Below are 57,671 nucleotides of genomic sequence, written 5' to 3'. Positions count from 1 at the left end.
GCCAATGGCAAGCCAACTAACATGCAGCCCGAGTATCGCGCCCTGTTACCACTCCGGCAGACCTACCCAAAGCAAGCGGCGGTGCTTAACATTTACGGCGACAAGGATGATGGTTCGCACTCGGATGGTTCCGTCAGCAATGCGTCGTCCCAATCCTTACGATATCTGGTTGCTGGTCGAGCGAAGTCTTATCAGGAGCGTAAAATTATTGGTGCCCAAGCACAGCACAGCAAACTACATGACAATGTGCAGGTGGATCGGCTGTTAATCAAATTTTTGCTGGGAAATAAATAGGTGATCTTATCTTGGTTACTCCTGATTCTGTTGAGAACCAACGGCCAATATTATTTGTGTTAGTGAAGGAAAGACGTACCTATGGAAATGACAAAAGAAACCCTCATTGCATTCAGCAGTGAGGACAAAAAAGTTAGTGTTGATGAGCCGTTTAACGCTCCGGGACACCGCAATCGGATTGTCTTTGACGCGTTACGACACGCGGCCAGCAAGAAAATATTTGGGTTGGCCTACGAGAAAAATGACACCCTGTACCTTGATTTGAAATGTGCGCCTGCAAGGATTGATGAGTTGGTCAACACGATGCCTTACATCCTCCCGGGGCAGCATTTTACGAAGCAAAACTGGATTACCCTGGATATCAGTCAGGTGCCGTCCAAAGAGGTTTTGCGGAAACTTGTTGATGCAAGTTATCAGCTGACTGATTAATAATGGTATGATGAATACGAATCAGTTCAGTTTTTGCAAAATGAAGGGAAGATCACACCATGCATGCGGTAGTCGTTAATCGGCCAGGTGGGCCAGAAGTTTTGGAATACACGGAGGTCCCAACCCCCGCGGTTCGACCGGGCTGGACACGGGTTAAGGTTCGGGGATTTGGCATCAATCATTCAGAGGTTTTTACGCGAGAGGGCAAGTCACCTTCTGTGCAGTTTCCCCGCATATTAGGGATTGAAGTTGTTGGTACGGTGGATGAAACCAGTGCACCAGATCAATTTCAAATTGGTCAAACCGTTGTTTCCTTAATGGGCGAAATGGGTCGGGCCTTTGATGGTAGCTATGCTGAATATGTTCTGTTGCCTAACGACCAGGTCTATCCGATTAAGACTAAGTTGGACTGGGCTCAACTGGCAGCGGTGCCCGAGACCTTCTATACGGCGTTTGGCATCTATCAGAGCTTACGCTTGCAGGCGGGTGACCGCGTGTTGATTCGTGCCGCCACTAGTGGCGTGGGCGTCGCGGTGCTGAAATTAATGAAAGCATCCGGCTTGAATCTGACAGTTACGGGAACCTCGCGCTCGACGCGTAAGGATAGCGCTCTGAAGCAGCTGGGGATTGATACGGTCCTGCACACGCCTGACGCCAACGTCTTACCGGCAGAAGCCGGGGAATTCGACAAGATTGTGGATTTGATGGGTCCCTCAGCCGTACGGGATTCCCTACAGCACACGGCCGAATGGGGCATCGTCAGTGCGACCGGGGAGCTCGGTGGCGTCTGGACGCTGGATGGCTTCGATCCCATCATGGACATCCCCAACAATCGTTATCTGACGGGATTCTATTCGGGTCACGTGGATGCTGAACGTATCCAAGCCTTATTCGACTTCATCGCGGAGCACCAGGTTGATGTGACCCCAGATCACGTCTTTAGGTTAGCTGAAACGCGAGCCGCTCATGAGTATCTGGCGACTAGTGAGGGGCTTGGCAAGGTTGTCGTGTTGCCATAGATTCGATCGTTTTTAAACCTAAAAAGTGGTCAACCCCAATGTGGATTGACCATTTTTTAGGTTTAAGGTGTATACTACAGAAATAGTTTTTATAACTTAAATAAACAGCTTAGGGGAGTTTGAGATGCAAAATCTAGATTTAACCAATTTGGTGTTGGGTGCGTGGTTACTTTTCGTCGTGATTAAACGGCAGCTTGCCCCCAAAGTAGTTCGATTCAAAATGGCATTTTTCGTACTGGTCACGCTGTTGGGCGCCGCATCAATCGGAGATGCCTTCAATAAACAGCATTTACAGATAAGTCCTTCACAGGCAGTTGTCTTTGGCGGATTGAGCTTGGCTAGTGCGATTATTTTTGCCTTATTACGGGCCTGGTCCTATCGTTTCTGGGTGGATAATAATGGGCTGGTAATACGTCAGGGAAATTGGGTAACGTTGGTCTGGTGGGTCGTCGGGATTGCCGGCCACTTGGGTGTTGATCGGTTATGGACTGGTAGCTCGGTCACGTTATTGCTCTATTTGGGTGTCACCCTGTTGGTGCAACGCGGATGTGTCTGGTGGTTAGCTAGCCGGAAATATCCAACGGAAATGCGCGCCAACGCCGAACTTCAAGCTGAGCGGCATCATGACCGTGACAGAAGAAGACGTCGCCGAGACTAAGCTAACGATTTTGCTAAAATTGTACAAGATCACTAAAATATCTGCTGTTTATAGACATTAAGACTTGTCTATTACAGCAGATATTTTAATAGTTGTTATCTTAAAACGTCGATTAAGGATTACGAAATAGTCTACGAATTTTGTTTATGATGCCCTAATCGGTTGGTCAACAACATCGCTGGAATTGCTAGTAATGCCGTGAAGATGACGGCCCATAAAAATCCTTGTTGGTAACTTGAGGCAATCATGCTCAGTCCCAGAAGATGACTATGATTAGTCTGATAATTCACAACGATGGTGGCTAATAAAGCAGACCCAAAGGCACCGCCAACATTTTGCATGATCCGAGTTGTGATTGAAACTTGACCAGATAGTTTCGGGTCAATGCCGATGAAAGAATCGGTCATAAGCGGGCTAATGATCGCCCCAGCCCCAATTCCTCGAATGAAAAGGACCACCATCAACAGCCAATAAGCAGATTGTTGGTTAAAGTAGGTGAACGGGATTGAGCCAATCAGTGTAATCACTAGTCCACCAAGCATGACAAAGCGTGCACCGATACTATCAATCAAACGGCCAATAATTGGTCGCGCAAGCAACATACCAATGCCTTGTGGTAACAGTGATAGTCCAGCCATTGCAACTGATTGACCACGCAAATTTTGGAAAAACAGTGGCAACAATAGCATTGGACCATTAGTTGCGACGCCGGCTAAAAACAGGCCAATCACCGAACCGTTAAAGTTCCCATGTTTGAATAGGGAGAGTGGCACGATGGCCTGTTCTTTTTTCAATGCGGCATAGATGACATACAGAACACCTGCAATTGCACCGATGATCAGGTAAGTAATCGTGGTGCTATTGGTAAAATTAGCTTTGGAACTCGCTTGGACAACACCATAGACAATGCTGGCCGACATCCCTGCAAGTAAAGTGACCCCGAGCCAATCGAATTTGGCATGGATGTTCTTAGGTGCCGTATGTGGCAGCTTTAACCAAATAAAGAGCGCAGCAATAATAGTTACTGGAATATTCACGAAGAAAATCCATCGCCAATTTAGGTATTGCACAATGACACCACCAAAGACGGGTCCTAAAATTGGTCCCAGTAAGACTGGCAGACCAACGACAGCCATCAAACGACCCATCATACTGGTACCAGCAATATCAACCAGTAACGTCGTTAGCAGTGGCGTGATCAGTCCAGCACTGAAACCCTGAACAAAACGAAAACCAATCAAGACGTTGATATTTCCTGAAAGACCGGCAGCAAGTGACATCATACCAAATAACAGCTCAGCCCCTAAGAAAACATTTTTGCCACCAAATTTATCGGTGAGCCAACCGGTGAATGGGACAGCGACTACCATAGCTAACAGATAACCAGTGACAACCCACTGAACGGTACTCAATGAGGTATTGAAGCTCTTAACTAAATGATTGAGGGCAATATTGACCATCGTTGAATCAAGAAGCGGTGCGATGGCACCTAAAACGATGATCCAGGCTTGATTTAAGATGTTTCGTGGTAATTTTTGTTCTTTCATTTTGATGCCTCCACTTTTAAGATACCGTAGTACCTAGTTTAAGGTACTACGGTATCTTAAGCCTAAAGGTGATTTTCGTCAAGTTTTTTGCGTTTGATGATTGCTCATAGCAATAATTCCGTGTTAAATATTAAACAATTTAGTGGTACAGTTAATAAGAGATTAGGATAGGAGTTTATGATATGGTGCAGAAGCGGCGACGGGGGCAACAACTCGAAAACGATATTTTGGCAGCTACGTTAGAGTTAATTGCGACAACCAAATATGAAGATTTAACCATGGATATGATTGCGAAGAATGCCAGTACGAATAAAAATGTCCTGTATCGTCGGTGGAATTCTAAAGCAGACATTGTCTTGGCAGCATTGCGAACGCAGATAGGAAAATTCAATTTAGAAATTCCCGATACGGGTAGTGTAAAAAAGGACTTAATCAAGTTGTTTGATGAAATAGTAAACGCAATGTCTCAAATGAATTATCAAAATATGATTGGGCTTGCTAAAGAACGGCTGGGGGGGATTACCCTTGGCGAATACTTTGACAAGCTTAACCGGGATAATTATCTGACGCAGATTGTTAAAAAAATATTTGATCAGGCACGAGTTCGCGGTGATTTGAAGGCTGAAATGCCCCAACAGTTTTATAACATTCCCATTTTACTAACACTCGACGCTTTATTTGATGATGAGCCAATAACTAAGCAACGTTTTCATAACTTGGTCAATATGGCTTTGATGCCCGTGTATGACCGTTTTCTAAAGTGAACACGACTGATGAGATTAGAAATGATATAAATAACTTGGCATGAAAAATGCCATAACTATCCAAATTGACGTCAGACTAAAAGCCAGATTTCCTTATGAAAGGAGATCTGGCTCTTTCTAAAATTAGGTCGCTGATTTTAAATTAAATCCAAAAATAAGGTATTAAAGTGAATTTTTTTGAACTTTATTTTAAAAAGCTGTACCTAAATCATAGTGAGTGTTTTAGCCTTAAAGTACATATTTTTAAAAATAGACTTTATCCAATATTGTATTATATTTTTAGCCATAATAAAGTCCAAAATACAATAAATCTGACCACATAATTAATTACCATTTGTCCTAAATAAAGTACATCTTGGGTCTTGTTACATAATCTCAATTATATTAAAAACAATTTAAAAGTTTTAGAGGAAAAATGTGTACTTGTACTCAGTTTAGTGCAGGTGTGTCGGAAATTTTTCTAGACGGTACAATTGTTCATCATCCAGGGTATCGTGATCAGCTTTGAACGTGTAACCCATGTGTTGATAAAAGCCTAACGCGGTAATGGAAGCTGGAATCTCTACCCGGGTAGCTTGCTTAAAGTAGTCGTCGGCTTCAAGGGTTTCGATGATTTTGCGGCCCAGTCCGCGTCCTTGAAAGGATGGCAACGCAAAGATGTCGAATAGACTGAATTCAGTTGCTTTACCCCAATAGGACCCAATGGCACCAGTGCCAACGATTTGTCCATCGCTTTCAAAAACGTAAAAGTGCGTTTGTTGCGCTTTGGCTATGAAAAAAGCGGGTGGCATTTCAGCGATTAAAGCCTCTAGGTAGTCGCTGGAATAGTCCTGACAATTAGATGTTCGTAAAGTGGTCGCAATCATGGTTGCGACCTTTTTAGCGTCGGTCGGTTTAAAGAAGCGTGTTGTGATCAAATGATTCACCTCATTTTAATTAGCGGTAGTGACTGATGACAGTCTCAAGCGCCGTGTTCAATTTAGATTTCATGGCAGTCAGATCCTCAGGGGTGGGTGCGGTATCGTCAGCGTACATGATTTCAGGCTTGACCCACCAAATGGGACCCGGAGTCGGCGTGTCGCCATTGTGCCGGGGAATGATGTGCCAGTGTGCGTGGGAATCGCCGTTGCCTAGCATTTCAACGTTCATTTTGTCCGCGTGAAACACCTTTGCGCAGGCTTCGGCGACCCAGCTCATTTCTAACATGAACTGGGTCTTGGTGGCTGGCGACATGAGATGGAGCTCGGTAACGTGTTCCTTGGCTAAAAATAACGTATAGCCACGAAAATATTGACTGTCGGCTAACACCACGTAACCAGTTGAGAGTTCTTTAACAAAGTACGGATTCAGATTGGCTTTAATCATTGCGATGCGTTGACAAATGAGACAATTATCTTCCATGGAAAGCACCCCTAATTTTGTTTTCATCAGTATACGCTTGTTTGGTCACTTTGTTTAGACAGAATAAGGATGGCCGGTGGTGATAGCTTTCGTAATCAACACTAGATATAATGATATTAGATATTTTTTACCAGCAACTAAACCGTATTGCAATACCGGTATGCTGGTGAAGGGAAAATTAATGCGAATTCTAAATGTGATTGACCATATCTTGGATAAGGACTCCGGCAACGTTGTATTGTCGCAAAAAGAGATTGCTAAGGATAACCTTGAAATTTCTAAGTACGTTGAAAAAGTGATTGATAAATTTGAAAAAAGTGAATATGTGGAGCTAGCGCTATCACGGATTCCGATGCTCGAACAGTTTTGGAATGGGCGTGAAGATTTTCAAAAACTGACGGAAAAATTTGCGTTGGATTATTTTGACAGTATCAAGGTCAACGAAAAAATTCCCGGTGGCGACTTGTTATTCTTTAACGTCGAACTAGAGGACTTGAGCCAAATGATTGGGATTGCCCAAAATGTAATAATGAATATCAATATTCAATTAGGCGGCGAGAATATGATGCAGTTGTCCATTCTGTAATAATAGAACGCCACTGGTTGGTTTAAATACAGTTCAGGACGTAATACCAGAATTGGTAATGGAATGGAGTCCACAAAACGACCAATTACCGACTGATTTTGTTTCCACATCAACAAGAATGGTTTACTGGATCTTTTCAACATGTAATAGTGAATTTTCAGCAAAGATTAAAGATCGGCATGTTGGTGATGACTGTTGCCCATTCTGTACTAACAGAAGACCAATGATAGGCTGGAATACTGTTGAGGACATAAAGTCTGAGTTGATAAAAGAGTGGAGCGTTAAGAACGATAGGCGACCAAGTGAGTATACTTATTGTTCCGCCTGGCGTGTTCTTTGGAACTGTTCAACCTGTGGAGGAGAATACGCTGAGACTATCCGAAATAGGAAGGGCAATATGGATGAATGCCCATATTGTGATAATAGACGGCCACTTCAAGGATTTAACAAAAAACTGAATTAATCAAAGAATGGAGCCCAAATAATGAATTAACTCCTCATGATTATGTGTATACATCAACATATGCTGTGAAATGGATTTGTTCAACTTGTTCTGGTGAATATTTAGATGTAATTAATAACCATACATTTGGCAGTACAAATTGTCCATACTGTAATAATAGGCGAGCTTTGCCGGGTTTGAACTCCTTTCAAGATAAACACCCTGACTTGATTGAATATTGGGACTTTGTTGCGAATATTTATTTGGTCCAACCAAATGAAATATTAGATAATTCAACAACACCAGTTTGGTGGTATTGCTCAGACAACCGCGACCATAAATTCCGAATGCCTGTAAAAAGAATCCTTTATTATAAAAAACGTCATATGAAAGTTTGTCCATATTGTAAAGGAAAAAATAGAAAAAGAAGGCACTTTATTTAACATAAACAGATAAATGTCCCAAAAAGTTTCGGGCAAAAAAGCAGCGAGCAATATGAAAATTTAGCTCGCTGTTTTTTTTAAAGTTCATTTTCTGTAGAAAAGCTGCATTTAATAAAATTTACTTATAACGGATATAAAGTTCATTTTTGGCCAAAAAGCTCGAAAAAATTTTTTACTTATGGGAAATTTAGGACCAATTATTTTACATTTTCTCCAGCCCATGTCGCTGTTCCTCATCAATGATATGGGTGTACAGTCCGGTCGCACTAGTTGAGTTTTGGCCCAACTGGGTGGCCACGAGCTGTTCATTCTTGGTGGCGAGGTAGAGTTTTGAGGCTAACGTGTGACGGAGCTTATGCGGTGTGATACGGACCTTAAACGCGCTGGAGTACTTGGCCACCATCTTTTCCATGGAGTTGGCCTGCATGCGCGAGGCCTGACCGCGATAACTACTGAGGAACAGGGCCCGGTCGCTACTGGTAGCGTGATAGATTGCCGTTCGGTGGTCAACGTAGTCTTGGATGTAGGGCAACGTCCAAGGCGCGATTGGCACGGTATCCCGTTGACCACCCTTACGGACTACGCCAATCGTGCCCGTCTTCAGGTTTAGGTGGCGCAGGTCAGCGTTGGCGGCCTCCGAGACCCGTAAGCCGCTGCCCAACAGGAGGGCGTTGATGGCCAGATCACGCTGCTTATCCCGGTGAAAATACCGTTTCTTAGCCGGTGACAACAGGCCTTCATATTTTTCGTCGATAAAGGCTAGGTAATCATGATCCGTGTTGCCCAGCATGAGCTTGGTTTTCAAGTTGGCTGCCCGGGTCGCGTAGGTCTCGCTAGTTCGCACCAGGGCAATCTTGTGCATCACGTTACGGTCGAAGTAGGCTTCGCCATGCTCGTCTTCGGTGTCTTCCGTCAGGTACTTGAAGAGCGACGAGAGGGCGTTTAACGAGCGATTGATGGTTGGATGGGTTCGGCTACCAGGGGCGCCTGTAAGCTTGGTTTGGTTCAGCAGGGCGGACTTGTATAGCTCGACGGTTTCCTTCTTTAAGGTAGCCAGCACCTGAATATCAATATCGGCGGGGTGGTTGGCCGGCGTCAAGCCTTCACTGATCAGCCAGTTGAAGAAGCGCCGGTACTCGGTCAGATATTGATAGAGGGTGGCTGGGGACAGGGGCACGGTCGCCTTGGCCTGGTAGTATTCCTGGACGTACCAGGGCGCGGTGGCCAGTTCTTCGTTAATTAATTTTAAATAATGTTGCTTCTCCATAGAAGTGGCCTCCAAACATATGTTCTCATATTTTATATGATACCGGTGAATGACTAAATTAGCAAGTCCCCCGCCTTATTTTTAGCTACTACTATCTTTAAAATATTTGTTTTAATGAAAGTAGTCGTTGGCATGGCACTGGCATGACCTGAGGAACTAGTTTAGCTTTTTTTAGTTGTAGAATGCCTGTGATGCCTGTTGTATAGGCTTTTTGACGGAATTTGGGCTATATTTTATGTTGTAGAGAAATTATTATTTATGGTACTTTTAAAGTTGACAGATGGTCGATAAATGCTGATATATCAGCATTCGCTGGGAGCTCAAGTTGCTAATCATGTGCTAGCAATATCGCATGAAATTGACAATCAGCATAAGCCGTAATCGCTGTAGCAACGGCGCTTTAGGCCTATAACACGTCACGCATGCATCAGCATGCCTAGGAAGAAAACGTCATCTGAACACCAACTGGGAACTGTATTTATTCGGGAACAAAGCCCAACTAACCAGTCGCTGATTCCCACGCCAGCGATGAAAATCATCAGCAATGTCTACGTGTATCCGTTAGACAGACCATGTAGATCATCTCAACTGCCATCACCGAGCCAGACAGCAAGTACTTTCTAATCACTGACTAGTAATCCATGTTCATCTGGCACTTTAGCTTAAGAATCGGCAGCAATCTTACAGGACCAAGTGCTATTGGAATCGACTGTCAAAACGGAATTTTGGACGTTGATTCTAAGCACACGTTCAGACTTTAGACGGAGACCTGACCATGAAATTAACGGAGAATCCGCCTGTAATTTGACGATTTTGGCTGGTCTTAGCTGGTGAATAGGTTTGCGGACAGCATGCAGTCGTGGCGGCAGTACTTAAGTGAAATTAAACCGATTTAGCTGCGAACAGCTGGATTACGGTCAGTAAGTTTGCAAGTTAGTTTAAGTTAGCGGTGACGCAAGCAATCTGCCGAGCATCATGATCGGTAGCCACACAGATGTCGTCAGCGACTTGCTGTTCAACTTGGCTAACATGTTTTTTTAAATCAGTAACAGCAAGTCCATAAGTAGCATTGCAAAAAAATATTGACGCACATCAAAGAAAGGGCATGGCCAGTCTTCATGTCCAAATCGAAAAACTATTCTACTTTACATAATATATATTATCGAAAGTAGTGATTCAATCGAAAAATCCCGCCCTAGAGTCAAATTAAAAAAATCAGCTGGCAAATTGTCTAATGACTTTTCACCACCTGATTTTTAGTTAACGTTTCTCTACTGCTAATTCTTTTAAAATTTGTTGCGTGATTGGCGTTAAGTTCGCCGGCAATGCTTCCCAATCAAAAAACTTAGCGGCACTGGTTTCATCATCGTCGCCGCTGGGTTCACCAGTTGCTGTCAGCTTATACACGACCGTGACCGAATCTATCTGGTCACCATTGGGATATTGATATTGCATGCCAGCGCCGCTCACGACCGTCAACAAATTTGCTGATTGTGCCACCAGGCCCGTTTCTTCATGCAATTCACGTTTGGCCGTGGTCAGCGTGCTTTCATTTAATTCCTTGGATCCGGCTGGCAAGCCCCAAGCGCGATTGTCCGTTCGTTTGACTAACAAAAGTGATTGCTGCCGTTGGACGACCGCCGCGGCACCAACCACGATCAACGGTTCGGCGCCGACTTGTTGACGTAAATTTAATACATAACCCACCCGTCTTCACCAACCTCTATTTGTATTTAACAAAAAGCGTTTTAACGCCATTTATTCTGAATAAAGTTCTGACGGCCGCCCATTTCCTCAATCTGGTAACGGAACGGATTCTTTCGGTAGAAGTCTTGGTGTTCCTCTTCGGCCGGATAGAATGGCTGGACGTCTTCAATCTGTGTCACGATGGGCTCGTCAAACCGCCCGCTGCTGGCTAAGGCCGCTTTAGAGGCTTCAGCCGCTTGGCGTTGCGCCGGGCCATCGACGAAAATTACGGGACGATAACTATCGCCCCGGTCCTGGAACTGGCCGCTGGCGTCGGTCGGGTCCGTTTGGCGCCAATAGATTTCGACCAAGTCCGCGTAGCTGATGATGGCTGGGTCAAAGGTAATCTTCACGGCTTCAGTGTGACCAGTGGTATGACTGGCGACCTCGGCATACGTGGGATTGACCGTGTGGCCGCCGGTAAAGCCAGAAACGACCGACTGGATTCCTGGTTGGGTGTCAAATGGCTGAACCATACACCAGAAGCAGCCGCCCGCAAAAATTGCAGTTTCTGTTTGTGCCATGTGGGAACCTCCCGTGTAGTTATTTGTCAAAGAGTTGGGCAAAGTTGTGATAGCCCTTAGCTTCTAATTGGTCAGCTGGAATGAACTTCAGGGCAGCTGAATTGATGCAGTAACGCAAACCACCCTGGTCCTCTGGTCCGTCGGTAAAGACGTGGCCCAGGTGCGAACCCGCGTCCGTGCTCCGAACTTCCTGGCGCGACATGCCAAACGAATGGTCCGTGTTTTCGGTCACGTGACTGGCGTCGATGGGCTTGGTGAAGGATGGCCACCCACAGCCCGCGTCGTACTTATCCGTTGAGCTGAATAGCGGTTGACCACTCACCACGTCCACGTAGATGCCTGGTTCATAAAAGGCATCATACTTACCAGTGAACGCTGCCTCAGTGGCTGCGTGTTGGGTCACCGCATACTCCTCAGCGGTTAAGCGTTGCTTTAAATCGGCTTGACTCTCTTTTTCTTCTGCCATACTGAATTCCTCCAATCAATTGTGTGCAACTTATTTGGTCTACTATCAGTCTAAAACTTTTACCGTTAAACGCAAGTAATTTGTCTAATCGTTTTCTAATAGTGAACCTAAAAAGTGGTCAGCCGCCATTTCTGACGGGACTGACCACTTCACTGTGAACCGGTTTATTGTCTAAATTGTTCCTATTCCGCGGATTGTCCGGCCGGGGTCTTGTAACGTAACTCAACGCCCTCAATGTCGACCTTCTGAATGCCAACAGCCCGGTTCCGGTAGTACATCACGCTCTTCTTGGACGGGTTGTGCGCGAGTCCCATGGTGTGGCCGAGTTCGTGCTCCGCCACATGCAGGTCATCTGAACGTGAGTAGCCGTAGGCCGTTAGCAGTGTTGGGTTCAACGTTGCCGAAACCTTACGCAGATAGTCGCGGTTGGCCGTGTATTCGGTCAGTCCAACGTCCTCGCCCAAGGTCTTGGCTTGGGCAACTGAGGCGGTCGTCAGGTCAATTTGGGCATTTCCCTTAGTGCCCGCCTTGAAATGAAAGGCGCCCGTGTGATTCCAAGCAGAAATCGCTGATTCCCAAATCTTGCGGTAGTAGTTAGACTTCGTGGTGATCACGTAAGTCGCTTGGTTTTCCGCAAATCGTTCCGGACCAAATGGGGTCACGCCAGCCGCTAAGGCAATGCTGCCCCCAATTTGCGTAATAAACAACAAAACCGTCGTTACGATGGTTAGAACTCCTCGGTACCAACTTCTCAACATACCAAGTCCCTCTCTCTTAAAGGAGGATGCCTGGCGGCTACCATCGACCCGTATTATAGCCTGGCTCGGTCAAAAAAGACGACTAAAAACGCCCAATCACGCTGAAAAAATCGTGGTTGGGCGTCTCTTAAATGTAAATTTAGCTAATTAAGCGTCGAAAGCAGCGGTCAATGGTGGCACCACTTGCTTCTTCCGGGAAACAACGCCTGGCAAACTTGCCCGGTTGTTGTCCAGCTTGGTGTTGAAGGCCTTTTCGACAACGCTCTTAGGTTCACCGGCAACGATGAGTTCGGAGTCGCTGTTCAAGACATTGGTGGCTAAGGTAATGAACAAGTCGTAGCCGTCAGCGGCCATTTCAGCTTGCATTTCCTTTTCCAAACCGGCTTGACGGTCCAAGACTTCGTTCAAGTCGACCGTGTTGATTTGGCCGATCCGAACGCTCTTGCCAGCCATGTCGAAGGACTTAGCGTCGCCATCGATCAGTTCCTTGTCGCTCTTGGCAGCCAGGTTAGTCCCAGCCTTTAACATCTCGATACCGTAGCTTTGCACGTCGACATCGGCGATTTCAGCCAAGGCCCGAACGGCTTCGCGGTCCTTGTCAGTCGTGGTTGGGGATTGTAATAACAAGGTGTCTGAGATGATAGCGGAAAGCATCAAACCAGCTAACTTAGCAGGAATTTCAATCTTTTCTTCGTCAAACATTTCGGTCAAAATCGTGCTCGTGCAACCAACGGGTTCTGCGCGGTAGTACAGTGGCAGGCTCGTTTCAAAGTTGGCAATCCGGTGGTGATCGATGACGTGGCTAACCGTCACCTTGTCCAGGTCAGCAACACTTTGTTGGGCTTCGTTGTGGTCGACTAACATAACTTGGTCGACTTCGTTAGCCACCGTCTTAACCACGCGAGGAGCGGGTTCGTCGAAGTGGTTCAACACGAAGTTGGTTTCCATGTTGGGTTCGCCTAAGGCAACGGCTTCAACATCCAAGCCCTTTTGACTTTGGAAGTAGGCAAAGGCCTTGGCTGCAACGATGGCATCCGTATCTGGATTTTGGTGACCGAAAATTAATGCTTTACTCATGAGATAAAACTCCTTTAGCAAATTAGTTTTAAATTTATTGGTTCCGAAGTTGTTTAAGCCGCGAAATGTAGTCGTCCGTATGCAAGTACCGGTCGAACTGCGCCAAGAAATGGCTGATTCGCGGAATTTCTGCCTTACCCTTGCGGAAGACAAAGGCTAAGTCGAAGCGAATGTTGGGGTCGAAGTGTGCCGTCCAAGTGTTGGGCAACTCTTCTTGGCCAATCATAAAGGAATTTGGCAAGGCCGTTGACGCCTGCGTCTGCATGGAGAAATGCAAGAGCTGGGTTGGCGTCGTGAAGTTCGCAACGCTCTTGGGAAAATCAGCCAGCTGGTTCTTGTAGGCTTCATGCAGCGCTTGGTTCAGGTAGTACCCGTCCGGATACATCGCCCAAACGTCAGCGGTCGTGTCTTTAAACTTGATCCGCCGCTTCTTAGCCAGCTGTTCATCATGGTGAATGAACAGTAAGTCATCCGAGATAATCTTCTTGGATTCGTAAGGCTTCCAGTTCTTGATTGAATCATCTGGCAGGTACATGATGGCCAGGTCAATCTTGTTGTTTTCAAGGCGTTCCCAAATTTCCTTCCGGGTTAACATGTGGAAGGAAATTTTGAGGTCGGGATTGTTCTGGTACGATAAAATCGCGAAGTCTTCAAAGACAGCGTCTTCCATGGAAGCCAACAAACCAATGTTGATTTCCCCCTGAGTCGCACTCGTGGACTGTTGAATCTCGTCCGTAGCCGTGTTTAAGATTCCATAAATCTTGTGGGTGGCGTCTAACATGGTATAACCCGCATCAGACAACCGCAATTTTTTGCCGACCGAATAGAATAAGGGTGCGCCCACCGTGCGTTCCAGCTTCTTGATCTGCTGGGTCAAGGCGGGTTGCGTGATGCCCAAAATCTGGGCGGCCTGCGTGTAATTCATGGTTTCTGCCAGCTGTAAGAAATACGTTAAGGTTTTAGAAGAAAAGATACTTTCCTGTTTCGTCTTCATCCGTTTTTTCTCCTTATGATCGGCCTCGCACCACAATCGTACCAGGTCAACCTAATGGTTACTATTAATCTATATAATAGGCCGTTTCCAGAAAAAGCGCAACGATTTCTCCTCGCAAATCCCCGACTATCCTTGAATTCTAATCAAGAACTAACTCGGTTGGTTTAACCCGTAACCGAACCGGTTGGCCCTCAACGTCCGTGTCGACCACGAATGACCCGTTGGAGTAACGGCCACTCAGCGGATGATCCGTGGGCATGACGTCGTGGGTCCGCTCACGACTCGTAATGATTTCCAGGGCGGGATTACCGCTAGGAATCGTCATGAAGTCGACGATTTGGTGCGGATCACGTTTCAGTTCTCGTAAGACGATGACACCTCGACGAGCCCGGCTAGTCACGGAGATTTCCTTCATGGCTAAGCGTTTGAAAGCCCCGCGAGTCGTGACCATGGCAATGGTATCACTGTCGGTGACCAGGGCCAGGTTAACGACCTCGTCGTCATCACGCAGGTCCATGGACCTGACCCCGGTCGTGCGGGCCCCGTTGACAGAAACCTCATCAATGGCGTAGCGCAAGGCGTAACCGTTCTTAGAAACCAGCATGATGCCTTGTTCGATGGGTTCCGTGAGGTACTTGACCGCCACGACCCGTGAATCAGGCGTCTTGAGCTTCTCATAGGTGGCGGCCCGACTCTTGTAGGTCCGACCAGGTGTCAGGTCGGTGAAGGCCGTTTGCTTGATGTAGCCATCGCTGGTGGCAATCAGGAAGCGCCCGGGTTCCTTCAGCGTCTTAAAGGCAAAGGTGGCCACGATTTCTTCGTCGGGAGCGAGCCCAATCGTTTGCGAAATGTGTTCCCCGGTCTCCTTCCACTTCACATCACTGATTTCGTGGACGGGCCGGTAGATGAGGTTCCCCTTGCTGGTAAACATCATCAGGTGATTCAACGTGCTGAGTTTTTCTAAGAAAATTGGGTAATCTTCGTCCTTCAGCCCATTATCGGCAGGATCGGAGGCCGTGTATGACCGGACGCCAGACCGCTTTAAGTAGCCGTCATGACTGACCAGCACCACAACCTCTTCATCGGCAACCGTGACCGTGGTCTTGATCTTCAAGTCCTCAATTTGGTCTTGAATCTCAGTCCGCCGAGGGTTCCGATATTCCTTGGCAATGGCCTTGAGCTCTTTGCGGAGCACGGCGTTTAATGTCTTAGGTTCTGCCAAAATCTGGTGATACTCTTCGATGGCGGCACTCAGTTTGGCTGATTCGGCTTCTAACTGAGTCACGTCGGTATTGGTTAACCGGTACAACTGTAAGGCCACGATAGCGTCGGCTTGTTTTTCAGAGAAATCATAGGCCGAAACTAAGTTGTCACGCGCGTCACGCCGGTCTTTGCTGGCCCGAATCGTCTTGATGACTTGGTCCAAGATCGACAAGGCCTTGATCAGCCCAATCACGATGTGTTGCCGGTCCTGGGCCTTAGTCAGATTGTACTGGGTCCGTCGCGTAATGACGTCGCGTTGGTGCTCCAGGTACGCTGTCAAAATGGTCTTAAGGCCCACGTGCTCTGGGCGCATGTGGTTGATGGCCACCATGTTAAAGTTGTAGGTGATTTGTAACTCGGTGTTCTTGAACAGGTAGTTCAGGACCCCTTGCGCATCGGCGTCACGCTTAAGCTCGATGGCGATCCGCAGGCCGTCTCGGTCGGTTTCGTCCCGGACTTCGGCCAGGCCTTCAACCTTCTTGTTCAAGCGGATTTCATCAATCTTCTTGACCAATTGGGCCTTGTTGACTTCGTAAGGAATCTCGGTGACCGTGATCTGGTTCTTGTTCCCACGCAGAGGCTCAATGGCCGTTTTAGACCGAACCACAACGCGACCGCGTCCCGTTTCATACGCCTTAACGATACCATCTTTCCCTTGAATGATCCCCCCAGTTGGAAAATCGGGGCCTTGAACAAAGGTCATCAGTTCTTCCAGTTTGGCCTTGGGATGGCTGAGAAGGTAGATCAGGGCATCCACGACCTCGCCCAAGTTGTGCGGTGGAATCTCCGTGGCATAACCGGCAGAGATCCCGGTGGAGCCGTTGACTAACAAATTAGGAATTCGGGCGGGCAACACGGTTGGTTCGTACTCGGTATCATCAAAGTTCAACACCATGTCGACCGTGTCTTTATCGATATCCCGCAACATTTCACCGGCTAATTTGCTTAACCGGGCTTCGGTATACCGCATGGCAGCGGCCGGGTCCCCGTCCATGGACCCGTTGTTCCCGTGCATTTCAACCAGGGGTTCGCGGACCTTCCAGTCCTGACTCATCCGGGTCAGCGCTTCGTAAATGGAGCTGTCACCATGGGGGTGAAAATTACCCATGACATTTCCGACAGATTTCGCGGACTTCCGAAAGCCCTTTTCGTAGGTGTTGCCGTCCTTATTCATCGAGAATAAAATGCGGCGTTGAACCGGCTTTAACCCGTCACGAATGTCGGGTAACGCCCGTTCCTGAATGATTGACTTGGAGTAACGACCAAAGCGGTCGCCCATAACTTCTTCCAAGGTTAGTTCTTGAATTTTTTGTCCTTCACTCACAGATGTTTACTCCTTTCGCCGGTTCGCTAGTCGTCAGACTTGGAAGCTTTATCGTTTTCCAATAGGCTAGTGTCGTCTTCTTCCAATGTAAATTGGACATTGCTTTCAATCCACTTCCGGCGGGGTTCGACTTTGTCCCCCATTAGCGTGGTGACACGGCGTTCAGCCAACGCGGCATCGTCGATTTGAACGCGAATCAGCGTCCGGTTGTCAGGATCCATGGTCGTGGCCCACAGTTGTTCCGCGTCCATTTCCCCTAACCCTTTGAACCGCTGGAGGTGGTAGCCGTGGTTGGCAATTTTCTTGGTCTTACCATTCAGTTCATCGTTGGTCCAGGCGTAATCGATGGTCGGCTTCTTACCGGTCGTCTTGATTTGGTACAACGGTGGCAGGGCAATGTAGACCCGGCCGGCATCAATCATGGGCCGCATGTACTTGTAAAAGAACGTCAACAGTAGAATCTGGATATGGGCGCCATCATCATCGGCATCGGTCATGATAATGATCTTGTCGTAGTTGGCGTCTTCGATGTTAAATTCAGTGCCGACCCCAGCACCAATGGTGTAGATCATGGTACTGATTTCTTCGTTCTTCATGATGTCTGGTAGCTTGGCCTTTTCCGTGTTCAAGACCTTCCCCCGTAAAGGCAGAATGGCTTGGAACTTGCGGTTACGGCCCTGCTTAGCAGATCCACCGGCGGAATCCCCTTCGACCAGGAACAGTTCGTTCTTGGCGGCGTTCTTGGATTGCGCGGGGGTGAGCTTCCCAGATAACAGGCGCTCGTGTTTCTTGTGACGCTTGCCATTACGACTCTCGTCACGGGCCTTCCGGGCGGCTTCTCTGGCGGAACGGGCCTGGGTCGACTTCTTGATCAACATCTTTCCAAAGTCCCCGTTTTCCATCAGGTAGTAGCCCAGCTGCTCACTGATGACGCTGTCCACGATGGTCCGGGCTTCGGGGGTCCCCAGTTTTTCCTTCGTTTGGCCTTCAAATTGTAGCAGGTTTTCGGGCACGCGTAAGGAAATTACGGCGGACAGCCCTTCACGGACGTCGGTTCCTTCCAGGTTCTTGTCGCGGTCCTTTAAGAGGCCGGTCTTCCGGGCGTATTCGTTAAAGGCCTTGGTCCAGCCACTGCGCATACCAGCTTCGTGGGTTCCCCCATCCTTGGTCCGGACGTTGTTGACGAATGACAACAGGTTTTCCGTGTAGCCGTCGTTGTATTGCGCGGCGACCTCGACTTCAATGCCATCCTTCTTGCCGTCAAAGTACATGACGTCGCCCAGGGTGTCCTTGTCTTCGTTAAGGTAACCCACAAACTCCTTGATACCGTCTTCAAAATGGTATTCTTCGGCGCGTTCTTGGCCTTCGCGTTCGTCGGTCAGAGTAATCTTGACGCCCTTGAGCAGGAACGCGGATTCTCGGAGCCGCTCGGACAGGGTCCCGAAGTTATAAACGGTCGTGGTGAAAATCTCTTTGTCTGGTTTGAAATCAATCGTGGTCCCGTTGTGGGCACGTGTGTTGCCGAGTTTCTTCAGGGTGCCTTGTGGATGGCCCCCCTTAGCAAATTTTTCTTGGTAACGCACGCCATCACGGACAATGGTGACCGTGAGCGCACTGGAGAGGGCGTTCACAACGGATGCCCCGACCCCATGCAGCCCACCGGACGTCTTGTAACCGCCTTGGCCGAATTTACCCCCGGCATGTAGGACGGTCAGAATAACTTCTGGCGTTGGAATCCCGGACGCGTGCATACCCACGGGCATACCCCGGCCGTGATCGACGACGGTAATGCTGTTATCCTGGTGAATCGTCACGTTAATTTCCTTACCGTAACCAGCCAACGCTTCATCGACGGCGTTATCTACGATTTCGTAGACCAAGTGGTGTAAGCCACGGCCGTCGGTTGACCCGATATACATACCAGGACGTTTACGAACAGCTTCCAACCCCTCCAACACTTGGATGGAGGAATCGTCATATTTTGCTTTTGCTTTCGCCATGCGTAAATCCCCTTTACTTTTACTTTTGTCTAAAAAATGGCATACCTACATTTTACTCTAATACGAACGTATGTTCAAATAAACTGGTCAAACGCCCACGGGTAGGTATCCAGTAACTTCATAATCATACCACAGGAAGCCAAAATCTGGCTAGACTTCTCGAGATAATTGGCGTTCTCGTGAAAACATGCTAAAATATAGTCCAGCTTATCTGCGGCGAGTCCCAGCTATGGCGGCTCCCGTTGCAAGAAAGAGCGGAGGAATAACTTGTGAAATTAATTGGTTTACTCATCGTGGCCTACCTGCTGGGGGCCATTCCCAACGGCGTCTGGGTCGGCAAGGCCTTTTTCCAGACGGATATTCGGCAGTCGGGGTCCGGGAACATTGGGACGACCAACACGTATCGGGTCCTCGGACCGTACGCCGGCACCGCGGTCATGGTGTTAGACATTGCGAAGGGCTCAGTGGCCACGCTACTCCCTACCCTGTTCCACGTCACGACCATCCTGGGAACAGCCACGCCCTTATTATTTGGGCTATTTGCCGTACTGGGTCACACGGTTTCTGTCTTTGACCACTTCAAAGGTGGCAAGGCCGTGGCCACCTCAGCGGGGATGCTGCTGGCCTATAACCCTATTATGTTCGTGATTGCGGCGGGCTTGTGGGTCAGCTTGATCTACTGGACCAGCATGGTCAGTCTGGCCAGCATGATTGCCTTTAGCCTGATCACGCTGATCTCGCTAGGCATTCAGGATTGGTATCTGACAGGTATCGCCCTGGTCTTAACGATTTTCGTGTTCTACCGGCACCGGACGAATATCAAGCGCATCAAGGCCGGGACGGAATCCCTGGTTCCCTTTGGTCACGGCTATCATAAGCGGCAAGCCGAAAAGTAATTTAGCACTTATTTAGAAATAGTTAACGGGCTCTCACCGACAATCGTCGTTGGGAGCCCGTTTTTTCGTTTAAAAATAAGTAATCTGATAAGCGGCTTGGAAACTTTCGTGAGCAGCTAGATGGTGAATGGCGACCTTGGTCTCTAAATCACCAGTGGCTTGCACGTCGTCGGCTAAGCCCCACCAGGGCTCGAAGCAGACGAATGGCGCTTGCTTGGGGTACGGCGACCAGATGCCCACGTAAGGCGCGGCTAAGGTCAAGGCAACCCCGTGGTCGTTGACGTGACTGCTTAGCATCAGCGTCGTCTCGTGGTTGTTGAGCGTTAAGACCTTGGCGTCGTGGTCGAAGAGGTCGTGATCCAACGCCATAGGTTTCGTCAGATCCATGGGAACACTGTGCTGGGTATCGCTGTAGGGCCCCACCAATGGCACGCGTTGGTACACCTGCTTGGGTGAGACCGTGACCTGGTAGTCCGTGAAATCAGCCGTGGGGTCGCCCAACGGCACGTTAAAGCCGGGATGCGCCCCCAGGGAGAACGTTAACGGCGTATCGGCGGGATTGTCCACGGTCGCCGCAAAGCTCAACTGATGTGCCACCAGCGTGTACTGCACGGTCAGGCTAAAGTCTGAAGGAAACAGTTCCTTGGTCCGGTCGTCGGCCGTTAGCCGCAAAACCACGTGGTCCTCAGCCTGTTCAACCACGGTGAAGTTGCGGTCGCGGGCAAAGCCGTGCTGCGTCATGTGATAGGTCTTACCGTCAAGCCGGTACTGATTGTCCTGCAGGCGCCCAACGATGGGGAATAGGATTGGCGCGTGGCGACCCCAGTAGGTCTTATCCGCCTGCCACATGTATTCCAGGTGGCTCTCGTTGTCCTGCACGCTAGTCAGCTCGGCCCCGAGCGGGTTGATCTTAACCGTTAAGAAATCATTTTTGAGTGTAAGCATTGTCGTACAACCTCCAACTAACTTGTCTTTCCTTAATCATGGACCAAATCGGCCTAGTTGTCTAGTCCAATTTTACTTTTTGGGAAACGCTTTCGCCACAGGACCCTGCCAGTTCCGGTGGACACAAAAAGACCCAGACAGTCGTCTGAGTCCTTGCATGTTTAGAGAATGTAACGGGACAGGTCCTTGTTTTGCACGATGTCCCCAATCTTATCGTTGACGTAGTTTTCGGTGATGGTCACATCGCCCGAACCCATGTCTGGTCCTTCGTAGAGCAGGTCTTCCAGGAGTTTTTCCAGAACGGTTTGTAATCGCCGAGCCCCGATGTTTTGGTTCTCATGGTTCAACTCGAAGGCCAGCTCAGCAATGCGTTCGATGGCTTCCATGGTAAACGTGACTTTGACGTTATCGGTCCCAATCAAGGCGATGTATTGCTTGATCAGCGCGTTGTTCGGTTCGGTCAGAATCCGGACAAAGTCGGCCTTGCTCAGGTCGTTTAATTCGACCCGGATTGGGAAACGACCTTGCAGTTCAGCAATCAAATCGCTTGGCTTGGATTCCGCGAAGGCCCCGGCCGCGATGAAGAGAATGTGGTCGGTGTCGATCGTGCCGTACTTGGTCTTGACCTGCGTCCCCTCGACGATTGGTAAGATATCGCGTTGGACCCCTTCACGGGAAACGTCGCCGCTGTTTTGGCTACTGCCCTTGGCAATCTTATCAATTTCATCGAGGAAGATGATCCCGGTGTTCTCGGCCCGCTTGATGGCATCGTGGTTGATGTCGGCGTTGTTGACCAATTTTTCGGATTCTTCGGCGACCAAGATTTCGCGTGCTTCGGCGACAGTGACTGTCCGCTTGATGCGCTTCTTAGGCATGATTGACCCTAAGGTGTCGCTCAGGTCGATACCCATTTGGCCCATCATGTTGTTGTCGGTCGCGTTAGCTTGTTGCGGGTCGTCCATTTCGATTTCAACCATGTGGTCTTCTAACAGGCCCTTGTTCAGTTGATCGGCAATGGAGAGCCGTTCGTTGCGCACGTCATCGGTGACTTCTTCCGTGTCGCTAGGGGCCGTTGGTGTTTGGCCGTTTTGCATTTGGCTAAACATGTTCATCATGTTCGCAAAGTCGTTGTTGTTCTTATTTTCTTTTTGCTTGGCGGGTGCTAACAGCTTGACCAGGCGCTTGTTGGCGGCCTGGATGGCATCGCTACGCACATTCTTAAATTGGTCTTGCTTTTCCATCGTCACGGACACTTCAACCAGGTCGCGGACCATGGATTCCACGTCACGCCCAACGTAGCCGACTTCCGTAAACTTGCTGGCTTCGACCTTGGTAAACGGTGCGTGAACGATTTTAGCTAACCGGCGGGCAATTTCAGTTTTCCCGACCCCGGTCGGTCCAATCATCAACATGTTCTTAGGTGAAATTTCTTCTTGCATGGCAGCGTCTAACTGCATGCGCCGGTAACGGTTACGCAAGGCAATCGCGATGGCTTTTTTGGCGTCGTCCTGACCGATAACGTATTGATCTAATAGGCCGACAACTTCTTTAGGCGTTTTATTAATGGCGTCCACTTTGGTTCCTCCGTTCAATTAAAGTTCTTCTGAAATAACGTGATCGTTGGTAAAGATATCGATGCCCCCAGCAATGTGGATGGCACTTTCGGCAATTTCTTTGGCGCTCATTTCCTGGTTGTGGTGGTGTAAGGCCGTGGCTGCGGCTAAGGCAAAGTTCCCACCAGAACCGATGGCTAGGATGTCGTCATCAGGGGCGATGACTTCACCGGAACCGGAAACTAATAACATTTCGTCCTTGTCCATGACAATCAGTAAGGCTTCCAACTTTTGTAACGCTTGGTCGGAACGCCACTGCTTGGCGAGTTCAACGGCGGCCCGTTGGAGGTTCCCGCTGTATTCGGTCAGTTGGGCTTCGAACTTTTCTTCCAAATTGAAGGCGTCCGCCACACTACCGGCGAACCCAACGACGACTTGGTTGTTGTAGATCCGGCGAATCTTGTGGGCGGTCCCCTTCATGATAACTTTTTCGCCCATGGTGACTTGCCCGTCACCGGCCATGGCGTTGTGGCCATTATGCCGAACGGCACAGATGGTCGTGGCTTCAAATTTTACTGGCATAGTTTAATCGATCTCCTTATCATGGCTTGGTTTCTTTAGATTTATCTTCGGTGGCTCGCGGGAAGAACTGGCGATAATCGCGTTGTAAATGCTCGCGGGTCACATGGGTGTAAATTTGCGTGGTCGAGAGACTACTGTGGCCCAATAACTCTTGAACCGACCGCAAGTCGGCCCCTCGATTTAACAGGTGTGTGGCAAACGTGTGCCGCAACATGTGGGGATGGATCTCCGTGGTCAGCGTACTGCGTTTGATAATCTGATTCAGCAGGTACGTCACACCGGCAGTAGTCAACTGTTGGCCCCGGTGATTGATGAAGACAAACGCGTGCGTCTCCTGATGCTGCGTCATGATGGGCGTCCGAGCGGCGGTAAAATACTGCTGCAGGGCGTCACTGGCGTAGTGGCCAAACGGGACGTAGCGTTCCTTGTTGCCCTTCCCATGAATCAACATAATCCGGTTGTCAAAATCAATGTCGGGGACTGTTAGGTTCACACATTCGCTGACCCGGATGCCGGTGCCATACAGGACTTCTAGCAACGCCGAATCACGAGTGGCCAACTGCTCATTCGGGTTGGCCCCCGCGGCCGCAAACAACGCGGTCATTTCCCGTTCGTAGAAGAACCGGGGTAAATGATTCTGGTGATGCTTGAGCTGGACGTAGGCAAAGGGATCATCCTTGGCCTGCCCGTTACTCATCAAGAAGTTGTACAGTGACCGCAGCGTGGAGAGCTTCCGGGCGATCGTCGTCCGGGCATAATGCCGGTCGTACAGATCACTCAGATAAACCTCGACGTCTAGCTGGTCAATCGCCGTCCACGCCTTGGTTCCCCCGTTGTCCGCGAGGAACTGCGTAAACTCCTCAAGGTCTTCGCGGTAAGCTTTGACCGTTTCCGGTGAATATTGCCGCTCACCCTGTAAATACGTTAAGAACGCTGTGATGGCCTGGTCCACGTGAACACCTCCCTGCTACCTGTTCTCAATGCTAGCAAACGCACCGAAAAAACACAACTAACTCATCAGGCTTTTCGTTGCTGACTAGTTTGGTTGTGTTTTGACCGCCGCCGGATTTCAGGGGTTCCACCTGCTGTGGGGACGAACCAGGTCACTCGCCTCCGGGAGGGTGAAAACTGAGCCGGAACGCTGTGGGCGCCGCCTGGAGTCAAAAAGCGGTCTCCAGGCTTACTTTGAGCCGAAGACCACGTCTCAAAGATAGCAGTTGCCTAAGCGGGAAACCCGCTAAGGTAACTCCCACGGCTAAGCTCATTTTCACCCTCCCTGCGGCTAACACTGGTTCAGCCCGTAGACGGTGGTTTGCGTTTTTTGTTGTCATTGTGTCCCATACGAGGCTGCACCAGATTCAAATGATAATCGTGTTAACGCAAACAGGCTTGTAAGACATCTCCACAACTTGGTGGAAAACATCTAACAAACCTGTAGTAATGAAAATTTCAGTTAGGCATGAAGTAGATTCGCAAAATAAACAGTTTGACGTTAGCCGGAAGAGGATAAACCGTCTCCCTGTGTCGGTGGACTTAGGTCGGGTACTTGCCGGCCTTAGTCCACGGGTCGTGCTTGAAGATTTACGGGTTGGGTAAAGCTTCAAGCTGCTCCTGAAGACCGCTTTTTGGCTTCAGGAGGTTGCCCCACAGGCAGACGGTTTAATCCTCTGGAGGCGGTCGGACTGTTTATTTTTGTGGGGCTTCTTCGTAGTCGCCGTTGGGACAGACGATTTGCACGCCGCCACGAATCTTCTTGGCAACCAAGTAGTGACCATCCTTCGGGCAATCGCGGCCGACTGGCTTGTCCCATGAGACAAAGTCACAGTCGGGGTAGCGTGAACAACCGTAGAAAATCCGGTTCTTCTTGGACTTGCGTTCGATGACCTCACCCTTATGACAAACGGGACAGGTCACACCGATTTCCTTCACGATTGGCTTGGTGTTGCGGCAATCTGGGAAGCGCGAGCAGGCGTAGAACTTGCCGTAGCGGCCCATCTTGATGACCATTGGGGCGCCACAGATATCACAGTCAAAGCCCGCGGGTTCGTCACGGATCTGAATTTTTTCGATGGCGTCTTCCGCGTGAGCCACCTCGGTCGAGAATGGCTTGTAGAAGGTGTCAATGACCTTGACCCAGTCCTGTTGGCCCTCTTCGATCCCATCCAATTCGTGTTCCAAGTTGGCGGTGAAGTCGACGTTGACCACGTCTGGGAAGTATTCATTGATGATGCCATCAACGATTTCACCCAGTTCAGTGGGTTCAAACCGCCGACCGACCAATTTGACGTAGTACCGGCGTTGAATCGTGTCCAACGTTGGCGCATAGGTCGATGGCCGACCCACACCGTTTTCTTCCAGCGCCTTGATCAGGTTGGCTTCAGAATAACGTGCAGGTGGCTGGGTAAAGTGTTGGGCCGGATCCGTCTTGGCCAGGTTGACTTGGTCACCGATGCTGAGTTCGGGCAGGAGGTTATCCTTTTCCTTGTTGTCCTTGTAAATCTTTAAGAACCCTTCGAACTTCATCTTGGACCCGTTGGAACGGAACGTCACGCCGTTTTGTTCAAGCGTCACGGCCATGGTATCCATGAGGGCATTGGTCATTTGACTGGCCACGAAGCGGTTCCAGATCAATTGGTACAGCCGAAATTGGTCCTTGTTGAGGCGTTCCTTCAGGCTAGCTGGCGTCCGGAACACAGAGGTTGGCCGGATGGCTTCATGGGCGTCTTGAGCCCCTTCAGGCAGCTTACCCTTGATGGGTTTCGTTGCGGCGTATTCGGCCCCGTATTTTTCATGAATAAAGGTGGAGGCCTCGTGCTTGGCGATGCTGGAAATCCGCGTGGAGTCGGTCCGCATATAGGTAATGAGTCCCTGCGTCCCTTCCTTACCCAGGTTGATTCCTTCGTAAAGCTGTTGGGCGGCCATCATGGTCTTCCGGGTTCTGAAGTTCAGCTTCCGGTTGGCATCCTGTTGCATGGAACTGGTGGTAAATGGTGGTTGCGGTGAGCGTTTCCGTTCCTTCCGAACCACGTTGGTGATGTTAAAGTCACCGGTCTTGTCGAGCTTGCCCAAGACTTCTTGAACGGCGGTGTTGTCCTTCAAGCTAGCCTTCTTGCCGTTCAGGCCATAGAAGCTGGCGCCAAACGTGTGGCGGGCCTTCTTGAAGTCGGCGTCGATGGTCCAGTACTCTTCGGGGATGAAGGCTTTGATCTCCTTTTCCCGTTCGATAATCAGGGACAATGCAATGGATTGCACCCGGCCGGCACTCAGGCCCTTCTTGACCTTTTTCCAGAGCAGTGGTGAGATGGAATACCCCACCAACCGGTCCAAAATCCGGCGGGCTTGTTGGGCGTCCACCAGGTTCATGTCGATGGTCCGCGGTGTCTTGAACGCCTCTTTAACGGCATCTTTGGTGATTTCGTTAAAGGTGACCCGGTTCTTGTCGGTCACGTCCAAGTTCAAGACGTGGGCTAAATGCCAGGCAATGGATTCCCCTTCACGGTCAGGGTCAGATGCGAGGTAAACGGCTTTGGCCTTCTTGGCCTCGGCCCGTAAACCTTTGATGACGTCACCCTTACCACGAATAGAAATGTAGTGCGGATCGTAGTTATTTTCAGTATCGACCCCCATCGAACTTTTCGGTAGATCGCGCACGTGACCCAGGCTAGGCATGACCTTAAACGTCCGGCCTAAATACTTTTCAATGGTCTTAGCCTTCGCAGGTGATTCAACGATGACTAATTTTTTTTGCGGTTTGCGCCGCTTTTTTGTCGTTGATTTTGCTTTTGATGTAGTCGGCAAAGCACATTACTCCCTCGTTTGATAGGCAACCGGGCCCTAGCTAGCGGGCTTGCCGGTTCCTATCGACTTGTTTTTACGACGAACAAAAAGTTCGCTAAATTTTTCACTATAATCCCACACATCTTATTTCAACTTAGGGCAGGTTGTCAACTAAAACTTCTTCTATTATATGTTCAGGTTTCAAGATTGGTTTAGCGCCGGCGAGGATCAACTCGTTGGTACCAACCGAGTTTGGGTTGTCAAGTGCCCCCGGAATTGCCAAAACATTACGATTTTCTTGCAGAGCGATATTGGCGGTGATCAGACTCCCCGAATGATGAGCCGCCTCGACCACCAGCGTACTGCGCGTCAGCCCGGCAATAATGCGATTGCGTTCTGGAAAATGGTGCCGCGCTCCGGGGGTTCCCCACGGATACTCGGAGAAAATCAGTTGACTGCGAATCAACTCCGTCATCAAGGCCCGGTTGGTTGCTGGGTAACAGTAATCGAGCCCGGTGCCAATCACGGCAATGGTGTGGCCCCGGTACGCCAAGGCGGCTTGATGGGCTAGCGTGTCCACCCCCTGCGCCAACCCCGAAACGAGACAGATGTGGTGTTGGACCACATTTGGTAGTAACAACCGCATGGCTGCTAAGGCGTATGGGCTGGGATGCCGCGAGCCGACGACCGCTAGCTGTGGGGCTTGCAGTAACCGCACGTCACCCAAGAAGTAGAGCGCAACCGGTGGCGCAAAGGTCTCACGAAGCTGGTCCGGGTATGCAGCGTCCACAATCGTCAAACAGCCGGTATGGGTCAGGTTGGTGGTCACCTGCGCGGCAATCGCCGACGAAAAAAGCTGGTGCTGAAGCTGCGCGGCCTTGGCTGTCGGTATCGCCATTTCGCGGCACAGTCGGGCGACGGTGGCGGCGGTTATGGTGGTCAGTTCCGGCTGGGCCTCGACCCACCGCCAGCAGGTCGTTGTCGTTTTGAGGCCGATGCCCGAAATCAATGGTAAGCGCATGAAAAAATCACGAAGTGTCAGTTGCATGGTTAGCAACCTCCTTTTCCCCTTTAGGGTTAACTCCGTGATTGGTTCGCAATTATTTTTTGTACGGGCGAAAAAGTTTTTCGATGAATGGGGGTGACCCCGCGTTCGTCCAGACCAGCCAAGTGTTCCGCCGTGCCATAGCCGGCATTTTTGGCAAACCCGTAGCCCGGATACAGGACATCGTAGGTCGCCATCAAATGGTCCCGATAGACCTTGGCGACGATACTAGCCGCGGCCACACTGGCACTCTTGGCGTCCCCCTTGATCAGCCGCGTCTGGGGAACGGCCACCGGAATCTGCATGGCATCCACGATTAACTGTTGCGGTACCCGCCCAAGACCGAGCACGGCCCGCTGCATGGCGACCCGTGTGGCCTGATAAATGTTGATTTGGTCAATCAATTGGGGACTGCCGACACCAATACTAACGGCTTCGGCCTGCGCCAAAATCAGGGGGTACAGGCGCTCGCGTTCCTTGGGGGTCAGCTGTTTGGAGTCGTTGACCAGCGGAATATCAAAGTCCTGGGGCAAGATGACGGCACTGGTGACGACCGGTCCGGCTAAGGGCCCCCGCCCGACCTCATCGATACCAGCGACTAGTTCGCCCCGTTCCCAGAACGGCCGCTCGTAGTGTAAGCGGTGTTGAAAGGCCTGCTCAGCGGCCTCAGCCTTCGCTAGTCGGCGTTGAATCTGTTTCAGGAGTAACTGGGCCCCTTTCCGTGAATCGGCCGCTAATGACGCTAAACGGGGGTCGTCGGGGGTCGTTACATCAGCCAGCTCGGCCTTGAGACTGGCCAGACTGGGTTGCTTAGTCATGGCTAGGATCACCAGCTTGGGGCGCGCGGTCAAGCGTGAAGCCGCCAATCTTTTTCCGACGGGCATCGAGGATCAGCCGTTCGCTGGCCCGGTCGTAGTCGTCGCGCATGCCGATTTTTTGCGTAATCTTGAGCAGTAAGTCCACGTCACTGAGTTCCAGGTCGCTGGCAGCCAAGTGGTAACGGTCCAGTAAGGCCTTTTCGTGGTATTGGCGGAAGAAGTTCAGGGCAAAGAGTGCCACGTCATCACTGGCGTAGAGCTTGTCCTTGATGGCCCCGGTCAACGCTAACTTCTGCGCGGTTTCCTGGTCCTTGAATTTAGGCCACAGGATTCCCGGGGTATCGAGTAATTCCAGGTGCTTGCTGGAACGCAACCACTGTTGGCCCTTAGTGACACCGGGGGTATCGCCGACTTGGGCGGCCTTGCGTTGGACCAAGTGGTTGAGCAGCGTGGACTTTCCCACGTTAGGGACCCCAACGGTCATGGCCCGCATTGGCCGTTCCTTCAGGCCCTTTTCCTTTTCGGCAGCGAGCTTGTCGGCCAAAATGCTGGCGGCAATCTTGGTAATCTGCTTAGGGGTCACGTTGGCCCGGGAATCGATGGCGATGGCCGGTTGTTTCTGGGCACGGTAGTAGTTTAACCAGGCCGCCGTTTGCTGCGGGTCAGCCAGGTCTTTCTTGGTCATGATGATCAAATGTGGCTTGTCCTTGGCAATCCGGACCACTTCAGGGTTCCGGGATGCGGCGGGAATTCGGGCGTCGACGAGCTCAAACACGATGTCGACCAGGTGAATATTTTCTTCCATTTGCCGAATGGCCTTCGCCATATGGCCGGGGAACCATTGTATTACAGTCATTATATTTTCTCCTTTTGATAGTGAAGCATAGTTGATTTTAATGATTAAGTTATCGAGTTAAGTGTTTTAAAACACATGGCAATGCTTTACTAGTGAGCACTATGATTAAGTGTTTATTAGTAAAGAACGTGGCGAATTATCTGTCACTAAAAAGAATGCCGATTTGACCAGCTACCCCATCTTACCATTTTTCTGCTCAATTTTAGATATGGATGTGTCTTACGATAAATAAAATAATGAAATGGGCCGTTTTTTAGATAAAGATATTTGTAGACAGAATGAAGAACTGGGGATATGTTCACGACAATTCTTGGGGATGCTTCTAACTAATTTAATCAGTCCTGCCTAAAAAGCCCTCGAATTGGATTTACTCCAATTCGAGGGGGTACTTTATTCTCAAAGAGACAACCTTTTAATAAATATTTGGTTGTAAATTATCAACCTGTTGCTGGGACAACGTGTATCTCTTCGGGTCCTCCTTTATTTTAATTTTTACAGTCTGGTGTAGTGACTTGACGGGATGATCCGATTGAAAGTTGTCGGTATCATATTTCAACTTATAGGTGTAAGTTCCAGCCGTCATTGGATCTAAATACGCATCGTTTGCTTCAAGAACAGCCTTGATATTTTTACTCTGATGATGTGGAATTGCAAGAGTTGGTCGGCCGTCAGTGTAATCATCATAATCAAAACCAATCCGACCATGATTGTTATTACTGATGGTCATACCATTTTTATTAAGCTCTCCCCCAAAGTAGTAAATACGCGACGCTTTAGATAGTCCCTTTCCAGTTGGCAGACTAAATGACAACGGCGCGGCATCCTTATCCGTTGGTTTTACACCATTGGGCAAGACAACATCAATACCTGAGTAGTCATCATAGTACACGTGGTACAGGGTTCCACTATATGTGCCCAGTGACTCTGTCTTTTTAGGATAGACATAAGGAGATCCGTTAACTCGAAGATAGACATTCTTTTGAACATTAAACCAGGTGAAGTTGTGACCACGAAGTTGTTTAGGAAATTTCCTCTGTTGTTTTTTATAATCAACACTCTGCTGCTCTGTGCTATTTACAAGAGAATCCCAACCACCAATACTTATGGGGACATTCGTGTTTTTGTAATTACTAGGTAAAACTGGAATGTTAGAGACCGTATACAACTTTATATGTTTAGTCTTATTCTTAGGAATATTATTTTTACCGGTATCGGCATTGTATTTGTACACGCCAGGCATGACTTCTGCATCATATGACTTGTTCTTCGCTTTGTACCAAGTGTGTCCGTTCTTGCGATACGTAGCTTTAGCTGCGTAGGATGTAGTTCCAAATGTGTTAACTGTCGCACTGAATCCTAAGCCCAGAGCGATACCAGCGCTAATACCAACAACTAAATTATGTAGTTTCATAATATCACCTCTAAACAGTATTATACCATCAATACTTAAATAACTATATGGTTATCGTCGTGGACTTATGCTGAGATACAAGATGGGGATGAGCCTGTAATTATTAGGCAAAGCGCAGACTAAACAGGGATTAAAGTAAAAAGTGTAACAAAAAAGCCCGCAACAACGGACTTCCCTGACAAACCAATTAAGCTATCGCCGCCAGATACATCTGCCAAGCATCATCAAAGATGGTCATGGATGGCAGGTACGGGGCGTTTTCTTCTAAATACTTGGATAAGGGATCAAATTCCGTCTCCTGCTTGGGAAACGAGCTGTCCAGAAAGGCATTGTTGGCAAAGCTAGCCACGGGATCGTAGCTTTCTGGATTACGTTGGGTCATTAGGAATTGATAAAACGTTTTGGGCATAGGGCCCCTCCTTAGTTCTTGGGAATCCGCGCTTGGAAGACAAACTTTCCGGCACCGGACAGATCAATCTTCTTGGCAGCGAAGGACAATTTCTTCCCGTTACCGATGGCGGTCAGATGCAGGGTAATGGTTTCATTCCCGGTGTCCATGGCCACCCATTTCGGTAGTGGATAGTTCTTCGCGATGTAGTTCATGACGAAGGTGATCGGCACGGGTAAGGACCCGACCGACAGCTTCTCCGCCTTCAGTTGGACGTCTCCTGAGGATAACACGGTTGGCTTTAAGAGTAAAACGAAATTCACGTTTGCCCCCAAAACCTGGGTGGAACCGGTAATCATGGCGTGATCCGAGACCTGGAACCGGTATTTAACGGCCGAATTTTTCAGTGACTTGTTCACGTAGTAATCGGCTAAGGCGTTCACTTGTTTCTTGTTTAAATCAACGTTGATGTTGGTCGTATCCTTGGTGACCTTGGCCGTGGAGGCAATCTGGGTCGATGAAAAGGCCTTGACTCCCACGGTGACAGCGGTCACTAACAGAATGGCAACCAGGGCGATGAACCCCCACTTCCACCAGTTACGGGAAGTTTGTGGGGCGGCGTGACGTTGCATAGATGGTTCCTCCTTACTTCATCAGCCATTGCTGGTGAGCTTGCATTTGTTTGAACGCGTAACGGGTCATGAGGCGGTAGCCCTTGGCGTTCGGGTGAAAATGGTCAGCCGGTGACAGGTAATCGTTCAGCTCGTCACTGGCATTGCTGGCCAAAATCAACTCTTGAAGACTAGCCGTTGAAATTTTCCCGTTGTTTGATTTTTTTGCGTCGTGCTTGAGCTTGGCCTGCTGGATGATCGACTTGTACTGCCCCACGGACAACGCATGGTTGATATCCACCATGTAGAGGTCATCGAAGCTAGTAGCCGTCTTCTTGGTGGCCTTGTTCCAATCATTCACGGCGTTCGTGACCTGTTGGATATCCGCAAAGTACACGTAGATGGGATTGTAGATGCTGTACAGGAAGATGGGTGCGTGGCCGTTGTACTGCCGCACGGTGCTCAGGAGATGTTTCAGTTTCTGCTGGTAGGCGCCCTCGGCCGTGTCGAGATGGGCGTTTAACTTATCCTGCTGGTTGATGGTCACATTTTTCGTCAACGTTTGGAGTAAATCGTTGCCCCCCACCGTCATGACGATGGCGTTGGCCTTTTTGAGCTGAGTCTGTTGTTCCTGGCTGTTGACCAGGCGTTTTTCAATCTGATCACTCCGGTCGCCGGACTTGCCGAAGTTGTGCATGACCACCTTGACCTGGTCCTTCTCGTGAATCATGGTCTTGAGCCGACCGGTATAACCGCCGTCCTTTTCCTGATCCCCGACACCCTCGGTCAGTGAGTCACCTAAAGCCACGACGCGCACGGTGGCTCGCTTGGTACTTCGGGGTGCCGTGGTTGTCGTGTGGGTCGTGCGCGCGCCAGGATGCCAGTACGTTAGCGCCGCCAGCACAATCAGGACGAGGAGTAAGGTCACCCCAATAATCTTACTGAGATTCTTAAATTTCATTTCGTGGTTCCCCCTATAGCTAAAAGAAAAAAGGGTGTGGCGTGCGGCCACCCCTTTCCAGTTGACGTTATTTAGTTGGATCGGTGTAGTACATTAAGGCGAAGGCACCGGGGCCCCCGTGGGTCGCAATGATGGGAACCGTTTCCCGTACCAGCACATCTTTGTCCGGCAAGATTTCTTTCAAATGGCCCTGAATCTTATCGATGGATTCGAAGGCTTCCACGTGAGAAATCCCGATGGCCACGATGTCCGGTGTCTGCTTAATTTGTTCGTAGACTTTATCAAAGTAACGGTCGATGGTCTTCATACCGCGACCCTTAGCCCGAATTTTAAGCTCGCCACCCGTTACCTGCAAGACAATCTTAATGTTAAGCAGGGAAGTTAACATACCGGCGGCCCGACTCAAGCGGCCACCCTTCAAAATGTTTTCCAGGGTCACAATCCCCATGAATAATTTGGTGTGGTCCCGAACGGCTGCGGCGCGCTTGATAATGGCGTCTTTGTCGGCACCTTCTGCGGCGAGCTTAGCAGCTTCGACCACTTGGAAGGCCAAGGCTTGATCGGTATACTGACTGTCGACCACGGTGACGTCCGTCTTGGATAGTTGGGCCGCTTGTTCGGCCGTGTGGACCGTGCCACTGATGGCGGCTAACATGCTGAAGCAAATCACGCTGCTACCGTCTTCGCCCAATTTGTCAAAGGTCTCCACAAACTTGCCCAGTGGTGGCTGACTCGTCTTAGGTAATGACTTAGCCGTTTTCATTTTTTCAATAAATTCTTTGTTGGTGATGGTCTCCCGTTCAACGTAAATCGTGTCATCAATCATGACCGTTAACGGAATAATGGTGATGTCATAGTCCTGAATCTGCTGCTCGGTAAGGCCGGCAGATGAATCCGTGACAATCTTAATTTTCGCCATGGGTATCCCACTCTTTCTGACCAGAAATTTTGGTTTATGCTACAATATGCGTAATGAAACATACGGTAATAGTATAGCAGAGTTAGTGACAATTTTCAGTAAGTTGTTCGGAACTATCCGGCTGCTTTAGAGAAAAATAAAGTCACCGGAATTCTAAGGAGGATTTTGTTTGATAAAAGAACGGAGCCACACCTACCAAGTCGTCAATGAGGTCTTAAACGCGGTCACCCACGGAATCGGGGCCGCCTTGAGTATTGCCGGACTCGTCGTGTTATTGCTGCAGGCCCACGCTAAGGGTGGGGCCATGCGCATGACGACCTTTGCCATTTACGGGGCCATCCTGGTGCTCTTCTACCTCGCGTCCACCATGTTTCACAGTTTGTACTTTACCCGTGGCCGCCACGTTTTTCAAATATTTGACCATTGTGCTATTTATTTATTGATTGCCGGAACCTATACGCCATTTAGTCTCTTGGTGGTCGGTGGCGCGCTTGGCTGGACCATGTTCGGCATCATCTGGGCCATGGCGGTCTGTGGGGTCATCTACAAGGCCCTGTGGTTGGGCAAAATGCAAAAATTATCGACCATCATCTACGTGGTCATGGGCTGGATGTGCTTGCTGGGCATCAAGCCACTGTACGCGGGCCTGGGCCCCGTCGGCTTTGCGCTGTTGTTCTTCGGCGGTGTGGCCTTCACGGTGGGCGCCGTCCTCTACAGCTTCAAAAACGTCCCATTCGGGCACGTCATCTGGCACCTGTTCGTGATGCTGGGGACGGGACTGATGTACTTTTCCATCCTGTTGTATGCTTAAAATTTTGCGATAGTTAATACCGAACATCAAATAAGGCGAAGACATTATCCCTGAAGGATAGCTGTCTTCGCCTTTTTGATGTGCCTTAACTCAATGTAGATAAGGCTATTTTTAGCAAATATTAGTCATTTGTGAACTTCAGACTGATGAAGTAGTAATCGTGGAAATAAGCCAGTTAGCCAAGTCCTAGTTTCAAAGCGGAAAATGACACGTTCCATACTGAGTGACCAGAGGTGAATCAAGGTGGCCAGCTGTGTCGATGGCCTTAGCTGAGGTTCCTCACTCAGCTTAGCCCATGGGACAACCTTTGAGACCGTTTCTCAGGCTCAAAGTTGAGGCGGAAGACCGCTCTTCGTCTGGAGCCGGCCCCATAGCAGGCCACCTTGAATCCGCCGCCGGGAACGGTATTGAACGACTGGTTTATGACCGCCGTTGGTACTGTTCGAAGGTGTAATCGACGGTATTCTTCTCGTTACGAACCCCTGGCTGCCGGTCAATCAACTGAAATTTCGTATAATCAATCGCTGGCATCCAGGTGTCGCCGTCAAATCCGGCATCAATCACGGTTCGGTAGAGGTAGTCGACGTCATCGACCAGGCCGGCAAAGATCTGCGCGCCGCCGACTACGAAAATTTTCTCCGTTGGCCGTTGGGCAGCGTATTCGCGCACCGCATCTAGCGAATTGAGCACGGTCACACCCGCGGGAAACTCACTGGCATCGCGATGGCTTACCACCACGTTGGTCCGGTTTGGTAGCGCTTGGGGAAATGAGGCAAACGTCTTGGCGCCCGCAACAATGGTGTTGCCCGTCGTCACGGTCTTGAAGTAGTGCATGTCGGCTGGCAGGTGCCACGGTAAGCTGCCGTGAAAGCCAATGACTTTTCCCTGGCTCTCAGCCCATAAAAAAATCAGCATCGCAGTCTCCTCCTTATTTAAACGGCCACCGGCGCCTTGATAGCGGGCGCTGGGTCGTAGCCGGTTACCTTAATATCGCTCATTTCATAATCAAAAATACTGGATTTGTCCGGATTCAACCACAGTTGTGGTGCGGCTTTCGGCGTCCGGGCCAGTTGCGTTTCAATCTGGTTGATGTGGTTCTTGTAAATGTGCGCGTCACCCAGGGTGTGCACGAAGTCACCGACCTCCAGGCCAACCTCCTTGGCAATCAACGAGGTCAGCAAGGCGTAACTGGCAATGTTAAACGGCACGCCGAGGAAGATGTCCCCGCTCCGTTGGTAGAGCTGACAACTCAGCTTGCCATCGTTCACGTAAAATTGGTACAGCGTATGACAAGGCGGTAAGGCCATGGACGGCACATCGGCGGGATTCCAGGCCGACACAATCATTCGCCGAGAATCTGGATGGGTCCGCAGCGTATCGATCACGTTGGCCAACTGGTCAATCGTTTCGCCGTTGTGGCCCTGCCAAGCGCGCCACTGACTCCCGTAAACCAGACCCAGGTCACCGTAATGGTCCCCGAAGGCTTGGTCCGTGAGAATCTTGTCACAAAAGGCTTTTTTCTCCGCCTGATACTGTTGGTTAAAGTCTGGGTCGACTAACGAACGCCGACCAAAGTCGGTCATGTCCGGGCCGTGGTAATCGGGACTCGCTACGTACCGCTGGAAGGCCCATTCGTCCCAAATATGGTTGTGGTGTTGCAGGAGAAAACGAATATTCGTGTCGCCACGCAAGAACCATAAAAGTTCGGATTTGATCAATCCAAAGGGGACCTTTTTCGTGGTTAACAAAGGAAAGCCTTCCTGTAGGTTAAACCGCATCTGGTAGCCAAACAGACTGATGGTCCCGGTGCCCGTTCGGTCGGTCTTCTCGTGGCCCTCGTTCAGGACCTTCTTAGCCAAATCTAAATACCCGTCTTCTAACACGTGACCGTCTCCTATTCTGCGTATTCGCTGAGGTATTCCCAACGCGTCATTTTTTCATCCAACTGTTTGTCTAAGTCGTCTAATTGTGACTGAAGGTCGGCCAGCTTGTCATAGTTGGCGCCATTGGCGTTCATGGCCGTTTGGACCTGAGACTTCTGGTCTTCTAAGCCATCGATGACGCCTTCGATACCTTCCCATTCCTTCTGTTCCGCGTAGGTCAGCTTGACTTTTTTGCGAGGCTCAGCCGGCTTTTGTTCGGCTTTTGGCGTGGCCTTGGCCTTCTCCGTCTTGGCGGCTTGTTTGTGTTGGGCTTGTTCATCCGCCAAATAACTGCTGAAGCGCCCGGAGTACCGTTCGATATCGCCGTTACCCGTAAAGATCAACAGACGGTCGGCAACTTTGTCCAGGAAGTACCGGTCATGGGAAACGGTGATGACGGTGCCGGCAAATTGTGAAATATAATCTTCCAAAACAGTCAACGTCCCAATATCTAAGTCGTTTGTAGGTTCATCCAGTAAGAGGACGTTAGGTTGTTCCATTAATAGCTTCAACAGGTACAACCGCCGTTTTTCCCCACCGGAGAGCTTGCGAATCAGCGTCCCGTGCATGAACCGTGGGAACAGGAATTGTTCCAGTAATTCAGTGACACTAACGGAATTGCCGGCCTTGTCCGTGACGTTTTGACCGACCTCGGACAGGTAGTTGATCATCCGTTTGTCGTCCGGAATGGGTTCAATCTGTTGGGTGTAGTAGGCCATCTTCACGGTCTCCCCAATTGACACGATTCCAGAATCCAGGGGCAGGCGTTGGGCAATGACGTTTAGGAGACTGGACTTCCCAGCCCCATTTTCCCCACTGATCCCGATGCGTTCGCCACCCTGAATCAGGTCGTCAAAGTCCTTTAAGATCACGTGGTCGCCCAGGGTCAGGTTGGCGTCCTTGAGCTCGATTACCTTTTTCCCGAGCCGTTGTTGGCCCAGGGAGATGGCGACGTTGTTCTGAACTTGCCGGGTGCCGACGTTGCTGGCAATATCGTTGAACCGGTTGATTCGCGCCTGTTGCTTGGTGGAACGGGCTTTGGCCCCCGCCTTCATCCAGGCTAACTCTTTTTTGTACAGCTGTTGCTGTTTCTGATCAGCTTCGGCTTCCTGACTGACCCGCTCGGCCTTTTCCTGTACGTAGGCTTGGTAGTTGCCGGGGTATTGGTACAGTTTCCCGAAATCAAGTTCCCAAATTTGGTTGGCAATTTGGTCCAGGAAGTACCGGTCATGGGTCACGACCAGTAAGGCCCCCTTGTAGGACGCCAGGTATTGTTGGAGCCAAGCAATGGAGTCAAAATCCAAGTGGTTGGTTGGTTCGTCCAGCAGTAACAAATCGGGCGACTGAATCAAGACTTGGGCTAAGCCGACCCGCTTGATTTGACCCCCGGACATGGTCTTAATCGCTTGTGACAGGTCCGTGATCTTCAGTTGCGTCAGGATGGTCTTGACATCGCTCTCGGCCGTCCAGGCATCTTCTTCGTTCATCTGGGCTTCGGCGTCCAGATAACGCTGTTGAGCCTTGGCATCTTCCGGATGGGCCCCGTAAGCAGCTAAAGCCGCCTCGTAGCGCCGAATCGTGACGAAGACTTTTTGATCACCGGAGAAAACGGCATCCATCACCGTTAAATTTTCGTCCAGCTCAGGCTTTTGCGTGAGGTAGCCGATGGTGTAGTCCTTGGGTGTCTCGATGGCGCCCGTTTGTTCGTTGCTAATGCCCGCTAACGTGTTCAGCAGTGAGGTTTTCCCACTCCCATTGACCCCAATCAGGCCGATTCGGTCGTGTTCGTTAATAATAAAATTTAAATTGTCAAAAAGCGTTTTCTCCCCGTAAGTCCGGTGAAGATTTTCCGCGCGTAAGGTTTGCATAAATTGTTCACTCTCTTATTCTCAAATTACCGTTAGGCGTTGACGTGAGCCACCAGCGCGGCTGTTTCGTTGGGAAGCACACCCGTAACGACCTGGTATTCCAAATCGCCCAGGATGGCCCCCAGTTGCGGGCCGGGTTGAATGCCAGCCTGCATGAGTTCTTTCCCCGTAATGGCCAATTCTTTCTTGTGTTGAATCGGTAAGGCTGCCAGTTGGGCCTGTAGCGCGGCTCCCCGGTCAGGCGCACCCAAAATCACAGCCACCTCGTTGGCAACTGGCGCGAGGTCTGCCCCACATTGGTACAGTTGCCAGGCGTTTAGGTCACCGGTTGCCAGAATTTGCGCAGCTCTGCTAGCGGTCTGGACGGCCGTAATGGTCTGATTGGCCGTCTTCCAATGTTTCAAGAATGGCGTCACAGCGGCACTATCCAGCCCAAACTTAGTTGCCAGCAGCGTCCAGGCAGCGACCTCGCTGGAGACGCCTTGGGTCAGTTCCGTGGCCAACGCCGTCAGTGCGGGACCGTGGTCCGCAAAGTCCGGGCAATGCTGCCACAGGCCGGTGGTCATAAAGTCCTGAAGGCCGCGTTGTGGCGCCTTGCCCTGTAAGAGCTTCAGAAGCTCGGCCTGGGTCCGTTCCACCGCGATTTTAGCCAGCAGCTGGGCGTGGGCTGTGATAGCTGCCAAAGTCTCGTCAACGATGCTGAAGTCTAATTGACTGGCAAATCGGACCGCCCGCATCATCCGCAAGGCGTCTTCGTGGAACCGTTCTTGCGGATCGCCCACTGCCCGAATCTGGTGGTTGGTCATATCCGTTAGGCCATCGAACAGGTCAATGACTTCCCCGTCTTCCTTCATGGCCAAGGCATTAATGGTAAAGTCCCGCCGCTTTAAGTCCTCGGCGAGCGACCGCACAAAGGTGACCTGGTCCGGCCGCCGGTAATCGGTATAGGTCGATTCGGACCGGAATGTTGTCGTCTCGTAGCCGGTACCGTGGTCCAGAATCATCACGGTGCCGTGTTCGATGCCCGTGTCGACGGTCCGTTTAAAAAGCCCCTTAATTTCATTGGGATAGGCACTCGTCGCGATATCTACGTCATGGATTTCCTTGCCCAGAATGGTATCCCGCACACTGCCACCCACGAAGTAGGCTTCATAACCGGCCCGCTCAATGGTCTGTAAGACTGGCCGGGCCAATTCAAATTCATTTGGTAAGTGTTCTAATTTCATTTATGTTCACCCTTTTTGCCAGTTGATTTCTGTTTTTTACTCACTATGCCAGTCTAACAGATTCGCCCCGGAAATTGAATTCAAAGTACCGGACCCCGACCCGAAATTTGTGCGACGAATCAGGGGCTGGCAGTGATTGACCCGAAATTGGTTTATGCGCAAATCGCGGGTGTGCTATGATGGGTTTAGCAATAAAATCGTTTGGGGCTTGTTAGGTTAACAAACTGGCTAGTTGAAGTCAGGGAAAGTTTGCACCTAAATCCAGCAATTTCACAGCGCTAACGGGACCAAACGGATTAGAAAACACGTTGCCAGCAACCGTGGTGAACGTGTGTTGGGAGTGGATGGTATGACACAAAAGGACGAATCGATTCGCCTGTTTGACCTACTCATGATTGGCATCGGTTGCGCCATGTTTGCATTTGGCTTAGTCTTCTTTAACATTGCGAATCACTTAGCAGACGGGGGCATCTCCGGGATCACGCTGATTTTGCGGGCGCTCTTTCACATTGACCCCGCCTACTCGACGATTCTGATCAACGTGCCCCTCATCGTGATTGGGTGGCGCTTCTTGGGTCGACAATCGCTGGTCTACACGATTTACGGGACCCTGATGTTGTCCCTCTTCTTATGGATCTGGCAACGGGTGCCCCTGGTGATTGATCTGCACGGCGACCTCCTGTTATCAGCCTTAGGTGCCGGCCTGGTTGGCGGTCTCGGCTCTGGCTTGCTCTACCGTTACGGTGGGACGACCGGCGGCACCGACATTGTGGCCCGGATTTTTGAACGCTTCCGGGGCGTACCCATGGGGCGGACGCTCCTTTACTTAGACGTGGTCGTCCTACTGATTTCGCTGGTCTACATCGACATCCAGCACATGGCCTACACGTTGATTTACTCCTACGTGTTCTCCCGCATCGTCAACTTCACGCTGGAGGGAGCTTACGCGGCGCGCGGGGTGATCATTGTTTCCGCCAAGCACCAAGAGATTACCAACGACATCATGGACCAAATGGAACGTGGCGTCAGTCTAATCAACGCTGAAGGTGGCTACTCCCACCAGGGGCGTAAAATGATCTACGTGGTCGTGGCCCCCGGCGAGTTGTATCAAGTGCGGCAAATTATTTCACGGCATGATTCGCGGGCGTTCGTGTCCGTGGTCAACGTGAATGAGGCTTTAGGCGAAGGCTTCTCGTTCGAGGTCCCGAAAAAAGGTCTCCTGGGTAAATTTAAACGTTAGTGACTGGGTTTTAGCAACCGCGGGTTTTGCGGTTGCTTTTATTTTGTTTAAATAAGTTAAAGTAATTATTGTGTTCTAACCCAAACAAAAAGAACGCCTCCGCAGAGACCCTCTTTTTCAAAAATCTAGTCTTCGTAGCCCTCAAGCATCAGTGCCATTTCTGCATCGTCTGGAACGACCTGCAAATAGGCGTGTAATAACTTGATAACCTGTTCCGTAGCCCCTTCTTCGCGATAGAAGTAGATGGCGGGCTTCAGGAAGTCGGCCTGATCCATAAAGAATGGCTGAGCCGCATCGTAGTACTTCCGCGCGGCATCAAAGTCTTCCTGGTGTTCGGCCGTGATGGCCAGGTTCCAGTACAGCTGTGGATCGGCGTCTTCACTCTTCACGTAAGGCTGAACCAAATCGGCATTTTCCTGCCACCGCTCCTGCTTCACGTAAAGATTACTCAATTGAATGACGGCGCTTAAATCGTCGCTGTCGAGCTGATGGCCGTGGGTCAGGTACTTCTCCGCCATCTTCTCATCATCGAGCTTAGTGGCCACGTGAGCCGCCTGTAGCCAGAGCTTTTCATTGTACTGGTCGACACCCAGTCCCTCCTGCAAGGCCGTAAGTGCTTCGGGTAAACGGTTCTCTTCCTCCAACGCCTGTCCCAGGTACGGGTACAGGGAGGTATAGTGCGCGTCGCTGTCCTTCAACTCGTTAAAGAGCCGAATGGCGGTTGGCCGTTCCTTCAGTTGCAGGTAGGTAAAGGCCGTCTCAAACTTCACGTCCGGTGTCATGTTCCCCGGATGAATCTGCTTGAGATACCCCACGGCTTGTTCAAAGCGCCCGGCGTTAGCATAGGCGACCCCGAGCCGTTCGACGATGTTGACCCGAGACAGTTCCGTGGTACCGGCTGTAATCAGGTCTAAATACAGCGGAATGGCCTTTCTAAACTCACGCATGGTGAAGTAGAGCTCCGCCAAGGCAAACGTGATGACGGGCTCGTCAGGGGCCAATTTCTTGGCCGTCAGTAATTTCTGTTCACTGACTTCAAAGAGCTCCTGGGTCTGATACAGGTCGGCCGCCACCATCAAAGATTCGATGTAGGCTGGTGAATCTGGCTTGACCTGGTTCAGGTAGTCCAGCGCTTCGTCGTTCTTGTCTTCATCAATCGCAATGTCGGCTAAGTTGGTCCGTAGTTCGTCTTCGTCCGGATACTTTTTTAATAATTTTTCATAAATGCGTCGAGACTGGTTGAGGAAGCCCAGGGAGTACAGCTCTTCTCCCAGGCTAAAAAGCGTCTCATCGTCATCGTGACGCAGTGACAAGGCATACTGCTTTTTAAAATCTTCAAGTTGGCCCTTTTCCAGTTGGTCCAGCGCCGTTTCTGCGTAACTCATAACCCGCCTCCATCGTTGTTTGTCAGTTTCTATCTAAACTAAATCAGCACTTACCATCTTACCACCGTTACCGGCAAATGTGGTGGCAGATGATTGCCTAGTCGGACTATTCAGGTTCTTCGGGAACTTTTAAACTAGTTAAGCACAACAAAAAACCAGCCCGGCATACGCCGCACTGGCTCTTTTAGTCGTTAAATAATAAATTATTTAACAGCATCCTTTAAAGCTTTACCTGGCTTGAATGCAGGTACTTTGCTTGCAGGAATTTGGATTTCTTGTCCAGTTTGTGGGTTACGGCCCTTACGAGCTGCACGTTCACGAACTTCAAAGTTACCAAAGCCGATCAATTGAACCTTTTCGCCTTTAGCTAAAGTTGCTTGGACAGAATCGAAGACTGCGTCAACTGCAGCCGTTGCGTCCTTTTTAGTTAAACCAGTTGCAGTTGCAACATCGCTAACCAATTGTGCTTTGTTTGCCATTTTGAATTCACCTCCTGAATAGAAGATTAGATGAATGTCATCTAGTGATCATTTTTGAGTGGTCCAAAAATGATGAAACAAATACGGTCAACCGCATCATTTCTTTATCAAAGATAGCACAGGAAGCCTTATATGACAAGGGATAACGCCATTTTTCCTCAATAAAACTTCAAGAAAGACGATTTTTACTAAGAAATCGTTAAAATCCGGTGAAAAAGCTGGCGTTATGCCCGTTGTTCTACTTCCGAGCGCGCTCGATCAGATGAATCGGCGTCCCTTCGAAATCGAAGTGTTCCCGGATCTGATTCTCTAAGAATCGCTCGTAGGAGAAGTGCATCATCTTCGGGTCGTTGACAAAGACCACAAAGGTTGGCGGTGCGACCGCAACCTGCGTCCCGTAGTAGACCCGGAGCCGCTTCCCGTTGTCGGAAGGCGTTGGATTCAGGGCGATAGCGTCCATAATCACATCGTTCAACGTAGCGGATTGAACCCGCTTGTTGTGGTTTTCAGAAACCCGCTTGATCATCGCTGGCAGTTGGTCCAGCCGTTGACCAGTCTTAGCGGAAACGAAGACAATCGGTGCGTAGCTCAGGTATTGGAACTCGAGCCGAATCAGGTTTTGGAAGTCCGTCAGCGTGTGGTTATCCTTCTTCAAGGTATCCCATTTGTTGACCAGGATAATGATTCCCCGACCTGCTTCATGGGCGTAACCAGCAACCCGCTTATCTTGTTCGCGAATGCCTTCCTCAGCGTTTAAGACGACCAGCACGACGTCTGAATCATCAATCGCCCGCATGGCCCGCATGACACTGTACCGTTCCGTGTTTTCGTAGACCTTACCCCGCTTACGAATCCCGGCCGTATCGACCATCGTAAACTTAGTATCGTCCGCCACAAACTTGGTATCGACCGCATCACGCGTGGTCCCCGCAATGTTAGACACGATGACCCGGTCTTCACCGAGCATCGCATTGACTAACGAAGACTTGCCGACGTTCGGCCGACCAATCAGACTGAAGCGAACGGAGTCGTCCTTAGGTGCACCCTCATCGTCAGGGAATTCCTTGACGACGGCGTCCAGCAGATCCCCAAGGCCTAACCCATGAACCCCAGAAACGGGGTATGGATCGCCGAAACCTAGGGAATAGAAGTCATAGACCGTCTCCCGGGTTTCAGGGTTATCGGCCTTGTTCACAGCCAGAATAACGGGCTTGTCGGCCCGGTATAGGATCTTAGCGACCTTTTCATCGGCATCGGTCACGCCCTCAGGAGCGCTCACAATAAAGACGATGACGTCGGCTTCTTCAATGGCGATTTCAGCCTGTTGCGTAATTTGCGTTAAAAATGGTTCATCACCGAGGTCAATCCCCCCGGTATCAATCATCCGAAACTCGGTTCCCAGCCATTCGGCGTGGGTGTAGATCCGGTCACGGGTAACCCCGGGCGTATCCTCAACGATGGAGATCCGTTCGCCAGCGATCCGGTTGAACAGGGTTGACTTCCCGACGTTTGGGCGGCCAACAATGGCAACGATTGGAAATGCCACGATAAATCCCTCCTTTAATGATTACGTTAAGTGACATGAAAAGGGTTCAGAACGAAACCAACAAAGTTCCGTCCTAAACCCTCTTCAACCAAAACGTATTAGTTGTTTTCGTTATCTTCCATATCTTTCTTCAAGCTGTCCCCAATGAGGTCACCTAAAGAGAAACCGGTGCTTTCTTCTGGGGCGTTAGCCGTTGAAGTTTCAGCAGAGTTCCGGTTGTTACGACGACGGTTGCCGCCGTTGTTGTTCCGGTTCCGGTTGTTGTTACTGTTGTTGCTGCTGTGGTTTTCAGAAGAATCGTCAGCAGATTGTGGCTTTTCTTCCAAGGCCTTGATGGATAATGCCAAACGGTGATCGTCTGGACGAACATCTAAGACCTTAACCTTGATTTCTTGACCAACCTTCAGAACGTCAGCAGGCGTTGCGATGTGTTGGTGAGAAATTTGGGAAATGTGAACCAAACCTTCAACACCTGGGAAGACTTCAACGAAGGCACCAAAGCTAGTCAGGCGCTTAACAGTCCCGTCCAAGACACTGCCTTGAGGGGCCTTTTCTTCGATACCATCCCAAGGTTCTGGCAAGGTTTGCTTGATGGAAAGGGAAATCCGGTCACGATCTGGATCAACAGATAAGACCTTAACCTTAACATCTTGGCCAACCTTCAAGACATCGCTAGGCTTTTCAACCCGTTCGAAGGCGATTTCTGAAACGTGGACCAACCCATCAACGCCACCAAGGTCAACGAATGCACCGAAGTTCGTCAGACGAGCAACTTTACCTTCGACAACGTCGCCGGCAGTTAACTTAGCCATGATTTCTTCTTTTTGTGCAGCCCGTTGCTTTTCAACGATTGCGCGGTGAGATAAGATCAAGCGGTTTTCGCTTGGTTCGATTTCAACAATCTTGAATTCAAGCGTTTGGCCCTTGAATTGTGCCAAATCTTCAACGAAGTGGTCTGAAGCCATGGATGCAGGTACGAAACCACGCACACCGGCGTCAACAACTAACCCACCCTTAACCACTTGGGTAACAGGGGCAGTCAATGTATGACCAGCTTCGAATTCCTTTTGGATGTCGTCCCAAACCTTACGGGCTTCCAAACGACGTTGTGACAGTAAGTAACTGCCGCCTTCCTTGTCGGTACCGATCCGAGAAATTACGACGAGGTCCATAACGTCCCCGACTTTAATTACAGATTTAATGTCATCTACTGGCTTAGTAGACAGTTCCTTCTTGGGAACGACCCCTTCAACGCCAGTATCAGCAATCCCGACGATTGCTTGTTGGTCATCATCGATTGCTAAGACTTCACCCTTAACAACGTCACCGACCTTAACGGTGTCGATGCTGTTTAAAGCATCTAATAAATCATTGTTTTCATTGTTTTGACTCGTGCCATTTTCACTCATGCGAAATTTTCCTCCTTGCGACAACTCTATATACTATTTTAGCTGATTGTGCTTATAAAAGCTAGTAAAATGCCTATTTCTCTAGGATTCTTTTTCTTGGATGATTTCTGCGATCTTATCAGCGACCTGTTCGATGCTCATAGACGTAGTATCCAAGCGGATTGCATCGGCTGCTTGGGTCAATGGTGAAACCTTCCGAGTGGAATCTTTTCGGTCTCGTTCTTCGATTTCATGCTTCAAAGTTGCCAGTGGTGTGTTGATTCCCTTGGCCGCATTGTCCTTCAACCGCCGTTGGGCCCGTTCGTCCACGCTGGCGACCAAGAAGATCTTGACCTCAGCCTTGGGCAAAACCGTCGATCCAATGTCGCGACCGTCCATCACAATGCCACCGGCGTCAGCAATTTGCCGTTGCCGTTCCGTTAATTCGGTCCGGACAGCTGGCAAAGCGGACACGGCCGACACAGAATTGGTGACATCCGGTTGACGAATCGCCAAAGTCACTTCCGTCTCGTCAACGAAAACTTTTTGAACGGGGGTACCCGGTTCAAACCGAATCGTGATTTGATCCAACAACTGCTTGACCGCAGCCTCGTCGGTTAGACCGACGCCTGCTTGCAACACCTTCCAAGTAATGGCCCGGTACATGGCACCCGTATCACAGTAGATGTAGTGGAACCGTTGGGCAACGATCTTAGCGACCGTACTCTTCCCTGCGGAAGCCGGCCCATCGATAGCCACTTGTAAACCTTGTTTCTCCATGACAACCAAACTCCTATCAAATAGTTTTAAAACTTAGCGAACCCGTAACTTCTGTCCCGGATAGAGGGAAGAACCGGAAGACAGGCCGTTTAATTCCAATAATTTTTGGACGGAGATTCCCGCGTTCGTTGCAACCCGGTAAACCCCTTGTCCTGATTCAACCGTGGCGTACTTAGAACCAGCCGCCGTACTACTACTGGTTGCGGCACTGCTGCTATGACTGCTGCTGGTAGTCGTGCTTGATTCAGTGGCTGAACTGGTGGTAGCCGAAGAACTGCTAGTCGTCTTAGCCGAACTAGCAGTTGTGGTTGAAGTTGTTGATTTCTTAGGTGAGCTCGTCGTGGTCGCTGAAGAAGACTCCTTAGTAGAAGCTTTCTTTTTGTGACTGGAGCTCTTGGCCTTACTGGATGAGCTGGAGGAACTTGCCGCCACCTTTTCCGTATTTTGTGGCCGATTGACAGCGCTTTGACGCGCCAAGCCGTAAACCAATGAGGCCGCAGCAATAACCACGATAATTGCCACCAAAATGACCGTTACCATGGTGTTACTGTGGTTTTGCCGCCGCATCTTCGTTCGTGACAGGTTCCCCTGATCGTCCCGATCATCGGCAAACGATTGATCCCACGGGTGGGACTCTTGTTCCTTCGACGTTTGATCGTCACGCTTCTGACTCATCATCTAACCTCCCTGAAAAACTTTCACCCGTAATTGTACCACGTACCGTACCATTTCGATAGCTATAATTGCCGAAAATGTCGGTGTCGCGGCATTCTTTAGAACTCTCTTAACGATGTTTACAGTTTTTTAATTTTAAAATAATCGCACTAACCGCTCCTGCCACCCCACTCTGGCCGTTGGCGTGACGGCCTCGGCCTGACGGGTCAAACCATGCGCCGCTAAATCTAGAGGCACGTTACCGGGGGCACAACAGGTGTCATCATGCGCGGGTGGCTCCTCGTCAAAGGCTTGCAGCCACTTCTCTCGCAGGCAGGTGGTCGACTTTGCATACGCCACCATCTGTGACAATGCATGGTTCCGCTCCCGCTCTCGGCCGGCAAATAACCGTTCCACGGCGGCCTGACTAATCCCGTGGTCGCGGTAGAATGCCAACAGATGGATCTGGGGGTCATCGGCCGCAAAGCTGGTGGGATGCGCATAGAAACGCTGAATGGTATCTGGTTCCGGTCGATTGGACTGGCCCAGGGCTAAGGGTAACTGCTCGTCGCCCGGGGCGTACAGCAAAATGGCGACGCTGGGCTGGCCGTCCCGACCGGCGCGCCCAATTTCCTGGGCATAACTCTCCAGGTCGGCCGGCAAGTGATAGTGAATCACGAAGCGGACATTATCCTTGTCGATACCCATGCCAAATGCACTGGTAGCGCAGATAACGTCCAGTTGATCGGCCATGAACTGCTGTTGAATCTTGAACCGATCCTCGGCATCCAGGCCCGCATGGTAGGCCGCAGCCCGCACCCCCGCCGTTTGTTGGAGCCAGAGTGCGGTATCGCTGGCCTGCTGTTTGCTAGAAAAGTAAATGACGCCGGGACGCTGTAAATGTTTCACTAAGTCCAGCAGTCGGGCCTGCTTGGTTGCCTCGTCGGCGACGTTCTCCACGTCCAAGAATATATTCGGCCGATTAACCGATTCGGTCACCACCCGAGGCGTGCTCCGCAGCTGTTTGGCAATTTCCTGCCGCGTCTGTTTGCCCGCCGTGGCGGTCAGCATCAACGTTAGTGGCCGGTTAAGTTTCTCCCGAATCGCCCCCAGCAAGAGGTACTCTGGCCGAAAGTCCGGTCCCCACTGGACGATACAGTGCGCCTCATCGATGACCAAGAGACTGATATTGACCTGGTGTAGCCGTTCGAGCATCTGGGGCTGTGACAACATTTCTGGCGATAAGAATAAAAATTGTAAGCTGCTTAAGTGATTTAAAATGTGTAGTCGTTCCCCAAATGGGGTCAAGGAGTTAATGGCTGCGGCCCGTTTGAAGCCGTTCATCCGCATCCGATCGACCTGATCGTTCATGAGCGACAGTAAGGGCGAGACAATCAGCACACACCCTGGGTGCCGGTAGCCATAGAGCTGATAGATCAAGGTCTTACCGGCCCCCGTCGGCAAAATTGCCAGGGTATCCTGCCCGTCCTCCAGACTTTCGAGTGCGGCGGCCTGACCCGACCGAAACTGGTCGAAGCCAAAGACCCGTTGCAAACTGGCCGTTAAAGTTTCCGTCATGCCGTCACCTCCTGTTTGATCCGCCAAATGGCATAGAGTCGAAAATAAAAGAAATCATACTGGTCCTGCATTGGCTGAGGCAACGCCGAATACTGCCAGTCGTCTAGTTTCCCCTGAACGGCAGCCTGAAAATCCGCACGCACCGGCTGTGGGAGCACGCTATCGTAAGGAAAGTCGGTTAGGGGCAGCATAATCGCGGCCTCTAACAAATGTTCGCGGACCGTGCTCAGCTTGATCTGACGCCGATCCGCCACTTGCTGAAGGTCACCGCCCGCGGCCACGGCGGCCAGCGTTGCCTGGGCACTCGTTGAGACGGGAACCCGCCAGAGCGGTGCCAGCAAGTCATGTAGCGGATGCTCCGGGTGACGGGCGTCCCGGGCAATCTGGGTGACCCCATCAAATTGACGCAGCCGGACTTGCCAGAGCGTCGTTTGGTGGGCCAGTGCCAATTGGTCAAGGGTCAGACCCGGTTGACCAAAGCCCGTAAACTGATCGGTCATGATGTCAGCCGTGCTGGCCGGCAGTTGCTGGAGACTGGCCACCAATGCCTGGGCTAAAGTCGACGCCAGTGTTGGCCCCTTGGCCCCGTGAAACCACTGCCGCACGCGTTGCCGGGTCTCCTGATCGGTCGCCAACGGATAGTAGCGCGCCTTGCTGTGGGCGTACTGGGAGGTCACCTGGACCGCTAACAACAAGCGTTGGCGTGCCGCCATGATGTCTAAATTCACCCACTGGTCGACCGTTTGGGGCTGATACGTCGGTGTCTCGGCCAATGCCTGGGCTCCCTGATCCGTTAGCCGTAGTGTCTTTTGTTCGGTATCGACCGTCAACCAGTGACGGCGTTGCAGCTCCTGCACGGCGTTATCGAGGCCACCGCGGTCCAACTGTTTGGCCAGGTTCAACAGCGGCAACAGGTGATAGCGCTGGCCCCAATAGAGGGTCGACACCGTTTTCTTGCCGCGTAAGAGATTTTCAATCACGCGAATTCGTCGGTCCTGTTTGGCACTCAACAACTGGCCTAAATCACTAGCCTCCACGGTAGACCCTCCTCTCAATTTTGAAGTCTTTGTTCAGTTTACCATAGAAAAAGGACCGGCACGTGGCCAGTCCTTCGTTTCGAAAAATTTGTTAGTGACGCGGTTATGAGAGCGTGTGCTTGGCCAACCACGGTGCCATTCGGCGACTCAATAGAATGAACAGAATACCCAGGATAATTCCCTTCAATAGATTAAACGGAATAACCCCCAGCAAAATCAACTTGTTCACGGGCAGGCCCAGTGACATGCCCCACACCTTTAAGTAGAGTGGCGTAATGACCCACCAATTGGCTAAGGATAGGACCACCGTCAGCGTCAGTGTCCCGACGATTACGGCCAGGATTTGCCGCTTCAACCCGGGTTGCGCGTCGCCCTGCTTATGCTTCAGCACGTAGCTGATTGGTAAAATGTAGGCGATATCCGCAATGAACGCCGTGAGCACCCCGATGAAGTTGACGATATCCAGTCCGGTCGACACGAAGTAGAGTAATTCTTTCACGGCCGCAATCATCACCGCACCCGCGGGGCCAAATAAACTCATGCCCAGCAGGACGACCAGATCACTTAGGTCGAGCTTCATGTACGGCACAATCGGAATGATTGGCACCGATACAAACATCAACACGTAAGCGACACCGGCAAACAGTGCCATCTCGACCATCGAACGAACATTCAACCCATTGTGACTATTTTCCATGATACCTGTTCCTCCTTGCGGCCATCTCGTGACAAAACCACAGAAAAAGGTCCTGCCACAGAAGGGCAAGACCTTGGGTTTTACGTAAATGAGTTTGCGCAAAAAGCAATGTCTCATCTTCTGCATACCAGACTATACTGTCGGTCTCGGAGTTACACCGAATTCACCGCTTGCGCGGGTCGCGGACTTTAACCGCCGGTCGGGAATTCCACCCTGCCCTGAAGATGAACCTAAATTTTAATTACAAGCTTAATATACTAAGATTTTCTAAAGCTGTCAACCGCTTACTTTAAATTAATCCGGTTAACCGTCGGAGTTCTTTAACTTCTTCAGGCTTTAAATGCCGCGACTCGCCAGCATTTAACCCCTTTAACGTTAAGAAGCCGTACTGTTCCCGCTTTAATTTTTCGACGGGTAAGCCCACGGCCGCCAGCATCTTCTTGACTTGATGGTTCTTCCCTTCGTGAATCGTCAAGGAGACGATGGCCGTCTTCTTTTTATCATCCACGCTAATGATCTTGCCCTTGGCTGGCGCGTAGGTCTCGCCCTCGACCGTCATACCCTGGCGCAGGCTCTTCATCTCATCGTTCGTGGGAATACCCGTAACCTTGGCAATGTAAGTCTTTTCGACCTCGTACTTCGGATGGGTCAAGCGGTTCGCCAGCTCGCCATCATTGGTCAACAGTAAGAGCCCCGCCGTATCGTAGTCCAACCGGCCGACCGGGTAGATCCGTTGGCTGATGCCTTCAACCAGGTCGACGACGGTCTTGCGGCCCTTGTCATCGTTGGCCGTTGAAATAACACTCCGCGGCTTGTACATCAGGATATAAACGGGCGCTTCCGTCGTCACGGGGACACCGTCGACCACGATTTTATCGTGTGCGCTGACCTTGGTACCCAGTTCCGTGACCACGGTCCCGTTGACCCGGACGCGGCCACTCATGATTAATTTTTCTGATTGACGTCGTGAAGCAACCCCGTCGTGGGCCAAAACTTTTTGTAAACGTTCCATGTTAGGTTTCATCTCCTGATTGGTTGAGCTGTTCGTTAAACGCCTGCAAGAACAGGTCACCGCCGTCCGCTTCGTCACTGGTACTAGGCGTGGCTGCGGCTGGTAACGGCGGTAGATCCGCCAACTTTTCTAAGCCAAAATAGTCCAGGAAGTAGGCACTGGTCCGGTACAGCTTGGGCCGACCGGGCTCATCTAGTCGGCCGGCATCTTCAATCAGTCGGCGCAAGACCAGCTTCTGAACCGTCGAGGCGCTCTGGACCCCACGAATCTCATCGACTTCGATTCGTGTAATCGGCTGGCGATACGCAATGATGGCCAGCACTTCTAAGGAGGCCGGCGACAAACTGGTGCTCAGCGGATTTTCAAAGTAGTGTTTGATGACGTCCGCGGTCGCTTCCTTGGTGACCAGCCGGTACGTGGTGTCGTTGACCATGAGTTCCAAGGCCGAATCGGCATCGGCGGCATATTTCTGGGCCAGCTTCTCTAGACTGGCGAGAATGGCCGGCCGCATCAGACCCGTCGCGGCCGCTAAATCCGCAACCGTAATGCCCTCGTCACCGCTGACGAATAGCAAGCTTTCAATCTGAGCTAGGGGTGACATCGGTGGCGTACCTTCCTTCCATTTGTAAAAAGTTCACTTGTAGTGGTGCCAGGCGGCCGGCCTGTTGTAGGCGGACCTGACGCTGGCGAGCCAGTTCCAACACGGCCAAAAAGGTGGTGACGATTTCTTCCATGACCGGCTGCTTGGCCAGCAGGTAGTCAAAGGCCACGGGCCCCTTAGCTTGCCGCAAACGTCCCAGCACCGTGGTCATCTGGGCCTTGATGGTGAAGTGCTCTTGGTGAATGCTTTGCGTCACTGGCTTGGCAACCATCGCCCGGTGAATCAAGCGACTCAGGGCATTTTGCAGGTCACTCGGCTGAATGCCGGGCGCCACGGTCAAGGCGACTGAGTCGGGCACGGCCATGGCCGGCCGGGTAAAGTGTTGTTGCCGGTCGACGGCTCGTTGCTTCAGTTCCTGGGCCGCTTGCTTGTAGCGCTGGTATTCCAGCAATTGGTTGACCAACTCTTCACGAGGGTCACCCCCGTCGTCTTCATCGATGGGTTCAACCGTTTGGGGCTTAGGCAACAGCAATTTCGCCTTGATGGCCATCAGATTCGCTGCCATGACAAAATATTCACCCGCAATATCCAACCGTAGCGTCTGCATCTGGTGCAGGTAGGTCAAATATTGACTGGTAATGGTACTGATGCGGATATCATAAATGTCCATTTCATTGGTTTTAATTAGATGTAACAGTAGATCTAATGGGCCCTCGAAGTCACTGACCTGAATCAGTGGCTGGCCGTTCGTTGTGGCTTTGTCCATGGTGATACTCCCATTTTGCAATAATCTTGGCGGTGGTTAAGGTCCCCATCAAGCGTTTGGTTGGGGCCGCCGTCGCGAGTTGGTCTAACATTTGCCAGGTGTTGCGCGTCAGTTGCTTGTCTGGCATCAGCGTGATCAACCGAACAACTAAAAAGTCGCCCTGACTCTCGGTGCCTAATGCCCCGGCAAAGTCATCGTTTTCGTCCTTCCACAAGTACAGGCACCGGTCGTCGCCGCCCTGATACCAGGCTAGCTCACGTTGGAGCCGGTCCCAGTCCTTGAAGTTGGGTAATAGACTGAGCAGGCCCATCGCAATTTTTTGATAATCGCTACGATATTTAAGTAGCATGGTCCCCCTCCGTTCAACGTCCACCTACTCTACCACACTATGCGCGCGGATGGTACTGGTCATAGACATTTAGTAGGCGTTTCTTTGAAATATGCGTATAAATTTGAGTGGTAGTGATATCCGCGTGGCCCAGGAGTTCCTGAACGACCCGCAGATCCGCCCCATTTTCTAGAATGTGCGTGGCAAAGGAATGCCGCAACGTATGGGGCGTCACGTCCTTTTGGATGTCCGCCAAGCCCACGTAATGCTTGATTTTTTGCCAAATGGCTTGTCGAGACAGTCCGCCACCGTGCCCATTCAAGAACAGGTAGGGACTGGTCCGCTGCTTCAACAGGACCGGCCGGCTATCTTGTAAATACCGGTTGATCCAGTCTGCCGCTACGTCCCCGATGGGAATGATGCGTTCCTTGTCGCCCTTCCCTAGGGTTTGAATCAGCCCCATCTCCAGGTGCAAGTCGACCAGCTTCAAATGGACCAGCTCGCTCACCCGCAAGCCAGTAGCGTACATGACCTCTAAAATGGCCCGGTCCCGCAAGCCGTACTTGTTACTGGTATCGGGGGTCGCCAACAGGCGGTCGACCTCAGCCACCGTCAACACGGCCGGCAAATGCTGGGCGTGCTTGGGAGCGGCCACGTTGGCCATCGGATTGTCTGTTAGCTGATGGGTCTGCACCAGGTAGCGGTAAAACTTTCGTAGCGCCGACACCGCGTGGATCACAGAGTTGCGGGACTTACCGGCAGCCGTTTGGGCACTGAGGTAAGCCATAATCTGTAGACGGTCAACTTGTTTAAAGTCGGCAACCTTTTTCGTCGTTAAATACTGACTAAAATTCCGCAGTTCCTGGGTGTAGCTGGCCACGGAATTCGCCGCTAAGCCCTGTTCCACCGTTAGGTAATGGGCAAAGTCGGCCGTTTGATTCTCTAATACCGTCATTCACCCACCTCCTTAACTGGGTTCTTACCAGCCGCCTTACCGGGCAGAAAAAATGAACCGGAACGCGGTGGGCGGACGCTCGGAGCCAAAGAGCGGTCTCCGGGCTTACTTTGAGCCGCAATGCGTCTCAAAGAGTCCAATTCTCTAAGCGGCAAAGCCACTAAGAGAATTCCCACGGCTGAGTTCATTTTTTCTGCCCTCACGGCTAAGACAGTGAGAACCCCATTACATGCCTAACCTCATCCATTCTATACTTAAGACTGGACCCATTTTCACCCACTCTGCGGCTCATGTTCAGTTAGTTCACACTTACTCCTGACAATGAAGTCTGACAGTAAGCAAGTATGACCTCAATTAAACTACGACCGACACTAAACTAACCGCAAATTAATTATTCCGCTGATTCGTCCGTCTTTTCCGTGGTGGCTGCGCTTTGGTTTAACCAGAGGGCGCCGTCGTGCTGGGTGATTTGCCGATCCTTTAACAAGTGACCGATGGCCCGCTTGAACTGACCCTTGCTGATGCCGAAGTAGGCCTTGATGTCGGCGGGGTCTGACTTGTCGCTGAAGTCCAGCTTGCCGTCGTCCGAGTGTTGGAGTGCGGCTAATAACATGGCTGAATCGTCGTCGATAGCCTCGTAGGTCCGGGGACGCAGGGACAGGTTCAGGGTGCCATCGTCGTGAACACCAATGACCCGGGCGTGTAATTCCTCACCCAGGCGAGGTTCCGTTTCCCGTTCTGACGGGTGAATGAAGCCCAATTCAAAGTTATCCGTGATGACCCGCGTCCCGACCAATTTCAATTGGTACGAACGGGCGGTCACGTTGCTATTTTGCATCTTTTTCTTAGCGGGTTGGCCAATGGCCTGGTAAATATCACCGTCGGCCAGCACACCCCAGAGCCGTTGCTTGGCGTCTTCACGCAAGGCAATCAGCAGCTTGTCACCTTGTTGGGGCCACAATTCCATGATGTCTGGTAGATCATCCAGGGAAACCACGATATCCTTGTTGGGCAGCCCAATGTTCACGAACACCCCTAACGTCCGTTGGCTCCGAACGACCGTGCCTAGACCATAGTGGTCAACTTGGGCATCCGGGGCGTCCCGGGTAATCTGCATGTCGTGGTCTTCATTTTCATAGGCAAATCCTTTGAAAATTGACCCCAACTTCAGGGGCTTTTTAATTTCTGCCTTGTCTAACCGAAAAGTCGTCCCGGAAACTTGCACGTAGTAATCCTTTTCGTTTTCATCAGTAACTTTTCCCGCGATGATGCGGCCTAATAGTTCTTCCATAATCTCCTCAATTCTACTGGTTTCCCAGTCTACCGGTCAAAAGTGTCTAACCTTTATTTTACACGGAAACGCCCGAACTAGCGAGGATTAATCTGACAAAATTGTTTAAGTTGTGTGTGACCTGCTGTGGCTGTCAGAACTTCCCCCAGCTGGACGCGACCAAACTTTCTGGACAGCAAAAAAGGACCCCCGACAGAGGATCCTTTTTAATAACAGGTTTATCTCAAATTAAAGCGCGTTGGAAGCACCGTGGTAAACGATACCGCGACGTGAGTCAACGGTGATCAATTCACCATCGGAGATCTTGTCGCTGGCACCAGTAGCGCCAACGATAACAGGAATCCCCATAGAAATCCCAACAACAGCAGCATGAGAAGTCAACCCACCGTTTTCAACGATAACGGCGCTAGACTTTTCGATAGCTGGCAAGTAGTCTTTGTCGGTGTTCTTAGCAATTAAGATACCACCTTCAACGACTTTGGCGTTGGCTTCAGCAGCGGTGTTGGCAATGATTGCCTTACCGATAACTGTGTCGTCACCGACACCTTGGCCTTGAACTAACTTTGAGCCGATCAATTGGATCTTCATCAAGTTAGTCGTCCCACGTTCGCCGACTGGCACACCAGCGGTGATCAGGATTAAGTCGCCTTCCTTAGCTAAGCCCGTTTCAACGGCCTTGGCTGCAGCCAGGTCAAACATTTCATCAGTGTTTGAAGGCTTTTCGGTAACGATTGGGTAAACACCCCAGTTGACCATCAAACCACGACGGGTCCGGTCGTCAAAGGTAACGGCTAAGATATCAGCGTCTGGCCGGTACTTAGAGATCATCTTAGCGGTGTAGCCACTTTCGGTTGCAGCAACGATGGTCTTAACACCAAGTTGGTTAGCAACACGGGCAACGGAAGCACCGATAGATTCAGTAACGTCGCCGTTATCGAAGTCTAAGTTGTCACGACCAAAGTCCTTCAAAGCATTTTCAGCCTTGATATCGATCCGGTTCATCGTAGCAACGGCTTGTACTGGGTATTCACCGTTAGCACTTTCACCAGAAAGCATGGTTGCGTCAGTACCGTCAAAGACAGCGTTGGCAACGTCAGATGCTTCGGCACGAGTAGGACGTGGGTTTTCTTGCATGGAGTCCAACATTTGGGTAGCGGTGATAACTGGCTTGCCTAAGATGTTGCACTTCTTGATCAAAGCCTTTTGTACCAAAGGCACGTTTTCCGTTGGAATTTCGACACCCATGTCACCACGAGCAACCATTAAACCATCGGAAACCTTGATGATGTCATCAAAGTTGTTGATACCTTCTTGGGATTCGATCTTAGGGAAGATTTGAACGTGTTCCATGTGCTTTTCTTCGAGGAGTTCACGGATGTCCATGACATCTTGTGGCTTCCGAACGAATGAAGCAGCGATGAAGTTGATTTCGTGGTCCAAACCAAAACGAATGTCATCGGAATCCTTTTCGGTGATCCCTGGTAAGTTGATGGAAACGCCAGGAGCGTTAACACCCTTACGGGAACCCAGAACACCATCGTTTTGAACAGTGACAACTAATTCCTTAGTTGCTTCGTCCTTCTTATCAACGACAGTGTCTAATAAACCATCATCGAATAAGACGTGGCCGCCTTCGTGAACGTCATCGTATAAGCCAGGGTAAGTAACCGCAATCTTTTCCTTGGTTCCTTCGAGTGAGTCGTCCATGGAAATCCGGAATACGTCACCAGTCTTGAAGTTGAGCTTACCGCCCTGTTCAACAGTGGTCCGGATTTCGGCACCCTTCGTATCCAACATGATACCAACCGTCTTACCAGTAATCTTTTCAGCCTTGTGAACGTTCTCCAAACGGCCGAGGTGTTCCTCGTGGTCACCGTGTGAGAAGTTGAACCGGAAGATGTTGGCGCCGGATTCGATCAACTTAACAATCGTATCAACGTCAGTACTTGCAGGACCAAGGGTACTTACGATCTTGGTTTTCTTCATTAGAAAAATCTCTCCTTTAGAATTGGCACGAAACAATTTTTAATAACTTTAGTCAAATTAAGACTCACAAAAAGTTTCGGCACAAATTTGATTCCAGAATTATTCTATCACTTTTGAAAATTAATGTCGCCTTTGTTTACCGATTTTTCGCCGATTGTTCATATTTTTTCAAAGTAAGCGCTTTCCCCGGGCCGACGGGCCTCAGGAAAGCTTAAAACCTGCTGATTTTATAATCAACAGGTTATTGAATAGATAAATAGCGCTTTATTGTCAGGCCAATCAAGTAACTAGACCAATCGGGTTGACCGACGAATGGGCACATCCCCCACCGTTTGGTCATTCCCTCGACACGACAAA

Annotated in this window: 56 protein-coding genes and 1 riboswitch (1 of these 57 only partly in view); of the genes, 11 read left to right on the top strand and 45 right to left on the bottom strand. The window is 50.4% G+C overall.

Going from position 1 to position 57,671, the window contains the following annotated elements:
• From JUF13_RS05205 to JUF13_RS05190, 4 genes are all read left to right on the top strand, one after another.
• A protein-coding gene (locus JUF13_RS05205; RefSeq protein WP_203638205.1) for an alpha/beta hydrolase crosses the window boundary here: on the top strand, positions 1 to 294 show its end. It extends 552 nt beyond the left edge of the window; 294 of the gene's 846 nt are visible here — the last part of the coding sequence; the start codon falls outside the window, past its left edge; the stop codon is at positions 292 to 294.
• 81 nt (positions 295 to 375) lie between these two features.
• Positions 376 to 723 carry an MmcQ/YjbR family DNA-binding protein gene (locus JUF13_RS05200; protein ID WP_203638203.1) on the top strand — a complete coding sequence of 116 codons (348 nt, stop codon included), beginning with the start codon at positions 376 to 378 and terminating at the stop codon, positions 721 to 723.
• A gap of 59 nt (positions 724 to 782) precedes the next feature.
• Positions 783 to 1,742: an alcohol dehydrogenase catalytic domain-containing protein gene (locus JUF13_RS05195; protein WP_203638201.1), complete on the top strand. Its 960-nt coding sequence runs from the start codon at positions 783 to 785 to the stop codon at positions 1,740 to 1,742.
• Between the two features lie 124 nt (positions 1,743 to 1,866).
• Positions 1,867 to 2,400: a hypothetical protein gene (locus tag JUF13_RS05190; protein ID WP_203638199.1), complete on the top strand. Its 534-nt coding sequence runs from the start codon at positions 1,867 to 1,869 to the stop codon at positions 2,398 to 2,400.
• Between the two features lie 131 nt (positions 2,401 to 2,531).
• On the opposite strand, the gene JUF13_RS05185 is transcribed toward JUF13_RS05190, so the two are convergent.
• Positions 2,532 to 3,947: an MDR family MFS transporter gene (locus JUF13_RS05185; RefSeq protein WP_203638197.1), complete on the bottom strand. Its 1,416-nt coding sequence runs from the start codon at positions 3,945 to 3,947 to the stop codon at positions 2,532 to 2,534.
• A gap of 182 nt (positions 3,948 to 4,129) precedes the next feature.
• Here JUF13_RS05185 and JUF13_RS05180 point away from each other — a divergent pair, with 182 nt between their 5' ends.
• Entirely contained in the window at positions 4,130 to 4,711 is a 582-nt protein-coding gene (locus JUF13_RS05180) for a TetR/AcrR family transcriptional regulator (RefSeq protein ID WP_203638195.1), read from the top strand.
• Between the two features lie 434 nt (positions 4,712 to 5,145).
• Here JUF13_RS05180 and JUF13_RS05175 read toward each other — a convergent pair whose 3' ends face one another.
• Entirely contained in the window at positions 5,146 to 5,628 is a 483-nt protein-coding gene (locus JUF13_RS05175) for a GNAT family N-acetyltransferase (RefSeq protein ID WP_203638193.1), read from the bottom strand.
• A gap of 19 nt (positions 5,629 to 5,647) precedes the next feature.
• Complete coding sequence (locus JUF13_RS05170; RefSeq protein WP_203638191.1) at positions 5,648 to 6,112, bottom strand: HIT family protein; 465 nt, start codon at positions 6,110 to 6,112, stop codon at positions 5,648 to 5,650.
• Positions 6,113 to 6,293: 181 nt separating this feature from the next.
• Here JUF13_RS05170 and JUF13_RS05165 point away from each other — a divergent pair, with 181 nt between their 5' ends.
• Genes JUF13_RS05165 through JUF13_RS14595 form a run of 3 tightly spaced genes read left to right on the top strand, consistent with a single transcriptional unit; the run spans position 6,294 to position 7,583 of the window.
• Positions 6,294 to 6,698, top strand: a complete 405-nt coding sequence (locus JUF13_RS05165; protein WP_203638189.1) for a nucleoid-associated protein — start codon at positions 6,294 to 6,296, stop codon at positions 6,696 to 6,698.
• 58 nt (positions 6,699 to 6,756) lie between these two features.
• Positions 6,757 to 7,161: a zinc-ribbon domain-containing protein gene (locus tag JUF13_RS14600; RefSeq protein WP_204119951.1), complete on the top strand. Its 405-nt coding sequence runs from the start codon at positions 6,757 to 6,759 to the stop codon at positions 7,159 to 7,161.
• A complete protein-coding gene (locus JUF13_RS14595) occupies positions 7,161 to 7,583 on the top strand; it encodes a zinc-ribbon domain-containing protein (RefSeq protein ID WP_225893587.1) in 423 nt (140 codons plus the stop codon). Before JUF13_RS14600 ends, JUF13_RS14595 begins: the two co-directional genes overlap by 1 nt.
• A gap of 202 nt (positions 7,584 to 7,785) precedes the next feature.
• Here the strand turns inward: JUF13_RS14595 and xerS are convergent, their stop codons facing one another.
• From xerS to parE, 9 genes are all read right to left on the bottom strand, one after another.
• Positions 7,786 to 8,850 (bottom strand): tyrosine recombinase XerS, encoded by a 1,065-nt coding sequence (xerS, locus tag JUF13_RS05150; RefSeq protein WP_203638184.1) that lies wholly within the window; start codon positions 8,848 to 8,850, stop codon positions 7,786 to 7,788.
• Between the two features lie 1,260 nt (positions 8,851 to 10,110).
• Positions 10,111 to 10,557, bottom strand: a complete 447-nt coding sequence (locus JUF13_RS05145) for an NUDIX hydrolase (protein ID WP_203638182.1) — start codon at positions 10,555 to 10,557, stop codon at positions 10,111 to 10,113.
• 41 nt (positions 10,558 to 10,598) lie between these two features.
• Positions 10,599 to 11,120 carry a peptide-methionine (S)-S-oxide reductase MsrA gene (msrA, locus tag JUF13_RS05140; protein WP_203638180.1) on the bottom strand — a complete coding sequence of 174 codons (522 nt, stop codon included), beginning with the start codon at positions 11,118 to 11,120 and terminating at the stop codon, positions 10,599 to 10,601.
• A 19-nt stretch (positions 11,121 to 11,139) separates the two neighbouring features.
• Positions 11,140 to 11,586 (bottom strand): peptide-methionine (R)-S-oxide reductase MsrB, encoded by a 447-nt coding sequence (msrB, locus tag JUF13_RS05135; RefSeq protein ID WP_203638178.1) that lies wholly within the window; start codon positions 11,584 to 11,586, stop codon positions 11,140 to 11,142.
• A gap of 182 nt (positions 11,587 to 11,768) precedes the next feature.
• A complete protein-coding gene (locus tag JUF13_RS05130) occupies positions 11,769 to 12,344 on the bottom strand; it encodes a matrixin family metalloprotease (protein WP_203638176.1) in 576 nt (191 codons plus the stop codon).
• A gap of 147 nt (positions 12,345 to 12,491) precedes the next feature.
• Entirely contained in the window at positions 12,492 to 13,421 is a 930-nt protein-coding gene (locus tag JUF13_RS05125; protein ID WP_203638175.1) for a manganese-dependent inorganic pyrophosphatase, read from the bottom strand.
• 34 nt (positions 13,422 to 13,455) lie between these two features.
• The gene (locus JUF13_RS05120; RefSeq protein WP_125762626.1) at positions 13,456 to 14,415 is read right to left on the bottom strand and encodes a LysR family transcriptional regulator; all 960 of its coding nucleotides are present in this window, start codon (positions 14,413 to 14,415) and stop codon (positions 13,456 to 13,458) included.
• A gap of 139 nt (positions 14,416 to 14,554) precedes the next feature.
• On the bottom strand, positions 14,555 to 17,002 hold the full coding sequence (gene parC / locus JUF13_RS05115; RefSeq protein WP_203638173.1) for a DNA topoisomerase IV subunit A: 2,448 nt from the start codon (positions 17,000 to 17,002) through the stop codon (positions 14,555 to 14,557).
• Between the two features lie 26 nt (positions 17,003 to 17,028).
• The gene (gene parE / locus JUF13_RS05110) at positions 17,029 to 19,002 is read right to left on the bottom strand and encodes a DNA topoisomerase IV subunit B (RefSeq protein ID WP_125762630.1); all 1,974 of its coding nucleotides are present in this window, start codon (positions 19,000 to 19,002) and stop codon (positions 17,029 to 17,031) included.
• 269 nt (positions 19,003 to 19,271) lie between these two features.
• On the opposite strand from parE, the gene plsY reads away from it, so the two are divergent.
• A complete protein-coding gene (gene plsY / locus JUF13_RS05105; protein WP_203638171.1) occupies positions 19,272 to 19,898 on the top strand; it encodes a glycerol-3-phosphate 1-O-acyltransferase PlsY in 627 nt (208 codons plus the stop codon).
• A 69-nt stretch (positions 19,899 to 19,967) separates the two neighbouring features.
• Here the strand turns inward: plsY and JUF13_RS05100 are convergent, their stop codons facing one another.
• The 13 genes from JUF13_RS05100 to fakB all read right to left on the bottom strand — a co-directional run bounded on the left by JUF13_RS05100 (position 19,968) and on the right by fakB (position 33,764).
• Complete coding sequence (locus JUF13_RS05100; RefSeq protein ID WP_203638169.1) at positions 19,968 to 20,843, bottom strand: aldose 1-epimerase family protein; 876 nt, start codon at positions 20,841 to 20,843, stop codon at positions 19,968 to 19,970.
• 161 nt (positions 20,844 to 21,004) lie between these two features.
• The gene (hslU, locus tag JUF13_RS05095; RefSeq protein WP_203638168.1) at positions 21,005 to 22,417 is read right to left on the bottom strand and encodes an ATP-dependent protease ATPase subunit HslU; all 1,413 of its coding nucleotides are present in this window, start codon (positions 22,415 to 22,417) and stop codon (positions 21,005 to 21,007) included.
• An 18-nt stretch (positions 22,418 to 22,435) separates the two neighbouring features.
• The gene (gene hslV / locus JUF13_RS05090; RefSeq protein WP_125762638.1) at positions 22,436 to 22,978 is read right to left on the bottom strand and encodes an HslVU peptidase proteolytic subunit; all 543 of its coding nucleotides are present in this window, start codon (positions 22,976 to 22,978) and stop codon (positions 22,436 to 22,438) included.
• 19 nt (positions 22,979 to 22,997) lie between these two features.
• Positions 22,998 to 23,930 carry a tyrosine recombinase XerC gene (gene xerC / locus JUF13_RS05085; protein WP_203638166.1) on the bottom strand — a complete coding sequence of 311 codons (933 nt, stop codon included), beginning with the start codon at positions 23,928 to 23,930 and terminating at the stop codon, positions 22,998 to 23,000.
• 734 nt (positions 23,931 to 24,664) lie between these two features.
• Positions 24,665 to 26,776, bottom strand: a complete 2,112-nt coding sequence (topA, locus tag JUF13_RS05080) for a type I DNA topoisomerase (protein ID WP_203638164.1) — start codon at positions 26,774 to 26,776, stop codon at positions 24,665 to 24,667.
• 133 nt (positions 26,777 to 26,909) lie between these two features.
• Positions 26,910 to 27,803 (bottom strand): DNA-processing protein DprA, encoded by an 894-nt coding sequence (gene dprA, locus JUF13_RS05075; RefSeq protein WP_203638162.1) that lies wholly within the window; start codon positions 27,801 to 27,803, stop codon positions 26,910 to 26,912.
• 29 nt (positions 27,804 to 27,832) lie between these two features.
• Complete coding sequence (rnhB, locus tag JUF13_RS05070) at positions 27,833 to 28,618, bottom strand: ribonuclease HII (protein ID WP_203638161.1); 786 nt, start codon at positions 28,616 to 28,618, stop codon at positions 27,833 to 27,835.
• Positions 28,611 to 29,474 (bottom strand): ribosome biogenesis GTPase YlqF, encoded by an 864-nt coding sequence (ylqF, locus tag JUF13_RS05065; RefSeq protein WP_203638159.1) that lies wholly within the window; start codon positions 29,472 to 29,474, stop codon positions 28,611 to 28,613. Before ylqF ends, rnhB begins: the two co-directional genes overlap by 8 nt.
• Positions 29,475 to 29,886: 412 nt before the next feature.
• Positions 29,887 to 30,885 carry a hypothetical protein gene (locus tag JUF13_RS05060; protein WP_203638158.1) on the bottom strand — a complete coding sequence of 333 codons (999 nt, stop codon included), beginning with the start codon at positions 30,883 to 30,885 and terminating at the stop codon, positions 29,887 to 29,889.
• 187 nt (positions 30,886 to 31,072) lie between these two features.
• On the bottom strand, positions 31,073 to 31,294 hold the full coding sequence (locus JUF13_RS05055) for a YozE family protein (protein WP_203638156.1): 222 nt from the start codon (positions 31,292 to 31,294) through the stop codon (positions 31,073 to 31,075).
• Between the two features lie 11 nt (positions 31,295 to 31,305).
• Complete coding sequence (locus JUF13_RS05050; RefSeq protein ID WP_203638154.1) at positions 31,306 to 31,905, bottom strand: YpmS family protein; 600 nt, start codon at positions 31,903 to 31,905, stop codon at positions 31,306 to 31,308.
• Between the two features lie 13 nt (positions 31,906 to 31,918).
• Complete coding sequence (locus JUF13_RS05045) at positions 31,919 to 32,845, bottom strand: SGNH/GDSL hydrolase family protein (protein ID WP_203638152.1); 927 nt, start codon at positions 32,843 to 32,845, stop codon at positions 31,919 to 31,921.
• 67 nt (positions 32,846 to 32,912) lie between these two features.
• Positions 32,913 to 33,764 (bottom strand): DegV family protein, encoded by an 852-nt coding sequence (gene fakB, locus JUF13_RS05040; RefSeq protein ID WP_203638150.1) that lies wholly within the window; start codon positions 33,762 to 33,764, stop codon positions 32,913 to 32,915.
• 169 nt (positions 33,765 to 33,933) lie between these two features.
• Here fakB and trhA point away from each other — a divergent pair, with 169 nt between their 5' ends.
• The gene (gene trhA, locus JUF13_RS05035; protein WP_203638148.1) at positions 33,934 to 34,575 is read left to right on the top strand and encodes a PAQR family membrane homeostasis protein TrhA; all 642 of its coding nucleotides are present in this window, start codon (positions 33,934 to 33,936) and stop codon (positions 34,573 to 34,575) included.
• Between the two features lie 420 nt (positions 34,576 to 34,995).
• Here the strand turns inward: trhA and JUF13_RS05030 are convergent, their stop codons facing one another.
• The 4 genes from JUF13_RS05030 to JUF13_RS05015 are packed head-to-tail and all read right to left on the bottom strand — an operon-like array spanning position 34,996 to position 39,591.
• On the bottom strand, positions 34,996 to 35,490 hold the full coding sequence (locus JUF13_RS05030) for a dihydrofolate reductase (RefSeq protein ID WP_203638146.1): 495 nt from the start codon (positions 35,488 to 35,490) through the stop codon (positions 34,996 to 34,998).
• Between the two features lie 17 nt (positions 35,491 to 35,507).
• Positions 35,508 to 36,458 (bottom strand): thymidylate synthase, encoded by a 951-nt coding sequence (locus JUF13_RS05025; protein WP_203638144.1) that lies wholly within the window; start codon positions 36,456 to 36,458, stop codon positions 35,508 to 35,510.
• 11 nt (positions 36,459 to 36,469) lie between these two features.
• The gene (locus tag JUF13_RS05020) at positions 36,470 to 38,365 is read right to left on the bottom strand and encodes an ABC-F family ATP-binding cassette domain-containing protein (RefSeq protein ID WP_203638142.1); all 1,896 of its coding nucleotides are present in this window, start codon (positions 38,363 to 38,365) and stop codon (positions 36,470 to 36,472) included.
• 32 nt (positions 38,366 to 38,397) lie between these two features.
• On the bottom strand, positions 38,398 to 39,591 hold the full coding sequence (locus tag JUF13_RS05015) for a CCA tRNA nucleotidyltransferase (RefSeq protein WP_203638140.1): 1,194 nt from the start codon (positions 39,589 to 39,591) through the stop codon (positions 38,398 to 38,400).
• Between the two features lie 349 nt (positions 39,592 to 39,940).
• On the opposite strand from JUF13_RS05015, the gene JUF13_RS05010 reads away from it, so the two are divergent.
• Positions 39,941 to 40,831, top strand: a complete 891-nt coding sequence (locus JUF13_RS05010) for a YitT family protein (protein ID WP_203638138.1) — start codon at positions 39,941 to 39,943, stop codon at positions 40,829 to 40,831.
• 125 nt (positions 40,832 to 40,956) lie between these two features.
• Here the strand turns inward: JUF13_RS05010 and JUF13_RS05005 are convergent, their stop codons facing one another.
• From JUF13_RS05005 to pyk, 16 genes are all read right to left on the bottom strand, one after another.
• Positions 40,957 to 42,216: a tetratricopeptide repeat protein gene (locus JUF13_RS05005; protein WP_203638136.1), complete on the bottom strand. Its 1,260-nt coding sequence runs from the start codon at positions 42,214 to 42,216 to the stop codon at positions 40,957 to 40,959.
• Between the two features lie 203 nt (positions 42,217 to 42,419).
• Positions 42,420 to 42,695 (bottom strand): non-specific DNA-binding protein Hbs, encoded by a 276-nt coding sequence (gene hbs, locus JUF13_RS05000; protein WP_011667553.1) that lies wholly within the window; start codon positions 42,693 to 42,695, stop codon positions 42,420 to 42,422.
• Positions 42,696 to 42,933: 238 nt separating this feature from the next.
• On the bottom strand, positions 42,934 to 44,241 hold the full coding sequence (gene der / locus JUF13_RS04995; protein ID WP_203638135.1) for a ribosome biogenesis GTPase Der: 1,308 nt from the start codon (positions 44,239 to 44,241) through the stop codon (positions 42,934 to 42,936).
• A gap of 98 nt (positions 44,242 to 44,339) precedes the next feature.
• Positions 44,340 to 45,650, bottom strand: a complete 1,311-nt coding sequence (rpsA, locus tag JUF13_RS04990; RefSeq protein WP_203638134.1) for a 30S ribosomal protein S1 — start codon at positions 45,648 to 45,650, stop codon at positions 44,340 to 44,342.
• A gap of 81 nt (positions 45,651 to 45,731) precedes the next feature.
• Complete coding sequence (cmk, locus tag JUF13_RS04985) at positions 45,732 to 46,409, bottom strand: (d)CMP kinase (protein WP_203638133.1); 678 nt, start codon at positions 46,407 to 46,409, stop codon at positions 45,732 to 45,734.
• Positions 46,410 to 46,442: 33 nt separating this feature from the next.
• Complete coding sequence (locus JUF13_RS04980; protein ID WP_203638132.1) at positions 46,443 to 47,084, bottom strand: LysM peptidoglycan-binding domain-containing protein; 642 nt, start codon at positions 47,082 to 47,084, stop codon at positions 46,443 to 46,445.
• 135 nt (positions 47,085 to 47,219) lie between these two features.
• Positions 47,220 to 48,641, bottom strand: coding sequence for a RecQ family ATP-dependent DNA helicase (locus JUF13_RS04975; protein ID WP_203638131.1), 1,422 nt, complete (start codon positions 48,639 to 48,641; stop codon positions 47,220 to 47,222).
• Positions 48,638 to 49,678 (bottom strand): helix-turn-helix domain-containing protein, encoded by a 1,041-nt coding sequence (locus JUF13_RS04970; RefSeq protein WP_203638130.1) that lies wholly within the window; start codon positions 49,676 to 49,678, stop codon positions 48,638 to 48,640. Before JUF13_RS04970 ends, JUF13_RS04975 begins: the two co-directional genes overlap by 4 nt.
• Before the next feature lie 103 nt (positions 49,679 to 49,781).
• Positions 49,782 to 50,375 (bottom strand): ECF transporter S component, encoded by a 594-nt coding sequence (locus JUF13_RS04965; protein WP_203638128.1) that lies wholly within the window; start codon positions 50,373 to 50,375, stop codon positions 49,782 to 49,784.
• A gap of 111 nt (positions 50,376 to 50,486) precedes the next feature.
• Positions 50,487 to 50,605: riboswitch (FMN riboswitch) on the bottom strand.
• A 59-nt stretch (positions 50,606 to 50,664) separates the two neighbouring features.
• On the bottom strand, positions 50,665 to 51,387 hold the full coding sequence (locus tag JUF13_RS04960; RefSeq protein WP_203638127.1) for a pseudouridine synthase: 723 nt from the start codon (positions 51,385 to 51,387) through the stop codon (positions 50,665 to 50,667).
• 1 nt (position 51,388) lies between these two features.
• On the bottom strand, positions 51,389 to 51,988 hold the full coding sequence (gene scpB / locus JUF13_RS04955) for an SMC-Scp complex subunit ScpB (protein ID WP_203638126.1): 600 nt from the start codon (positions 51,986 to 51,988) through the stop codon (positions 51,389 to 51,391).
• Positions 51,966 to 52,754 carry a segregation and condensation protein A gene (locus JUF13_RS04950; RefSeq protein ID WP_203638125.1) on the bottom strand — a complete coding sequence of 263 codons (789 nt, stop codon included), beginning with the start codon at positions 52,752 to 52,754 and terminating at the stop codon, positions 51,966 to 51,968. The genes scpB and JUF13_RS04950 overlap by 23 nt, the downstream gene beginning before the upstream one ends.
• Positions 52,708 to 53,103 (bottom strand): N-acetyltransferase, encoded by a 396-nt coding sequence (locus JUF13_RS04945; RefSeq protein ID WP_203638124.1) that lies wholly within the window; start codon positions 53,101 to 53,103, stop codon positions 52,708 to 52,710. The genes JUF13_RS04950 and JUF13_RS04945 overlap by 47 nt, the downstream gene beginning before the upstream one ends.
• Before the next feature lie 37 nt (positions 53,104 to 53,140).
• A complete protein-coding gene (gene xerD, locus JUF13_RS04940; RefSeq protein WP_203638123.1) occupies positions 53,141 to 54,037 on the bottom strand; it encodes a site-specific tyrosine recombinase XerD in 897 nt (298 codons plus the stop codon).
• A gap of 391 nt (positions 54,038 to 54,428) precedes the next feature.
• On the bottom strand, positions 54,429 to 55,328 hold the full coding sequence (locus tag JUF13_RS04935; RefSeq protein WP_203638122.1) for a CvfB family protein: 900 nt from the start codon (positions 55,326 to 55,328) through the stop codon (positions 54,429 to 54,431).
• Between the two features lie 228 nt (positions 55,329 to 55,556).
• Positions 55,557 to 57,314, bottom strand: a complete 1,758-nt coding sequence (gene pyk, locus JUF13_RS04930) for a pyruvate kinase (RefSeq protein WP_125762713.1) — start codon at positions 57,312 to 57,314, stop codon at positions 55,557 to 55,559.
• Positions 57,315 to 57,671 lie beyond the last annotated feature (357 nt).

Source organism: Levilactobacillus wangkuiensis (assembly GCF_016861605.1).
GTDB lineage: Bacteria > Bacillota > Bacilli > Lactobacillales > Lactobacillaceae > Levilactobacillus > Levilactobacillus wangkuiensis.
The sequence above is the reverse complement of the archived record's forward strand: the minus strand, read 5'-3'. Positions and strand labels throughout refer to the sequence as shown.

Coding starts and splice junctions, on each gene's coding strand:
- JUF13_RS05200 (WP_203638203.1), top strand. CDS start 376: ATGGAAATGACAAAAGAAACCCTCATTGCATTCAGCAGTGAGGACAAA.
- JUF13_RS05195 (WP_203638201.1), top strand. CDS start 783: ATGCATGCGGTAGTCGTTAATCGGCCAGGTGGGCCAGAAGTTTTGGAA.
- JUF13_RS05190 (WP_203638199.1), top strand. CDS start 1,867: ATGCAAAATCTAGATTTAACCAATTTGGTGTTGGGTGCGTGGTTACTT.
- JUF13_RS05185 (WP_203638197.1), bottom strand. CDS start 3,947: ATGAAAGAACAAAAATTACCACGAAACATCTTAAATCAAGCCTGGATC.
- JUF13_RS05180 (WP_203638195.1), top strand. CDS start 4,130: ATGGTGCAGAAGCGGCGACGGGGGCAACAACTCGAAAACGATATTTTG.
- JUF13_RS05170 (WP_203638191.1), bottom strand. CDS start 6,112: ATGGAAGATAATTGTCTCATTTGTCAACGCATCGCAATGATTAAAGCC.
- JUF13_RS05165 (WP_203638189.1), top strand. CDS start 6,294: ATGCGAATTCTAAATGTGATTGACCATATCTTGGATAAGGACTCCGGC.
- JUF13_RS14600 (WP_204119951.1), top strand. CDS start 6,757: ATGGAATGGAGTCCACAAAACGACCAATTACCGACTGATTTTGTTTCC.
- xerS (WP_203638184.1), bottom strand. CDS start 8,850: ATGGAGAAGCAACATTATTTAAAATTAATTAACGAAGAACTGGCCACC.
- msrA (WP_203638180.1), bottom strand. CDS start 11,120: ATGGCACAAACAGAAACTGCAATTTTTGCGGGCGGCTGCTTCTGGTGT.
- msrB (WP_203638178.1), bottom strand. CDS start 11,586: ATGGCAGAAGAAAAAGAGAGTCAAGCCGATTTAAAGCAACGCTTAACC.
- JUF13_RS05130 (WP_203638176.1), bottom strand. CDS start 12,344: ATGTTGAGAAGTTGGTACCGAGGAGTTCTAACCATCGTAACGACGGTT.
- JUF13_RS05125 (WP_203638175.1), bottom strand. CDS start 13,421: ATGAGTAAAGCATTAATTTTCGGTCACCAAAATCCAGATACGGATGCC.
- JUF13_RS05120 (WP_125762626.1), bottom strand. CDS start 14,415: ATGAAGACGAAACAGGAAAGTATCTTTTCTTCTAAAACCTTAACGTAT.
- parE (WP_125762630.1), bottom strand. CDS start 19,002: ATGGCGAAAGCAAAAGCAAAATATGACGATTCCTCCATCCAAGTGTTG.
- JUF13_RS05100 (WP_203638169.1), bottom strand. CDS start 20,843: ATGCTTACACTCAAAAATGATTTCTTAACGGTTAAGATCAACCCGCTC.
- hslV (WP_125762638.1), bottom strand. CDS start 22,978: ATGCCAGTAAAATTTGAAGCCACGACCATCTGTGCCGTTCGGCATAAT.
- dprA (WP_203638162.1), bottom strand. CDS start 27,803: ATGCAACTGACACTTCGTGATTTTTTCATGCGCTTACCATTGATTTCG.
- rnhB (WP_203638161.1), bottom strand. CDS start 28,618: ATGACTAAGCAACCCAGTCTGGCCAGTCTCAAGGCCGAGCTGGCTGAT.
- ylqF (WP_203638159.1), bottom strand. CDS start 29,474: ATGACTGTAATACAATGGTTCCCCGGCCATATGGCGAAGGCCATTCGG.
- JUF13_RS05060 (WP_203638158.1), bottom strand. CDS start 30,885: ATGAAACTACATAATTTAGTTGTTGGTATTAGCGCTGGTATCGCTCTG.
- JUF13_RS05055 (WP_203638156.1), bottom strand. CDS start 31,294: ATGCCCAAAACGTTTTATCAATTCCTAATGACCCAACGTAATCCAGAA.
- JUF13_RS05050 (WP_203638154.1), bottom strand. CDS start 31,905: ATGCAACGTCACGCCGCCCCACAAACTTCCCGTAACTGGTGGAAGTGG.
- JUF13_RS05045 (WP_203638152.1), bottom strand. CDS start 32,845: ATGAAATTTAAGAATCTCAGTAAGATTATTGGGGTGACCTTACTCCTC.
- fakB (WP_203638150.1), bottom strand. CDS start 33,764: ATGGCGAAAATTAAGATTGTCACGGATTCATCTGCCGGCCTTACCGAG.
- JUF13_RS05030 (WP_203638146.1), bottom strand. CDS start 35,490: ATGCTGATTTTTTTATGGGCTGAGAGCCAGGGAAAAGTCATTGGCTTT.
- JUF13_RS05020 (WP_203638142.1), bottom strand. CDS start 38,365: ATGCAAACCTTACGCGCGGAAAATCTTCACCGGACTTACGGGGAGAAA.
- JUF13_RS05015 (WP_203638140.1), bottom strand. CDS start 39,591: ATGAAATTAGAACACTTACCAAATGAATTTGAATTGGCCCGGCCAGTC.
- JUF13_RS05010 (WP_203638138.1), top strand. CDS start 39,941: ATGACACAAAAGGACGAATCGATTCGCCTGTTTGACCTACTCATGATT.
- JUF13_RS05005 (WP_203638136.1), bottom strand. CDS start 42,216: ATGAGTTACGCAGAAACGGCGCTGGACCAACTGGAAAAGGGCCAACTT.
- hbs (WP_011667553.1), bottom strand. CDS start 42,695: ATGGCAAACAAAGCACAATTGGTTAGCGATGTTGCAACTGCAACTGGT.
- rpsA (WP_203638134.1), bottom strand. CDS start 45,650: ATGAGTGAAAATGGCACGAGTCAAAACAATGAAAACAATGATTTATTA.
- cmk (WP_203638133.1), bottom strand. CDS start 46,409: ATGGAGAAACAAGGTTTACAAGTGGCTATCGATGGGCCGGCTTCCGCA.
- JUF13_RS04980 (WP_203638132.1), bottom strand. CDS start 47,084: ATGAGTCAGAAGCGTGACGATCAAACGTCGAAGGAACAAGAGTCCCAC.
- JUF13_RS04975 (WP_203638131.1), bottom strand. CDS start 48,641: ATGACGGAAACTTTAACGGCCAGTTTGCAACGGGTCTTTGGCTTCGAC.
- JUF13_RS04965 (WP_203638128.1), bottom strand. CDS start 50,375: ATGGAAAATAGTCACAATGGGTTGAATGTTCGTTCGATGGTCGAGATG.
- JUF13_RS04960 (WP_203638127.1), bottom strand. CDS start 51,387: ATGGAACGTTTACAAAAAGTTTTGGCCCACGACGGGGTTGCTTCACGA.
- scpB (WP_203638126.1), bottom strand. CDS start 51,988: ATGTCACCCCTAGCTCAGATTGAAAGCTTGCTATTCGTCAGCGGTGAC.
- JUF13_RS04950 (WP_203638125.1), bottom strand. CDS start 52,754: ATGGACAAAGCCACAACGAACGGCCAGCCACTGATTCAGGTCAGTGAC.
- JUF13_RS04945 (WP_203638124.1), bottom strand. CDS start 53,103: ATGCTACTTAAATATCGTAGCGATTATCAAAAAATTGCGATGGGCCTG.
- xerD (WP_203638123.1), bottom strand. CDS start 54,037: ATGACGGTATTAGAGAATCAAACGGCCGACTTTGCCCATTACCTAACG.
- JUF13_RS04935 (WP_203638122.1), bottom strand. CDS start 55,328: ATGGAAGAACTATTAGGCCGCATCATCGCGGGAAAAGTTACTGATGAA.
- pyk (WP_125762713.1), bottom strand. CDS start 57,314: ATGAAGAAAACCAAGATCGTAAGTACCCTTGGTCCTGCAAGTACTGAC.